The organism is Nonomuraea insulae (assembly GCF_042656245.1).
In genome coordinates, this window is the sequence record NZ_JBHSPA010000045.1 from 38,101 (window position 1) to 93,927 (window position 55,827).

General features: G+C 69.8%; 57 protein-coding genes (1 of these 57 only partly in view). 34 read left to right on the forward strand and 23 right to left on the reverse strand.

The genetic code is table 11. The features are described from left to right. Positions 1-33: 33 nt before the first annotated feature. A complete protein-coding gene (locus ACFPZ3_RS34500; RefSeq protein WP_181449058.1) occupies positions 34-198 on the reverse strand; it encodes a hypothetical protein in 165 nt (54 codons plus the stop codon). 246 nt (positions 199-444) lie between these two features. Between ACFPZ3_RS34500 and ACFPZ3_RS34505 the strand changes: the two genes are divergently transcribed. The 4 genes from ACFPZ3_RS34505 to ACFPZ3_RS34520 all read left to right on the forward strand — a co-directional run bounded on the left by ACFPZ3_RS34505 (position 445) and on the right by ACFPZ3_RS34520 (position 3,925). Continuing rightward, a complete protein-coding gene (locus ACFPZ3_RS34505) occupies positions 445-1,098 on the forward strand; it encodes a response regulator transcription factor (RefSeq protein ID WP_379518498.1) in 654 nt (217 codons plus the stop codon). Between the two features lie 38 nt (positions 1,099-1,136). Further along, complete coding sequence (locus tag ACFPZ3_RS34510; RefSeq protein ID WP_379518499.1) at positions 1,137-2,393, forward strand: sensor histidine kinase; 1,257 nt, start codon at positions 1,137-1,139, stop codon at positions 2,391-2,393. Between the two features lie 321 nt (positions 2,394-2,714). After that, positions 2,715-3,014, forward strand: a complete 300-nt coding sequence (locus tag ACFPZ3_RS34515) for a DUF4193 domain-containing protein (RefSeq protein ID WP_379518500.1) — start codon at positions 2,715-2,717, stop codon at positions 3,012-3,014. Between the two features lie 83 nt (positions 3,015-3,097). Beyond that, the gene (locus tag ACFPZ3_RS34520) at positions 3,098-3,925 is read left to right on the forward strand and encodes a hypothetical protein (protein ID WP_379518501.1); all 828 of its coding nucleotides are present in this window, start codon (positions 3,098-3,100) and stop codon (positions 3,923-3,925) included. A 7-nt stretch (positions 3,926-3,932) separates the two neighbouring features. Here ACFPZ3_RS34520 and ACFPZ3_RS34525 read toward each other — a convergent pair whose 3' ends face one another. The 3 genes from ACFPZ3_RS34525 to paaI are packed head-to-tail and all read right to left on the reverse strand — an operon-like array spanning position 3,933 to position 6,203. Next, complete coding sequence (locus ACFPZ3_RS34525; RefSeq protein ID WP_379518502.1) at positions 3,933-4,538, reverse strand: TetR/AcrR family transcriptional regulator; 606 nt, start codon at positions 4,536-4,538, stop codon at positions 3,933-3,935. 4 nt (positions 4,539-4,542) lie between these two features. Further along, positions 4,543-5,838 carry a phenylacetate--CoA ligase PaaK gene (gene paaK / locus ACFPZ3_RS34530; RefSeq protein ID WP_379518503.1) on the reverse strand — a complete coding sequence of 432 codons (1,296 nt, stop codon included), beginning with the start codon at positions 5,836-5,838 and terminating at the stop codon, positions 4,543-4,545. Continuing rightward, positions 5,835-6,203: a hydroxyphenylacetyl-CoA thioesterase PaaI gene (gene paaI / locus ACFPZ3_RS34535; RefSeq protein WP_379519017.1), complete on the reverse strand. Its 369-nt coding sequence runs from the start codon at positions 6,201-6,203 to the stop codon at positions 5,835-5,837. The genes paaK and paaI overlap by 4 nt, the downstream gene beginning before the upstream one ends. A gap of 108 nt (positions 6,204-6,311) precedes the next feature. Between paaI and ACFPZ3_RS34540 the strand changes: the two genes are divergently transcribed. Genes ACFPZ3_RS34540 through ACFPZ3_RS34550 form a run of 3 tightly spaced genes read left to right on the forward strand, consistent with a single transcriptional unit; the run spans position 6,312 to position 10,239 of the window. Continuing rightward, on the forward strand, positions 6,312-7,259 hold the full coding sequence (locus ACFPZ3_RS34540; protein ID WP_379518504.1) for an MBL fold metallo-hydrolase: 948 nt from the start codon (positions 6,312-6,314) through the stop codon (positions 7,257-7,259). Continuing rightward, entirely contained in the window at positions 7,256-8,788 is a 1,533-nt protein-coding gene (locus tag ACFPZ3_RS34545) for an FAD-dependent monooxygenase (RefSeq protein ID WP_379518505.1), read from the forward strand. Before ACFPZ3_RS34540 ends, ACFPZ3_RS34545 begins: the two co-directional genes overlap by 4 nt. A gap of 17 nt (positions 8,789-8,805) precedes the next feature. Beyond that, on the forward strand, positions 8,806-10,239 hold the full coding sequence (locus ACFPZ3_RS34550; protein WP_379518506.1) for an alpha,alpha-trehalose-phosphate synthase (UDP-forming): 1,434 nt from the start codon (positions 8,806-8,808) through the stop codon (positions 10,237-10,239). Here ACFPZ3_RS34550 and ACFPZ3_RS34555 read toward each other — a convergent pair. Beyond that, complete coding sequence (locus ACFPZ3_RS34555; protein ID WP_379518507.1) at positions 10,172-10,456, reverse strand: DUF4235 domain-containing protein; 285 nt, start codon at positions 10,454-10,456, stop codon at positions 10,172-10,174. The genes ACFPZ3_RS34550 and ACFPZ3_RS34555 overlap by 68 nt on opposite strands. A gap of 107 nt (positions 10,457-10,563) precedes the next feature. On the opposite strand from ACFPZ3_RS34555, the gene valS reads away from it, so the two are divergent. Continuing rightward, positions 10,564-13,041 (forward strand): valine--tRNA ligase, encoded by a 2,478-nt coding sequence (valS, locus tag ACFPZ3_RS34560; protein ID WP_379518508.1) that lies wholly within the window; start codon positions 10,564-10,566, stop codon positions 13,039-13,041. A gap of 40 nt (positions 13,042-13,081) precedes the next feature. Here valS and ACFPZ3_RS34565 read toward each other — a convergent pair whose 3' ends face one another. Continuing rightward, the gene (locus ACFPZ3_RS34565) at positions 13,082-13,600 is read right to left on the reverse strand and encodes an ArsR/SmtB family transcription factor (protein ID WP_379518509.1); all 519 of its coding nucleotides are present in this window, start codon (positions 13,598-13,600) and stop codon (positions 13,082-13,084) included. Positions 13,601-13,657: 57 nt separating this feature from the next. Between ACFPZ3_RS34565 and ACFPZ3_RS34570 the strand changes: the two genes are divergently transcribed. Next, positions 13,658-14,890, forward strand: a complete 1,233-nt coding sequence (locus tag ACFPZ3_RS34570; protein WP_379518510.1) for an MFS transporter — start codon at positions 13,658-13,660, stop codon at positions 14,888-14,890. Here the strand turns inward: ACFPZ3_RS34570 and ACFPZ3_RS34575 are convergent. Further along, positions 14,868-15,152 carry a DUF6351 family protein gene (locus ACFPZ3_RS34575; RefSeq protein ID WP_379518511.1) on the reverse strand — a complete coding sequence of 95 codons (285 nt, stop codon included), beginning with the start codon at positions 15,150-15,152 and terminating at the stop codon, positions 14,868-14,870. The two genes, ACFPZ3_RS34570 and ACFPZ3_RS34575, sit on opposite strands and share 23 nt — an antisense overlap. Before the next feature lie 105 nt (positions 15,153-15,257). Between ACFPZ3_RS34575 and ACFPZ3_RS34580 the strand changes: the two genes are divergently transcribed. The 8 genes from ACFPZ3_RS34580 (at position 15,258) to ACFPZ3_RS34615 (ending at position 21,189) form a co-directional block, all read left to right on the forward strand. Further along, on the forward strand, positions 15,258-16,664 hold the full coding sequence (locus tag ACFPZ3_RS34580; RefSeq protein ID WP_379518512.1) for an AI-2E family transporter: 1,407 nt from the start codon (positions 15,258-15,260) through the stop codon (positions 16,662-16,664). Positions 16,665-16,675: 11 nt separating this feature from the next. Then, entirely contained in the window at positions 16,676-17,230 is a 555-nt protein-coding gene (locus ACFPZ3_RS34585) for a PaaI family thioesterase (RefSeq protein WP_379518513.1), read from the forward strand. Further along, positions 17,227-17,667 (forward strand): dUTP diphosphatase, encoded by a 441-nt coding sequence (dut, locus tag ACFPZ3_RS34590; RefSeq protein ID WP_379518514.1) that lies wholly within the window; start codon positions 17,227-17,229, stop codon positions 17,665-17,667. Before ACFPZ3_RS34585 ends, dut begins: the two co-directional genes overlap by 4 nt. An 83-nt stretch (positions 17,668-17,750) precedes the next feature. Then, positions 17,751-18,389, forward strand: a complete 639-nt coding sequence (locus ACFPZ3_RS34595) for a DUF3710 domain-containing protein (protein ID WP_379518515.1) — start codon at positions 17,751-17,753, stop codon at positions 18,387-18,389. A 208-nt stretch (positions 18,390-18,597) separates the two neighbouring features. Next, complete coding sequence (locus ACFPZ3_RS70330; protein ID WP_240197183.1) at positions 18,598-18,804, forward strand: OB-fold nucleic acid binding domain-containing protein; 207 nt, start codon at positions 18,598-18,600, stop codon at positions 18,802-18,804. A gap of 4 nt (positions 18,805-18,808) precedes the next feature. After that, entirely contained in the window at positions 18,809-19,480 is a 672-nt protein-coding gene (locus ACFPZ3_RS34605; protein WP_379518517.1) for a DUF3159 domain-containing protein, read from the forward strand. A gap of 162 nt (positions 19,481-19,642) precedes the next feature. After that, a complete protein-coding gene (aroA, locus tag ACFPZ3_RS34610; protein WP_379518518.1) occupies positions 19,643-20,881 on the forward strand; it encodes a 3-phosphoshikimate 1-carboxyvinyltransferase in 1,239 nt (412 codons plus the stop codon). A 92-nt stretch (positions 20,882-20,973) separates the two neighbouring features. Then, a complete protein-coding gene (locus ACFPZ3_RS34615) occupies positions 20,974-21,189 on the forward strand; it encodes a hypothetical protein (protein WP_379518519.1) in 216 nt (71 codons plus the stop codon). Here the strand turns inward: ACFPZ3_RS34615 and ACFPZ3_RS34620 are convergent. Continuing rightward, positions 21,186-22,607: an MFS transporter gene (locus tag ACFPZ3_RS34620; protein WP_379518520.1), complete on the reverse strand. Its 1,422-nt coding sequence runs from the start codon at positions 22,605-22,607 to the stop codon at positions 21,186-21,188. The genes ACFPZ3_RS34615 and ACFPZ3_RS34620 overlap by 4 nt on opposite strands. Before the next feature lie 72 nt (positions 22,608-22,679). Between ACFPZ3_RS34620 and ACFPZ3_RS34625 the strand changes: the two genes are divergently transcribed. Beyond that, entirely contained in the window at positions 22,680-22,931 is a 252-nt protein-coding gene (locus ACFPZ3_RS34625; protein ID WP_379518521.1) for an NUDIX domain-containing protein, read from the forward strand. A gap of 1 nt (position 22,932) precedes the next feature. Here ACFPZ3_RS34625 and ACFPZ3_RS34630 read toward each other — a convergent pair whose 3' ends face one another. Further along, positions 22,933-23,526: a TetR/AcrR family transcriptional regulator gene (locus tag ACFPZ3_RS34630; protein ID WP_379518522.1), complete on the reverse strand. Its 594-nt coding sequence runs from the start codon at positions 23,524-23,526 to the stop codon at positions 22,933-22,935. An 88-nt stretch (positions 23,527-23,614) separates the two neighbouring features. On the opposite strand from ACFPZ3_RS34630, the gene ACFPZ3_RS34635 reads away from it, so the two are divergent. Further along, positions 23,615-24,535: an SDR family oxidoreductase gene (locus ACFPZ3_RS34635; protein ID WP_379518523.1), complete on the forward strand. Its 921-nt coding sequence runs from the start codon at positions 23,615-23,617 to the stop codon at positions 24,533-24,535. Positions 24,536-24,565: 30 nt separating this feature from the next. Here ACFPZ3_RS34635 and ACFPZ3_RS34640 read toward each other — a convergent pair whose 3' ends face one another. Next, positions 24,566-25,249, reverse strand: a complete 684-nt coding sequence (locus ACFPZ3_RS34640) for an SDR family oxidoreductase (RefSeq protein WP_379518524.1) — start codon at positions 25,247-25,249, stop codon at positions 24,566-24,568. An 83-nt stretch (positions 25,250-25,332) separates the two neighbouring features. Between ACFPZ3_RS34640 and ACFPZ3_RS34645 the strand changes: the two genes are divergently transcribed. After that, complete coding sequence (locus ACFPZ3_RS34645; protein ID WP_379518525.1) at positions 25,333-25,938, forward strand: TetR/AcrR family transcriptional regulator; 606 nt, start codon at positions 25,333-25,335, stop codon at positions 25,936-25,938. Between the two features lie 4 nt (positions 25,939-25,942). Here the strand turns inward: ACFPZ3_RS34645 and ACFPZ3_RS34650 are convergent, their stop codons facing one another. The 3 genes from ACFPZ3_RS34650 to ACFPZ3_RS34660 form a co-directional block, all read right to left on the reverse strand. Beyond that, positions 25,943-26,866: an MBL fold metallo-hydrolase gene (locus ACFPZ3_RS34650; protein WP_379518526.1), complete on the reverse strand. Its 924-nt coding sequence runs from the start codon at positions 26,864-26,866 to the stop codon at positions 25,943-25,945. A 754-nt stretch (positions 26,867-27,620) separates the two neighbouring features. After that, positions 27,621-28,280 (reverse strand): potassium channel family protein, encoded by a 660-nt coding sequence (locus ACFPZ3_RS34655; RefSeq protein WP_379518527.1) that lies wholly within the window; start codon positions 28,278-28,280, stop codon positions 27,621-27,623. Positions 28,281-28,283: 3 nt separating this feature from the next. Beyond that, positions 28,284-28,946 carry a potassium channel family protein gene (locus ACFPZ3_RS34660; protein ID WP_379518528.1) on the reverse strand — a complete coding sequence of 221 codons (663 nt, stop codon included), beginning with the start codon at positions 28,944-28,946 and terminating at the stop codon, positions 28,284-28,286. 101 nt (positions 28,947-29,047) lie between these two features. Here ACFPZ3_RS34660 and ACFPZ3_RS34665 point away from each other — a divergent pair, with 101 nt between their 5' ends. Next, positions 29,048-31,099 carry an APC family permease gene (locus ACFPZ3_RS34665; RefSeq protein ID WP_379518529.1) on the forward strand — a complete coding sequence of 684 codons (2,052 nt, stop codon included), beginning with the start codon at positions 29,048-29,050 and terminating at the stop codon, positions 31,097-31,099. Here ACFPZ3_RS34665 and ACFPZ3_RS34670 read toward each other — a convergent pair. Continuing rightward, complete coding sequence (locus ACFPZ3_RS34670) at positions 31,086-32,726, reverse strand: alpha/beta hydrolase (protein WP_379518530.1); 1,641 nt, start codon at positions 32,724-32,726, stop codon at positions 31,086-31,088. The genes ACFPZ3_RS34665 and ACFPZ3_RS34670 overlap by 14 nt on opposite strands. 87 nt (positions 32,727-32,813) lie before the next feature. On the opposite strand from ACFPZ3_RS34670, the gene ACFPZ3_RS34675 reads away from it, so the two are divergent. Further along, positions 32,814-34,043, forward strand: a complete 1,230-nt coding sequence (locus tag ACFPZ3_RS34675; protein ID WP_379519018.1) for a class I SAM-dependent RNA methyltransferase — start codon at positions 32,814-32,816, stop codon at positions 34,041-34,043. Positions 34,044-34,396: 353 nt separating this feature from the next. Further along, the gene (locus ACFPZ3_RS34680) at positions 34,397-35,101 is read left to right on the forward strand and encodes a CAP domain-containing protein (protein ID WP_379518531.1); all 705 of its coding nucleotides are present in this window, start codon (positions 34,397-34,399) and stop codon (positions 35,099-35,101) included. 3 nt (positions 35,102-35,104) lie between these two features. Here ACFPZ3_RS34680 and mug read toward each other — a convergent pair whose 3' ends face one another. From mug to ACFPZ3_RS34705, 5 genes are all read right to left on the reverse strand, one after another. Beyond that, a complete protein-coding gene (gene mug, locus ACFPZ3_RS34685; protein WP_379518532.1) occupies positions 35,105-35,599 on the reverse strand; it encodes a G/U mismatch-specific DNA glycosylase in 495 nt (164 codons plus the stop codon). 10 nt (positions 35,600-35,609) lie between these two features. Next, positions 35,610-37,010, reverse strand: a complete 1,401-nt coding sequence (locus ACFPZ3_RS34690; RefSeq protein WP_379518533.1) for a sugar porter family MFS transporter — start codon at positions 37,008-37,010, stop codon at positions 35,610-35,612. A gap of 69 nt (positions 37,011-37,079) precedes the next feature. Then, complete coding sequence (locus ACFPZ3_RS34695; RefSeq protein WP_379518534.1) at positions 37,080-39,539, reverse strand: polynucleotide kinase-phosphatase; 2,460 nt, start codon at positions 39,537-39,539, stop codon at positions 37,080-37,082. After that, positions 39,523-40,971, reverse strand: coding sequence for a 3' terminal RNA ribose 2'-O-methyltransferase Hen1 (locus tag ACFPZ3_RS34700; protein ID WP_379518535.1), 1,449 nt, complete (start codon positions 40,969-40,971; stop codon positions 39,523-39,525). The genes ACFPZ3_RS34695 and ACFPZ3_RS34700 overlap by 17 nt, the downstream gene beginning before the upstream one ends. 41 nt (positions 40,972-41,012) lie before the next feature. Next, complete coding sequence (locus ACFPZ3_RS34705) at positions 41,013-41,930, reverse strand: LLM class F420-dependent oxidoreductase (protein ID WP_379518536.1); 918 nt, start codon at positions 41,928-41,930, stop codon at positions 41,013-41,015. Between the two features lie 144 nt (positions 41,931-42,074). On the opposite strand from ACFPZ3_RS34705, the gene ACFPZ3_RS34710 reads away from it, so the two are divergent. The 5 genes from ACFPZ3_RS34710 (at position 42,075) to ACFPZ3_RS34730 (ending at position 46,736) form a co-directional block, all read left to right on the forward strand. After that, positions 42,075-43,166: a glycoside hydrolase family 18 protein gene (locus tag ACFPZ3_RS34710; RefSeq protein WP_379518537.1), complete on the forward strand. Its 1,092-nt coding sequence runs from the start codon at positions 42,075-42,077 to the stop codon at positions 43,164-43,166. Positions 43,167-43,218: 52 nt separating this feature from the next. Then, complete coding sequence (locus ACFPZ3_RS34715) at positions 43,219-44,334, forward strand: sensor histidine kinase (RefSeq protein WP_379518538.1); 1,116 nt, start codon at positions 43,219-43,221, stop codon at positions 44,332-44,334. Then, the gene (locus tag ACFPZ3_RS34720; RefSeq protein ID WP_379518539.1) at positions 44,331-45,446 is read left to right on the forward strand and encodes a sensor histidine kinase; all 1,116 of its coding nucleotides are present in this window, start codon (positions 44,331-44,333) and stop codon (positions 45,444-45,446) included. Before ACFPZ3_RS34715 ends, ACFPZ3_RS34720 begins: the two co-directional genes overlap by 4 nt. Next, the gene (locus ACFPZ3_RS34725) at positions 45,443-46,042 is read left to right on the forward strand and encodes a response regulator transcription factor (RefSeq protein ID WP_379518540.1); all 600 of its coding nucleotides are present in this window, start codon (positions 45,443-45,445) and stop codon (positions 46,040-46,042) included. The genes ACFPZ3_RS34720 and ACFPZ3_RS34725 overlap by 4 nt, the downstream gene beginning before the upstream one ends. 139 nt (positions 46,043-46,181) lie before the next feature. Further along, positions 46,182-46,736, forward strand: coding sequence for a hypothetical protein (locus tag ACFPZ3_RS34730; protein ID WP_379518541.1), 555 nt, complete (start codon positions 46,182-46,184; stop codon positions 46,734-46,736). Positions 46,737-46,775: 39 nt separating this feature from the next. Here the strand turns inward: ACFPZ3_RS34730 and ACFPZ3_RS34735 are convergent, their stop codons facing one another. Further along, complete coding sequence (locus ACFPZ3_RS34735; RefSeq protein ID WP_379518542.1) at positions 46,776-47,228, reverse strand: lamin tail domain-containing protein; 453 nt, start codon at positions 47,226-47,228, stop codon at positions 46,776-46,778. Positions 47,229-47,589: 361 nt separating this feature from the next. On the opposite strand from ACFPZ3_RS34735, the gene ACFPZ3_RS34740 reads away from it, so the two are divergent. The 5 genes from ACFPZ3_RS34740 (at position 47,590) to ACFPZ3_RS34760 (ending at position 53,124) form a co-directional block, all read left to right on the forward strand. Continuing rightward, positions 47,590-49,341 (forward strand): ABC transporter substrate-binding protein, encoded by a 1,752-nt coding sequence (locus ACFPZ3_RS34740; RefSeq protein WP_379518543.1) that lies wholly within the window; start codon positions 47,590-47,592, stop codon positions 49,339-49,341. A gap of 78 nt (positions 49,342-49,419) precedes the next feature. Then, a complete protein-coding gene (locus ACFPZ3_RS34745) occupies positions 49,420-50,415 on the forward strand; it encodes an ABC transporter permease (protein WP_379518544.1) in 996 nt (331 codons plus the stop codon). Beyond that, the gene (locus ACFPZ3_RS34750; protein ID WP_379518545.1) at positions 50,412-51,296 is read left to right on the forward strand and encodes an ABC transporter permease; all 885 of its coding nucleotides are present in this window, start codon (positions 50,412-50,414) and stop codon (positions 51,294-51,296) included. Before ACFPZ3_RS34745 ends, ACFPZ3_RS34750 begins: the two co-directional genes overlap by 4 nt. Then, complete coding sequence (locus tag ACFPZ3_RS34755; RefSeq protein WP_379518546.1) at positions 51,293-52,234, forward strand: ABC transporter ATP-binding protein; 942 nt, start codon at positions 51,293-51,295, stop codon at positions 52,232-52,234. Before ACFPZ3_RS34750 ends, ACFPZ3_RS34755 begins: the two co-directional genes overlap by 4 nt. Continuing rightward, positions 52,234-53,124 carry an ATP-binding cassette domain-containing protein gene (locus ACFPZ3_RS34760; protein ID WP_379518547.1) on the forward strand — a complete coding sequence of 297 codons (891 nt, stop codon included), beginning with the start codon at positions 52,234-52,236 and terminating at the stop codon, positions 53,122-53,124. The genes ACFPZ3_RS34755 and ACFPZ3_RS34760 overlap by 1 nt, the downstream gene beginning before the upstream one ends. Before the next feature lie 38 nt (positions 53,125-53,162). On the opposite strand, the gene ACFPZ3_RS34765 is transcribed toward ACFPZ3_RS34760, so the two are convergent. The 3 genes from ACFPZ3_RS34765 to ACFPZ3_RS34775 all read right to left on the reverse strand — a co-directional run bounded on the left by ACFPZ3_RS34765 (position 53,163) and on the right by ACFPZ3_RS34775 (position 55,192). After that, a complete protein-coding gene (locus ACFPZ3_RS34765) occupies positions 53,163-53,843 on the reverse strand; it encodes a DUF6879 family protein (RefSeq protein ID WP_379518548.1) in 681 nt (226 codons plus the stop codon). An 87-nt stretch (positions 53,844-53,930) separates the two neighbouring features. Next, positions 53,931-54,416: a DUF1707 SHOCT-like domain-containing protein gene (locus ACFPZ3_RS34770; RefSeq protein ID WP_379518549.1), complete on the reverse strand. Its 486-nt coding sequence runs from the start codon at positions 54,414-54,416 to the stop codon at positions 53,931-53,933. Positions 54,417-54,460: 44 nt separating this feature from the next. Then, positions 54,461-55,192: a PadR family transcriptional regulator gene (locus tag ACFPZ3_RS34775; RefSeq protein WP_379518550.1), complete on the reverse strand. Its 732-nt coding sequence runs from the start codon at positions 55,190-55,192 to the stop codon at positions 54,461-54,463. Positions 55,193-55,479: 287 nt separating this feature from the next. Here ACFPZ3_RS34775 and ACFPZ3_RS34780 point away from each other — a divergent pair, with 287 nt between their 5' ends. Continuing rightward, positions 55,480-55,827 carry the 5' portion of a metal-dependent hydrolase gene (locus ACFPZ3_RS34780; RefSeq protein WP_379518551.1) on the forward strand. 381 nt of this gene lie beyond the right edge of the window, so only the first 348 of its 729 coding nucleotides appear in the window; its start codon is at positions 55,480-55,482; its stop codon lies off the right edge, out of view.

Sequence of the window (55,827 nt, forward strand, 5' to 3'; positions counted from 1 at the left end):
GAGCCCGTGAGGCTCCGGCCGTTTCGCGATGGGCTAGCGGGGCAACGGGATGCCGTGATCGTCGGCCAGCCTGCGCAGGTCCTCGATCTCGGCGGTGAGTGTGTCGGCGAGGTAGTCGTCGCCGGCGCTGCGAGCTTCCCGAAGGCCCTTGTAAGCCTGGTCGAGGCGGTGTTCGATCGTGGTCGTGAACTCGCCCATCTCACCTACTCTCTGGGGGTTCGATCCGTACGGAGGGCGAAGTTTCCCCATCGCCGGATGAAGTCCGGGCAATGGGTGTTCCGCAGGCATACCCCGGCTAGTCGCCCTCCGAAACATGAATTTCTCCGCGCCCTGCCTCACGATGGGGATCCAAGGGGGTCACGGACGCCTGAACGTGCCTTACCGTGCGCTTATCGAGGTTGTGGGCAGAATGAGTGACCAGAATCGAAGAGAGGTGTACCAGGCGTGCGCGTGCTGGTGGTAGAGGATGAGCGGGTGCTCGCTGACGCGATCGCGACCGGCCTTCGGCGCGAGGCCATGGCGGTCGATGTCGCGTACGACGGCGGGGGCGCTCTTGAGCGCACCTCCTACATCGACTACGACGTGATCGTGCTCGACCGTGACCTGCCGGTGGTGCACGGCGACGAGGTGTGCCGGCGGCTGGTGGAGGGGCGCACGGCCTCGCGGATCCTGATGCTGACCGCGTCCGGCGACGTGGACGACAAGGTTGAGGGACTCGGCCTGGGCGCCGACGACTACCTCGCCAAGCCGTTCGTGTTCATCGAGCTGGTCGCCAGGGTCCGCGCCCTCGGCCGCCGCTCCGCCCCCGCCCTGCCGCCCGTCCTGGAGCGGGCCGGGATCCGGCTCGACCCGGGCAAGCGGCTGGTGGAGCGCGACGGCAGGGAGGTCGTGCTGACCAAGAAGGAGTTCGCGGTCCTCGAGGAGCTGATGCGGGCGGAAGGCGCCGTGGTCAGCCAGGAGGACCTGCTGGACAAGGCCTGGGACGAGAACATCGATCCCTTCACGAACGTGGTCCGCGTGACCATGATGACGCTGCGGAAGAAGCTGGGCGAGCCTCAGGTGATCGAGACTGTGCCTGGAGTTGGGTACAAATTGTGAGTGAACGGCCGGAGCGTGAGGCAGGACCGACGCATCCGATGATCAGCCCGCATTCGGTGAGGAAGACGACACGCGTGCAGGAGCCGCCACCTCCGGTCGGGCCCCCTGCTTGGGACGGCCCGCCTCCGCCCGCGCAGCAGCCCGCCCAGCGCTCCACTATGGAACGTGTGAAGGAGCTACCTGGAAAGGTCAGCATCCGGTGGAGACTGACGATCACCTACGGCACGCTGGTGTTCGCGGCCTCCGCCGTGCTGCTCTTCTCGGTGTACGCGATCGTGGGCCGGGCCGTGGTCACCTCCTGGCCGGATCTCGAACCTGCCCTGAACACCCCGCGGAACCAGATCATCTGGAACGCCAACCGGGAGGCGGCCGCGGCGGCGGCACAGGACGCGCTGCTCAGCAGCGCGTTCATGGCCCTGGCGGGCGTGGGGATCCTGGCGCTGATCATCGGCTACTTCGTGGCCGACCGGGCGCTCAAGCCCGTCGCGCAGATGACCGGAACCGCGCGCAAGTTGTCGGAGAGCACGCTCGCCCACCAGCGCATCGCCCTGGAGGGCCCCAACGACGAGCTGAAAGAGCTGGCCGACACCTTCGACGCCATGCTCACCAGGCTCAATGTCGCCTTCGACACCCAGCGACGATTCGTGGCCAACGCCTCTCACGAATTGCGCACGCCTCTGACCATCAACAGGACCGTCCTGGAGATCGCCCTGTCGGATCCGGAGGCGTCGCAGGACCTCAAAGCGCTCGGCCGTACCCTCCTCGAGGTCAACGCGCGTAACGAGAAGCTCATTGAGGGGCTGCTGTTGCTCGCCAGGAGTGAACGCGAACTCGCGGTGCGCAAACCGCTCGACGTTCAGGACGTCGCCAGGACCGCCGTGGAACAGCTCGCGCCCTTCGCCGAGGAGCACGGGGTAACCGTGACGACCGAACTGGTCAGCGCGCCTACCGTGGGCGACCCGGTGCTCCTGGAGCGCTCGGTGAGCAACCTGCTCGAGAACGCTGTGAAGTACAACATTCCCGAAAACGGAAAAGTATGGATCCGGACGGGAATGGCGGACGGTGGCTTGGTTGTTCAGGTGGCCAACACGGGGCAGCACGTCCCGGCGTACGAGGTGAACAGCCTGTTCGAGCCGTTCAGGAGGCTCCATGCGGACCGCGTGGAATCGGCCAAGGGAGCGGGGCTCGGGCTGTCCATCGTCCGTGCGGTGGTCCAGGCGCACGGCGGGAATGTGGCCGCCGTGCCGCGCGATGGTGGAGGACTTGTCGTGACCATTCGGCTCCCGAACCGCTGACGAACATGTCGGTCCGGTGCGTCCGTCCGCGTGTTGAGGCGCGTGTTGAGCCCCGGGGGGCGTCTCATTCACGCCGCACATGTGGTTGGATGTGCCGTCGAACACGGTGGTGCATGACGCCAAGGCTGTGGGTTTCGCCATATTTGGCTAACCATTGCCTTCGGCAGCAGGCCCTGACGTGTTGGGAGGTTCGTTGTCCGTTTCCGCGGGGTACCGATGGGAAATCTCCCCGACGGAACGGGCACAAGATGGGCTTCCCGGACGTTAGAAGACGCGCGATGAGCGCGAAGACATATAGATGAGGGGGATGGAGTAAGCACAATGGCTACCGACTACGACAGCCCGCGTAAGACAGATGACGACCTGGGGGAGGACAGCCTCCAGGAACTCCAGGCGCGGCGCACGGACAAGTCGTCAGGCAGCATCGACATCGACGAGACCGATCTGGCCGAGTCGCTGGAGCTTCCTGGTGCTGACCTGTCCAACGAGGAGCTGTCCCTGCGGGTGATCCCCCGTCAGGCCGACGAGTTCACCTGCTCACGCTGCTTCCTGGTGCATCACCGCAGCCAGCTCGCCTCCGAGAGGAACGGCAAGCAGGTCTGCCGGGAGTGCGCCGCCTAATTTCTGGGGCGAACGAGTTCAGGGATAGGAGGGAGACCACCGACACCCTGAGCGCTCGCGACCAAGAGACATGGAGGCATCGCGTGGCCGTACCCGAGAAAGACCATCGACCAGGCAGTGAGATCGCCGATCCCGATCGCGAGGTCGGCGAGCTCATAGGCAAGCTCACCAGGCCGGGTGAGCTGGAGCCGGCCGAGCGGCGCAGGCTGCTCGGCCGACTAGCCCAAGCGCTGTCCGCGGGGGCCAAGAAGGCGCGGGCCACCGGCGCGGGCCGGGGGCGCTGGCTGGCGGACGTCTTCCTCAACATCGCGCCGCGCATTCCCATCCGGGATCTGCACACCCTTGCCGAGCATCATCATGGCCTGACCGGCGAGGAGCTCGCCGACGATCTGGTGCGCACCGCCCAGAAAGCCACGATGACGGTCGGCGCCATCGGCGGAGCACTGGCCGCGGCCGAGTTCGCCGCGCCACCCCTCCTGCTCTCCGCCCCCGCTCAGCTCGTCGCCGAGACCATCGTCGTCGCCGCCATCGAGGTCAAGCTCCTGGCCGAACTGCACGAGGTCTATGGCGTACGCGTCCAGGGCACGGGAACCCAACGCGCGGTCGCCTTCACGGCCGCCTGGGCCAAACAGCGCGGCATCGACCCGCTCGCCCCCGCCTCCGTCTCTCTGGCGCTCGGGGCGGCCACCAAGACGGCACTGCGCAACCGTCTCATGCGTACGCTGGGACGCCATCTGACCACGTTCGGGCCCTTCTTCACCGGCGCCGTCGCCGGTGGCGCGCTGAACCGCATGGCCACGAAGAAACTGGGCCAGGCCATTCGCAACGATCTGCGCGGCAAGCGCCCCCTGCCCCAGGGCACTGAACCCGGGGCCGTCGGCTCCTCCTCGCGCGACGAACTCGACCCCTGAGGTCCCGCTAGGCCGCGTCGGAGCGCAGGCCGTCGAAGGTCATCTTGAGCAGCGCGTCCGCCAGGTCGTCGGCCGAGTCGCCGCGCGCGGGCTGGTACCACTCGGTGATGGAGTTGACGGCGCCGAACAGCAGCCGGGTCACCAGCAGGGGCTCCACGTCGGCGCGGATGCCGCCCTCCGCCGCCGCCTCCTTGACCAGGTGGCTGATGAACCGGTCGAACTCCCGCCGCCGCTCCAGCGCCGCCTGCTCCGTGCGGCTGTTGCCGCGTACGCGCAGCAGCAGCGTCACGTACGGCAGGCGCTCCACGAGCATGCGCACGCTCTGCCTGACCACCCACTCCAGCCGCTCGATGGCCGCCCCCGAGGCGGCGCGTTCGTCGGCCACCATCGCGAACAGCCCGTCCAGCGCCCGGTCCAGCGCGCGGGCAAGGAGTTGCTCCTTGCCCGGCACGTGGTAGTAGATGGCCGACTTCGTGACGCCGAGCGCCCTGGCGAGGTCCTCCATGCTGGTGCCGTCGTAGCCGCGCTCGTTGAACACACCCACGGCGATCGACAACACGGACTCGGGGTCGTGACCGCGCCTGCGCTGACGGGTGGGAGTCGGACCGGACATATGCCTAATTTTCCCGCTTGTCGATGACCCGTTTGAGTTTGCCGACCGACCGCTCCAGCGTCTCCGGGTCCACCACCTCGACCTCCACGCTCACCCCGACGATGTCCTTTACCGCCCTGCGCAGCGTCTGACCGGCCTCTGAGCGCCCGCCGGAGCCAGGGCGGGCCTCAACCATGACGGTCATCACATCGAGCCTCTCCGGCCGTGTGAGGTGGAGCTGGAAGTGTGGTGACAGGCCCTCGACGCCCAGGACGATCTCCTCGATCTGGGTCGGGAACACGTTCACCCCGCGCAGGATGATCATGTCGTCGGTCCGCCCGGTCACTTTCTCCATGCGCCGGAACGCCGGCCTCGCGGTGCCGGGCAGCAGCCGGGTCAGGTCGCGGGTGCGGTAGCGGATGACCGGCATGGCCTCCTTGGTGAGGCTGGTGAAGACCAGCTCTCCCGCCGGGGCCGGCTCACCGGTGAAGGGATCGACGGTCTCCGGGTAGAAGTGGTCCTCCCAGATGTGCAGCCCGTCCTTGGTCTCGACGCACTCGTTCGCCACGCCGGGGCCCATCACCTCCGACAGGCCGTAGATGTCCACGGCGTGCAGGTCGAAGCTGTCCTCGATCTCCGTGCGCATCCTCTCGGTCCACGGCTCGGCGCCGAAGATCCCGACGCGCAGGGACGACGCGCGCGGGTCCAGGCCCTGCGCGGCGAACTCGTCCAGCAGGGCCAGCATGTACGACGGCGTCACCATGACGATGTCCGGCCGGAAGTCCTCGATCAGCCGGACCTGCCTGGGCGTCATGCCACCCGACATCGGCACGACCGTGCAGCCCAGCCGCTCGGCCCCGTAGTGCGCGCCCAGGCCGCCGGTGAACAGCCCGTAGCCGTAGGCCACGTGCACGATGTCGCCAGGCCGCCCGCCCGAGGCGCGGATCGAGCGGGCCATGACCTCGGCCCAGACGTCGATGTCGTTCCTGGTGTAGCCGACGACGGTCGGCCGGCCCGTGGTGCCGCTGGAGGCGTGGATCCTGGCGACCCGCTCGCGCGGTACGGCGAACATGCCGAACGGGTAGCTGTCGCGCAGGTCCTGCTTGGTGGTGAAGGGGAATTTCGCCAGGTCCCCGAGTTCCTTGCAGTCGCTCGGATGCACGCCGACCTGGTCAAATTTATCCCGATAAATCGGGACGTTCTGGTAGGCGTGGCTGAGGGTTCCCTGGAGGCGCTCCAACTGCAGCGCCATGAGCTCGTCGCGCGACACCCGCTCGATCGGGTCGAGTTCGTGGGGTGCGGGGGGATCTCCTAATCTCACTTCAACTCCCGGCTCCGGCCGCGGAACTCCGCGACCACCTGACCACTTGGCCCTCGCACGGTGATGTCGTAGATGCCGCTGCGGCCGAATCGGGTGCGCTCGGCCGCCTCGGCCACCAGCACGTCGCCCGCGCGGGCCGAGGAGACGAACGTGATCTCCGCGCCCGCGGCGACCGTGACCGGGCCGTAGGTGTTGCACGCGCACGCGAACGCCGTGTCGGCCAGCAAGAACACGTATCCGCCGTGGCACAGCCCATGACCGTTGATCATCTGATCGGTCACTGCCATCCGGCACGCGGCCCGGCCCTCGCCCAGCTCCGTCAGCTCGATGCCCAGGGCCGCGGAGGCGATGTCGGCGTCCATCATGCGACGTGCGCTCTCCAACGCAAGTCTCCCTTGTCAACTGACCGAATGTTCGGTAAACAAACCATCGTCTGGACTTCCCTGTCAAGAGGGTGCACCGGAGGAGGAACGATGGCCAAGCCGTTCGCCTCGTCGGCGGATCTGGGCGAGAAACGGCAGTCACTGGAGGTGCTGGCGGAGGGTGTGTACGCGCTCACGGCCGAGGGCGACCCCAACGTGGGCGCGGTCGAGGGCGATGACTTCCTCGTCTGCTTCGAGGCGCTGGCCACGCCCGTGGCCGCCCGCGAGTGGCTGACCAGGCTGCGCGAGCACACCGACAAGCCGATCAGATACCTCGTGTTGTCGCACTACCACGCGGTCAGGGTGCTGGGCGCCTCGGCGTTCGGCGCGGAGGTGATCGTCACCCACGAGAAGACCAGGGAGCTGATCTCCGAGCGCGGCGAGCAGGACTGGGCCAGCGAATACGCCAGGATGCCCCGCCTGTTCATGGAACCCGCCTCCATCCCCGGCCTGACCTTGCCGACGGCGACGTTCAGCGAGCGGTTCACCATCGACCTGGGCGGCGGGCGCGGCGACCTGGAGTTGCACTACTGCGGGCGCGGCCACACCGAGGGCGACCTGGTCGCCTGGCTGCCGGACCAGCGGATCATGTTCGCCGGCGACCTGGTCGAGTCGCAGGCCGCCCTCTACACCGGCGACGCCTTCCACCGCGACTGGGCCTCGGGGACACTCGACCGGGTGGCGTCGTTCGGGGCGGAGACGCTGGTCGGCGGCAGGGGCGCGGTGGCCAGAGGCAAGGAGGGCGTGGCGGCGGCCATCGGGCAGACGCGCGACTTCCTGACGGTCATGCTGCGTGAGGTGGGCGCGGCGGGGTCGGTGAAGGAGGCGTTCGAGCGTACGCACCGGGTCCTGGAGCCCCGCTACGGCTCCTGGCCGATCTTCGAGCACTGCCTGCCGTTCAACGTCTCCCGGCTCTGGGACGAGTTGCACGGCGTCGAACGGCCGCGCGTCTGGACGGCCGAGCGCGACCGGCAGGTCTGGGAGGAGTTGCAGTCGTGAGCGCGCAGGTCATCGTGATCGGCGCGGGCCCGGTCGGGCAGAGCGCCGCGCTGTTGCTGGCCCGCTGGGGAATCCAGGTGCTGGTGCTCGACCAGCGGCCTGGCCGGGGGCGGGGCGGGTCGAAGTCGATCTGCCAGCAGCGCGACGTGCTCGACATCTGGGCCGCCGCCGGGGCGGGGAAGGTGGCCGAGGAGGGGCTGGCCTGGACGACCGCCCGCACGTACTACCGCGACCGCGAGCTGTTCTCCTGGTCCTTCGAGCGCGAGGGGCCGCTGCCGGCGTGCGTGAACATCTCGCAGACCCGTACCGAGCAGATCCTCGACGAGGCCGTCGCCGGGCAGCCGCTCATCGAGGTGCGCTGGGACCACGAGGTCACCGGGCTGACCCAGGACACCTCCGGCGTCACCGTGCACTGCGGCCAGCGGTTGCTGCGCGCGCCCTACGTGCTGGCCTGCGCGGGAGCCAGGGCCCAGGCGGTGCGCGGCGCGCTGGGGGTGGCCTTCTCCGGGGGGACGTTCGAGGACCAGTTCCTGATCTGCGACATCAAGGCCGACCTGCCCGGCTGGGAGGACGAGCGCCGCTTTTACTTCGACCCCGTCTGGAACCCCGGCCGTCAGGTGCTCATCCATCCCTGCCCCGGCGGTACGTACCGGATCGACTGGCAGATAGCGCCCGACTTCATCCCAACAGATGCCGATATTTCGCGGAAAATCCGGCAAATCATTGGGGACCGGCCGTATGAGCTTCTCTGGCACAGCACATACCGCTTCCACTCGCGCATCGCCTCCCGCATGCGCGTCGGACGGGTCCTGCTGGCGGGCGACTGCGCCCACCTGGTGGCCCCGTTCGGCGCGCGGGGGCTCAACTCCGGGGTGCCCGACGCCGAGAACGCGGCCTGGAAGCTGGCCTTCGTGCTCAACGGCTGGGCGGGGGAGGAGCTGCTGGAGTCGTACCACGTGGAGCGGCACGCGGCGGCGCTGGAGAACCTGGAGATCACCGCCGCCACCATGCGCTTCCTCGTCCCCACGAGTGTCGAGGAGCGCATGCGGCGGCGGGCCGTGCTGGAGGGCGGGCGGGTGGCGGAGGTGGACTCCGGGCGGTTCGCCGAGCCCTTCTGGTACGTGGACTCGCCGCTCACCACCCCCGAGCCGTCGCGCCCCTTCCTGGGCCGCCCGCCGAAGGGCGCGCTGTGCGTGCCCGCGCCCGGGGTGATCCTGCCCGACGCGCCGCTTCCCGGAGGCAGATTGCGGGAGTTCACGCGTGATGGATTCCTTGTGCTTCTGGGTGATATGTGCGATTCGCGTTTGTTTGTGCAGGTCCTGGGCAAGGTCATTACGGCGCCGCTCGCCGTACGCGGGCTCGCGGAGATGGATGGAACTGGCTCGCTCGCTGAGAGGCTCGGCGCCGGGCCCGATGAGGCATGGCTCATCAGGCCCGATTCCCACATCGCCGCGATCATCCCCCATGCGGGGCCGGAGTCGATAGCGGCCGCTGTGAGTCGTGCGCTCGGCGGCTCGCCTGATAGATGACCCCATAGGAGGACTGCGTGACTGGCCGTAACTCGTTTCTGATCGTCGCGAACCGGTTGCCGGTGGACCGGGCGGTCGAGCCAGACGGAACGGCCTCGTGGCGCAGGAGTCCTGGCGGGCTCGTCACGGCGATAGCGCCGGTGATGCAGCGCCGCCACGGAGCCTGGGCCGGGTGGCACGGGGCGGCCGACGAGAAGCTGGAGCCGTTCGAGCAGGGCGGGATGAGCCTCATCCCCGTCCCGCTGTCGGCCCGCGAGGTGGAGCTCTACTACGAGGGCTTCTCCAACGCCACCCTGTGGCCGCTCTACCACGACGTGGTGGCCCCGCCGGTCTTCGACCGGGCGATGTGGGAGGCGTACCAGGTCGTCAACCAGCGCTTCGCCGAGGCCGCCGCGGAAGCGGCCGACGAGGGCGCGGTCGTCTGGGTGCAGGACTACCAGCTCCAGCTCGTGCCCGCCATGTTGCGCAAGCTCAGGCCCGACCTGCGGATCGGCTTCTTCCTGCACATCCCGTTCCCGCCCACGGAGCTGTTCTGGCGGCTGCCGTGGCGCAAGGAGCTGGTCGAAGGGCTGCTCGGGGCCGATCTGGTGGGCTTCCAGCTGCCCGGCGGCGCCTCGAACTTCCGCAGGTTGTGCCGCCGGCTGCTCGGGCTGCCGTACAAGGGGAACGAGATCTTCCTCGACGACCGGAGCGTCACCACGCAGGCGTTCCCGATCTCCGTGGACTTCGCCTTCCTCGACTCACTGGTACGCGAGCCGAACATCGTGGCGCGGGCCAAGGAGATCAGGATGGAGCTGGGCGACCCCGAGCACGTGCTGCTCGGCGTGGACCGGCTCGACTACACCAAGGGCATCGGGCAGCGGCTGGAGGGGTTCGGCGAGCTGCTCAACGACGGGCGGCTGCGCCCCGGCGAGGCCGTCTTCGTGCAGATCGCCACGCCCAGCAGGGAGCGGGTGGACGAGTACCGCAGGCTGCGTGACGACATCGAGCTGCAGGTCGGCCGGATCAACGGGGAGCACGCCCAGCTCGGCTACCAGCCGGTGTGGTATTTCCACCAGTCCTACGACCACGAGGAGCTGGCCGCGCTCTATCTGGCCGCCGACGTCATGGTCGTCACGCCCTTGCGCGACGGGATGAACCTGGTGGCCAAGGAGTACGTCTCCTGTCACCACGACCTGCACGGCGGGCTGGTGCTCAGCGAGTTCACCGGGGCGGCCGACGAGCTGCGGCAGGCGTACCTGGTCAATCCGTATGACGTGGAGGACGTCAAGCGCCAGATGCTGGCGGCGATGCGGGCCACGCCGCACGAGCTGGCCCGGCGGATGCGCACGATGCGCCGCCGGGTAGCCACCTACGACGTGGACCGCTGGGCGAGTGAGTTCCTCACGGCCCTGGAGTCACCTGCTTCAGAGCCTTCCACGCGTCGTAGCGCTTCTTGGCGGTCCGGTTGACCACGATCTGCGCCACGGACATGCCCACACCCATGACGACGGCGTAGCCGATCGCCTCGCCCATGCTGACCTCGGGCGAGTCGGTGTCGAGTGGCGGCTCCTTGCCGGTCGTCTTCTGCCAGGCATACCCGAGGATCTTCCGCGCCCCCCAGGCGGTCACCAGACCCACCAAGCCACCTATGACACGCCAGGCGATATCGGGCTTGTCCTCCGCCATTTCGATCTCCCTTCCCCTTTGTAACGAACCCTAGTCTCTACCGCTCGCCGGTCCGCGAAGCCGTACCATAAGGAGGCATGACTCAACAGCGACCATGCCGTCCATCCATGCCCCAGAAGCCGACCCTCGACGGCTTGGAGCAGGTATGGGTAGCTCGCTGGGAGGATGAGGGCACCTACCGCTTCGACCGCACCAAGCCGCGCGAGCAGGTCTACTCGATCGACACGCCGCCGCCGACCGTGTCGGGGTCGTTGCACGTCGGTCACGTCTTCTCCTTCACCCACACCGACATCATGGCCCGCTATCAGCGGATGATCGGTAAGTCGGTGTTCTACCCCATCGGCTGGGACGACAACGGGCTGCCCACCGAGCGCCGCGTCCAGAACGTCTACGGCGTGCGTTGCGACCCGTCGCTTCCGTACGACCCCGGCTTCGTTCCGCCGGACAAGCCCGGCAAGCGCGAGATCTCGGTCTCGCGGCGCAACTTCGTGGAGTTGTGCCACCGGCTGACCGCCGTCGACGAGCAGGCGTTCGAGGAGGTCTGGCGGCGGGTCGGCCTGTCGGTGGACTGGTCGCTGCTCTACACCACGATCAGCGACGAGTCGCGGGCGGTGTCGCAGCGCGCGTTCCTGCGCAACCTGCTGCGCGGCGAGGCCTACCTCGCCGAGGCGCCCACGTTGTGGGACGTGAGCTTCCGCACCGCCGTGGCCCAGGCCGAGCTGGAGGACCGGGAGTGGCCAGGCGCCTTCCACAAGATCTCCTTCTACGGCGAGAAGGGCCCGGTCTGGATCGAGACCACCCGGCCCGAGCTGATCCCCGCCTGCGTGGCGCTGGTCGCCCATCCCGACGACGAGCGTTACCAGGAGCTGTTCGGCACCTCGGTGCTGACGCCGCTGTTCGGGGTCGAGGTGCCGGTGCTGGCCCACCGCCTGGCCGAGCCCGACAAGGGCACCGGCATCGCGATGATCTGCACGTTCGGCGACATCACCGACGTCACCTGGTGGCGGGAGCTGCAGTTGCCGACCCGGCCGGTCATCGGCTGGGACGGGCGGCTGCTGGCCGAGCCGCCGCAGGGCGTGGACGCCGAGCCGTACAAGGAGCTCGCGGGGAAGACCGTCCACAGCGCCCGTGAGCGCATCGTGGAGCTGCTGCGCGAGTCGGGCGACCTTGAGGGCGAGCCCAGGCCGGTGCGGCGCACGGTGAAGTTCTACGAGCGCGGCGACAAGCCGCTGGAGATCGTCACCACCCGGCAGTGGTACATCCGCAACGGCGGCCGCGACGAGGAGCTGCGGCGGCTGCTGCTGGCGCGCGGGCGCGAGCTGGCCTGGCACCCGCCGCACATGCGCGTGCGATACGAGAACTGGGTCGAGGGGCTGACCGGCGACTGGCTGATCTCGCGCCAGCGCTTCTTCGGCGTGCCGTTCCCGGTGTGGTATCCGATCGACGAGTCGGGGCAGCCCGTCCACGACGCGCCGATCCTGCCCACCGAGGACATGCTGCCGGTCGAGCCGTCCTCCGACGTGCCGCCCGGCTACACCGAGGAGCAGCGCGGCGTGCCCGGCGGGTTCATGGCCGACCCCGACGTCATGGACACCTGGGCCACATCGTCGCTGACGCCGCAGATCGCCGGCCGGTGGGAGAGCGACGACGACCTCTTCCGGCGCGTCTACCCCGCGGACCTGCGGCCGCAGGCCCACGAGATCATCCGCACCTGGTTGTTCTCCAGCGTGGTCAGGGCCCACTACGAGTTCGGCGGCACGCCGTGGAGCGACGTCGCGATCTCCGGGTGGATCCTCGACCCCGACCGCAAGAAGATGTCCAAGTCCAAGGGCAACGTGGTCACCCCGCTCGACCTGCTGGAGCAGCACGGCTCCGACGCGGTGCGCTACTGGGCGGCCAACGGGCGCTACGGCGTGGACACCACCTTCGACCCCGGACAGCTCAAGATCGGGCGGCGGCTGGCCATCAAGATCCTCAACGCGTCCAAGTTCGTGCTGGGGCTGGCGTCCGACGACTCCGAGGTGAGCGAGCCGGTCGACCAGTCGATGCTGGCGGCGCTGTCCGACGTCGTACGCGAGGCCGGGGACGCGCTGGCCGCCTACGACCACACCCGGGCCATCGAGGCCGTGGAGCGCTTCTTCTGGGCGTTCTGCGACGACTACCTGGAGCTGGTCAAGGCGCGGGCCTACGAGTCGGGCGCGGCCTCCGCCTCGGCGCACGCGGCGTTGCGGCAGGCGCTCGACACGCTGCTGCGGTTGTTCGCGCCGTTCCTGCCGTTCGTGACAGAAGAGGTGTGGTCGTGGTGGCGCGACGGCTCGGTGCACCGTGCCTCCTGGCCCGCCGCCGATCAGCGCGCGGGGGACCCGGCGGTGCTGGTCGTGGCGTCCGAGGTGCTCGGGCAGGTGCGCAAGGCCAAGTCGGAGGCCAAGCTGTCGATGCGGGCCGAGGTGTCCAGGCTCATCGTGTGGGCGCCTGAGGCCGAGCTGGTGCGGCAGGCGCAGGACGACCTGTGCGCGGCGGGCAACGTCGAGGAGTTCGTGCTGGAATACGGTGACGAGCTGAAGGTCGAAGTCCACCTGGGCTGATCTCGGCCGATGACGGGGAGTGCGCCGCGCGCCCTCCCCGTCAGTCGTCTCTGGCGACGTCGTGGTGGACGGACAGGAAGAGGGAGTACGCCTCGCCGTCCGGCGCCGGCTGCCGGTCGCGGAAGTCGTCGAAGACCTCCTGCAGCCGCCGCCGCAGCTCGTCCCGCCCCTCGGCGGTGAGCCGGAGCCCGAGCCTGACGAAGTCGCCCTTCTCGACATCCGTCAGCCTGACCTCCTCCAGGAAGGCGTCGAGAATCGCGGTGTTCGCGCCGGTCACGCGGCTCTCGCGGACGTCCATCTCCCACGACTTGCCGGTGGCGCGGTAGGGGATCTCGGTGGAGCCGCGCGGGCCGGGCCGGCTGGGCTCGGCGGCCAGGAAACCGGTGTCGACCAGCTTGCGCACGTGGTGCAGCGTGGTGGCGGGGTTCGCGGCCAGCCGGCTCGCGATCTCCTTGTTGGTCAGCGCCTGGTCCAGGCAGAGCCGCAGGATGCGCAGTCGTACGGAGGAGGCCAGTGCGCGGGCCTCCGCCTCGGTGGCGGGGCGGCGTTGGGTGCCCATGGCAGGCCACCCTATAACCGGTTGATTAATTTCAATCGGTCATGGATGCTTCTCCGGGTGAGCCTGTTACGTGAGCACGACTTCCGCGGGTTGTTCCTCGCCGACAGCGCCAGCCAGGCGGGCAGCCAGCTCCTCCTGCTGGCCCTGCCGCTGGCCGCCGTGTCGGCGCTCCATGCCTCGGAGTTCGAGGTGGGGGCGCTGGCGGCGTGCCAGACGCTGGCGTTCGTGGTGATCGGGCTGCCCGCGGGCGCTCTCGTTGACCGGTTGAGCAAACGTGCGGTGATGGTGGTCGGCGACTGGGGGCGGGCCCTCGCGCTGGTCTCCGTGCCGGTGGCGTGGTGGCTGGACGTGCTGACGATGTACCAGCTCTACGGCGTGGCGCTGGTGCTCGGGGTGTTCACCGTGTTCTTCGACGCCGCGTACCAGAGTTATCTGCCGCACCTCGTCGGGCGGGAGCGGCTCGTCGAGGGCAACTCCATGCTGGAGGGCGTGCGTACGGTGGCGCAGCTCGGCGGGCCCAGCCTCGGCGGCTACCTGATCCAGTTCCTCACCGCGCCGTTCGCGCTCGTCGTCACCGTGGCCGGGTACGCGTGGTCGGCGCTGTGCCTGGGCACCATCCGCAAACGGGAGACCCGTCATGAGCGCGGGCGCGCACACCTGGCCAAGGAGATCGGGGAGGGCGTCAGGTTCGTCATCGGGCACCGGCTGTTGCGCCGCATCGCGGGCTGCACGGCCACCGCGAACCTGTTCTCCTCGATCGCCCAGCCGATGATCCTGCTGCTGCTGGCCAGAGAGCTGGGCCTGAGCGCGGGCACGATCGGCCTGCTCTTCGCGGCGGGCGGGCTCGGCGGGGTCATCGGCGCGGTGATCAACACGCGGCTGGTCCGGCTGCTCGGCCAGGGGCCCACGATGTGGCTGGCCATCGCGCTGCCCGCGCCGCTGTCGTTCCTGCTGCCGTGGACGGAGGCCGACTGGAGGCTCGGGTTCTTCGTGGTGTACGAGTTCTGCAACGGGATCGGGGTGGTCGTCTACAACGTCACCCAGCTCAGCTTCCGCCAGGCCGCCACCCCCGAGTCGCTGCTCGGCCGGATGAACGCCACCATGCGCTTCCTCGTGTGGGGCACGCTGCCGCTGGGCGGGCTGGTCGGCGGTGTGCTGGGCGAGGTGATCGGGGTCAGGAACACGCTGCTGGTCGCCGCGTGCGGCGCCTGCCTGGCGTTCCTGTGGTTGTTCACCTCGCCCATGCGCACGATGCGGGAGTTGCCTGTCAGTAGTCACACACCCCGGTAGGGAAGATCTGCTTCAGGCGGGCGCGCTGGTCCTGGGCCGGCCGCCAGGAGCCGTACAGGCCCCTCGCGATGGCCCGGTCGACCGGCTGGAGGCGGCACTTGTACACGCCGCCCTCGATCGGGCCGCCCGCCACGACGCGGGAGGTGGAGTAGAGCGGGAAGCGCTGGGTGCAGACGCCGGGGGAGCGGTGGTCGAGTATGCCGTCCCAGACGCGGGGCCCGGCCGCGATCTGGGTGCCGTCCGTGGCGAAGCAGCGGTCCACGGCTTGCCGATCTTCTGGATGTGAGCGCCTGCCGTCGTTACGCTCTGAGCTGCCCGGCCGGTTAACCGCGCGCATCCGGGCCCCGGACATGCCAGTCTTGAACACGTGCTGCCCGACCGCCCAACCAAGCTCGTGCCGCCCGTCCTGGCCAGAATGGCCACCTGGTCGGCGTGCCTGATCCTCGTCGGCGTGGTCGTCTACTTCATCGTCCAGGCCATCGCCCGCCTGGCCTTCGTGGCGCTGCCCGTGGCGATCGCGCTCCTGCTGACCGCGCTGCTGTTCCCGCTGACGAAGAGCCTGCGTAACACGGGCATGCGGCCCATCTACGCCACCTGGCTCACCATGCTGGTGGCCCTGGCCGTGCTCACCGGCACCGGATGGCTGGTGGGGGCGCGGGCCAGTGAGGAGTTCCCCAACCTGGTCAGACAGGTGCAGGTGACGGCCAGGACCGTGCAGGATTGGCTGATCACCGGCCCGCTGCACCTTGAGCAGGCGCAGATCACCGACTACGTCGACGAGATCGCGAACATGGTCAACACGCAGCGCACGGCCATCACCGGCACCGTGCTGTCGGCCGGGGCGGTGGCCATCGAGGTGCTCGCCTCCATCGTGCTGCTGCTGTTCGTGACGTTCTTCCTGCTCAAGGACGGCGACCGGATCTGGGGCTGGTTCCTGAGGGGCTTCGGCAGAGTGGCCCCGCGCGTCGACCGGGCGGGGCGGGCCGCGTGGGCCACGCTCTCCCACTACGTCCAGGGCACCGTGGCGGTGGCCGCCGTCCATGGCCTGATCATGGGCATCGTGCTGGCCGGGATGGGGGTGCCGCTGTGGGCGCCGCTGGCCGTGCTGATCTTCTTCGCCAGCTTCATCCCCATCGTCGGCATCTTCTTCGCCGGCACGGTCGCCACCCTGGTCACGCTGGGGGCCAAGGGGGTCATCTACGCGCTGATCTTCCTGGGCATCCTCGTCGTGGAGCAGCAACTCGAGAACCACGTGCTGCAGCCGCTGATCGTGGGGCGGGCGCTCAACTTCCATCCGCTGGCGATCATCCTGGTGCTGTCCATCGGCGGCATACTGGCGGGCATCGCGGGGGCCGCGGTGGCCGTGCCGGTGGCGGCGGTGATCTATCGGGCCCTGCCGGAGCTGAGACACAAACCGCCCGAGTTGCCACCGGGCCACCAGGACTCGCCGCCAGGCGGAGTGCCGCCCGGGCCCGGTGAGGGTGGCGGGCTGCGCGGCGGCGACGGCGGGTGGCCTGGCCGCGACACCGGGCCCCGCCTCGACGACGACAGGTGGCCGGAGCGCGGCACAGGTCCCCGCCCCGACGACGCCGGCGAGCCGCGACGACGGCCTCGCGACGGTGACGCGGCGCTGCCTGACGACGACGGTGCGCCGCGTGCCGAGGCCGCGGGGTTGTCGGAAAACGACAGTGGGCCGCGAGCCGGTGACGCGGGGCTGTCGGAAAGCGACGGCAGGCCGCGTGACGGTGCTCTGAAGGGCGGAAACACGGAGTAACCTCGTCACCCGTGACTCGTTCCTCCCTCACCACCCCGCCGCCCGGCGTGGAGGTGCCCGTGCCCCAGCCCGGTGCGCCGGCGCCGGGCGCCGTCCTGGGCTCCCATTACAGCCAGTGCTTCGGGTGCGGCACCAAGCATCCGACCGGGCTGCATCTCAAGGCCAGGACGCCCGACGGCGCCACCGTCGAGGCGGAGTTCACGGTGGGGGAGGCCCACCAGGGGGCGCCCAGGCTGGCGCACGGCGGAGTGCTGGCCACCGCCATGGACGAGGTCATCGGAATGTCCGTCTACCTGCTCCAAAAGCCCTATGTGACGGGACGGCTGGAGACCGACTACCTCCTCCCCGTTCCCGTGGGCACGACACTCCACCTGCGCGCCTGGTGCAACGGCATCACGGGCAGGAAGGCGTACCTTGAGGCTGAGGGGCGCATCGGCGCTCCCGACGGGCCGGTCGCCGTCCGTGCGGCGGCGCTGTTCATCGAGGTGAACATGGAGCACTTCGCCAAGCACGGTGACCTGGCCGCCATCGCAGCAGAACATCCGGACTACGAGGTGAACCCTTGAGCAACGTTGAGGTCCTCATCCAGCGGCTCGACGCCGAGCTGCCGGTGCCGGCGTACGCCCACGCCGGAGACGCGGGCGCCGACCTCTACGCGGCCGAGGATGTGGAGCTGATACCCGGCGAGCGGGCCGTGATCGGCACCGGGGTGGCGATCGCGCTGCCCGACGGCTACGCCGCGTTCGTGCACCCGCGCTCCGGGCTGGCCGCCAAGCACGGGGTCACGCTGGTCAACGCCCCCGGCACGGTGGATGCCGGATACCGGGGCGAGATCAGGGTGACGCTGATCAACACCGACGCCAAGGAGCCGTTCCGGCTGCGGCGGGGCGACCGGGTGGCGCAGCTCGTGATCCAGCGGGTGGAGCGGGCGCTCTTCGCCGAGGTCGAGCGGCTGCCGGGGTCCGTGCGCGGCGCCAACGGGTTCGGATCGACAGGGCGCTGACCGGTGGGCGACAAGGGGCCCGGCAGGGGTCCGACGAACTACGGGTCCGATACGCGGCCCGACGAGCAGGGAGAGTGAGGAACGTGTTCCGACGTCGTCGTCGTGAGCAGCCGGAGCAGGCGGCCGAGCAAAAGTCCGCCGCCCCCACGCGAGAGTCCGGCCCGTGGGACGCCGACGAGCCCCATCCGGAGGCCGACCGGATCGACCTGGGCGGGCTGCGGTTGCCGCACAACCCCGACTTCGACCTGCGGCTGGCCTCCCTCGGGGACCAGCACGTCGGCGTGGTCGTCCTGTACGACGAGAGCTCGTTGCAGTTGCAGGCCCTGGCCGCCCCGCGCAGCTCCGGCCTGTGGGACGAGGTCAAGACGAAGATCCTGGGCCAGGCCAAGCACCTGGAGGAGCAGGAGGGGCCGTTCGGCAGCGAGCTGACCGGGGAGATGAAGGTCGACGGCGAGAGCCGGCCGGCCCGCTACCTCGGCATCGACGGGCCGCGCTGGTTCCTGCTGGGCGTGATCTCGGGCAAGGCGGCCGCCGACGAGACGGCCGCGGCACCGTACATCGACTTCATCAAGGACGTCGTGGTCGTCCGCGGCGAGGAGCCGATGGCGCGTGAGGAGCCGATCCCGCTGCGCCGGCCCAACGAGCAGCAGACCGGCGAGAGCCCCGAAGGGCCCGGCCTCAACCCGTTCAAACGAGGTCCTGAAATCAGTGAGATTCGCTAAGGGCTGACATCACATAGGCTGAACCATCATGAGTACGGCAGAGCCCCCTAAACGCGGGGGATTGCGTGGGTTCTTCAGTCGGCTGGCATCCCCCCAGTCCGAGATCGAGGCCCAGGAACTGCGGGAAGATGCCGACGAGGTCGGTGCGACCCCGATCGTCTCGTGTGGCGGTCGCCGCCGCTTCTGTGTGGCGGGTACGCTACGTACGGTGACACTGCGCCCCAGGGGCGGTGCCCCCGCTCTCGAGGCCGAGCTCTACGACGGGTCCGACGTGATCGACCTGGTCTGGCTCGGCCGCCGTAAGATCGCGGGCATCGAGCCCGGCCGCATTGTCAAGGCCGAGGGCCTGGTCAGCATGCAGGACGGGCGCAAGGTGATGTTCAATCCGCGTTACGAGCTGCGCCCAGGGAGTTGATCAGGTGAGTGCTGAGGCGGAAGAAGTCGCCCACGACACCGTTGAGGCGGCGGTGCGAGCACAGCTCGCCAAGGCCTTCGGCGGGGTGCGCGGCATCATCGAGGCGGCCGTCCCGACGATCGCGTTCACACTGTCGTGGATCCTGAGCGAGGATCTGAAACTGTCGCTCATCGTCAGCATCACGCTGGCGGTGCTGCTGTTGCTCGTGCGGATCATCCAGCGGTCCACGCCGCAATTCGTGATCAACAGCCTGATCGGCATCGCGATCGGCGCGTTCTTCGCCAGCCGCACGGGTGACGCGAAAGACTACTTCCTGCCCGGCATCCTGTGGAACGCCGGATACATGGTGGCGATGCTCATCTCGATCGTCAGCCGGTGGCCCGTCGTGGGCTTCCTGATCGGCTCGGTCACGGGCGACCCGACCGCGTGGCACAAGGATCCAGGCATCGTGAAGTTGTGCACGAGGCTGACCTGGATGCTCATGTTGCCGTGCGCGGTGCGGGTCGCGGTGCAGGGGCCCGTCTACCTGTTCGGCGGCGGTGATCAGGCGGTGGCGGCGCTCGGCTTCGCCAAGATCGTTATGGGGTGGCCGTTGCAGGTGGCGGCGCTGGGAGCCATGTTGTGGTTGCTCGGTCGCGGTCGCACACCGATCAAGCCGCCCGTGGCCCCTGCCTGAGGGCGTCGTCGAACCGCCTTCGCCCGTGGCCCCTTGCCTGAGGGCGTCGTCGAACCGCCGCCCGTGGCGCCTTGCCTGAGGGTGGCGTCGAGCCGCCTTCCGGCCTGGGGTGCGTGATAATCCGGTCGTGTGCGCGTTGTGCCGGGGCCTAGGGTCCCTGACATGAGCATCATGCACGTTCCAGGATCGAAGTCGGTGACCGCCCGCGCGCTGTTCCTCGCCGCCGCCGCGCGGGGCACCACGGTGCTGCGGCGGCCGCTGGTCTCCGACGACACGGAAGGGTTCGCGGAGGGGCTGGTCAAGCTCGGGTACGCGGTGGAGCGCGGGCCGGAGGCGTGGACGATCGAGGGCCGTCCCGAGGGGCCGCCGGTGGGCGAGGCCGAGGTCTACTGCCGTGACGGGGCCACGACCGCGCGTTTCCTGCCCGCGCTCGCGGCGGCCGGTCACGGGGTGTTCCGCTTCGACGCCTCCGCCCAGATGCGCCGCCGCCCGCTGGGGCCTCTCACGGGGGCGCTGCGCGATCTCGGCGTGGATCTGACGCATGAGGGCGCGGAGGGGCATCACCCGGTGACCGTGCGGGCGAACGGCATCAAAGGCGGGCGGATCACGCTGGACGCGGGGTTGTCGTCACAGTTCCTGACCGCTCTGCTGCTCGTCGGGCCGCTGACGGCGGAAGGTCTGGAGATCACGGTCACCGATCTGGTGTCGGCGCCCTACGTGGAGATCACCCTGGCCATGATGCGTGGCTTCGGGGTGGAGGTGCGGCGTTCCGGCGAGACGTTCTTCGTGCCGCCGCAGCCGTACACCGCCGCCGACTACACCATCGAGCCGGACGCCTCCACGGCCAGTTACCCGCTCGCCGCCGCCGCGCTCACCGGGAACAGCGTCACCATTCCTGGGCTGGGGTCGGGCGCGTTGCAGGGGGACGTACGTTTCGCGGAGGTTCTTGGGCAGATGGGCGCCGAAGTTGAAATGTCGCATGATGCGGTGACCGTCACCGGAACCGGGTCTTTGTCGGGCGTTACGGTCAACATGCGCGACATTTCCGACACCGTGCCCACGCTCGCCGCCATCGCCCCCTTCGCCGACGGCCCCGTACGGATCGAGGACGTCTACAACACCCGCATCAAGGAGTGCGACCGCCTGGAGGCGTGCGCCGAGAACCTGCGCCGGCTCGGAGTCCCGGTGACCACGGGCCGCGACTGGATCGAGATCCACCCCGCCCGGCCGCACGCCGCCGAGATCGCCTGCCACGGCGACCACCGGATCGCCATGTCGTTCAGCATCACGGGCCTGCGCACGCCGGGGATCACCCTGGACGAGCCCGGCTGCGTGAAGAAGACGTTCCCCGGCTTCCACGAGGCCCTGGCGGGGCTGCGCGAGGAATGGGATCTTCGGTAAAGATCTCCGAGCCGAACTCTTAACCACTTGAACCACGTGCGCGGGTACGAAGGCAGGCGAGCGATCACCTCACACCACATCGGGGGACCACCATGTACAAATGCGCCATCGCCGCCGTCACCATGACGGCCGCGGCCCTCCTCCTCGCCGCCACGCCGGCGATCGCCGACAATGACTACGCGGGCCCGCACGGCCCCAGCAGATGCGAGAAGGAGCTGGCCGAGCTGGCCGAGTTCGCCGAGATGGGCGCGCCGACGGTGATGTCGCTCCCGGCCGAGGAGTGCGCTGAGGACGGGGACGACGACTAGGTCGACGCCTTATCGGACGTTGTGACGTTCGTACGTGACAGGGAGCCCCTCGCGAGGGGCTCCTTGCGCGTTGCCGGGACGGCTCGTTGCGTCAGCGCCGTCAGCAGCAGAGCGATCGCGGTGGCGGTGGCGGCGACGATCACGCAGGTGACGAACCCGGCTCCGAGGTCGTGCGCGGCCCCGAGGAGCGGGCCGAAGGTGGCGATGCCGAGGGCGGCGCCGAGCTGGCGGGAGGTGTTGAACACCGCGGACGCGGCGCCGTGGAGGGAGGGTTCGACGGCGGCGATGGACTGCGAGGTCATGGTGGGCACGAGCAGCCCCGCGCTGAACCCGGCGGGGACGAGTGCGACGATCAGCGGCCACAGCTCGTTCGCGGTGCCGGCCCATGCGACCGCGACCAGCGAGAGGGCCAGGAGGCTCTGCCCGATGCCGAGGACGACCGGGCGCCCGAGGCGGTGCGCGAGCGGGGCGGCGCAGACGCTGCCGATCGAGATGAGGCCGGTCAGGGGGAGGAAGAGCAGCCCGCTGGCGAGCGCGCCGAGCCCGCGGCCCTGCTGGAGCATCAGGCTCATCGCGAACAGCAGCCCGTAGAAGGCGAAGTTGAACAGCGCACCCTGGATCGCGGAGCCGGCGAACCCGCGGTTGGTGTAGGTGCCGAGCGGCAGCAGGGGCGTCCGGGCGGACCGTTCCGTCCAGACGAAGCCGGCGAGCCCGGCGACGGCGAGGGCGGCGGCGGTGGCCACCGTGGGGCTGAACCACCCGCGGGCGGGGGCCTCGATGAGGGCGAAGACGAGACCGCCGATCAGCACGGTCGCGGCGCCCACACCGCCGAGGTTGAGCCGCCGGTCGCGGCGCGGCACCGCCGGCATCGAGCGGATGCTCCAGATCGCTGCGGGGACTCCCACGACCACGTTGACGGCGAAGACTGCGCGCCAGTCCGCGAACGTGACCAATGCCCCGCCCAGCAGGGGCCCGGCGGCCATCCCGACGCCACCCGCGGCGGCCCACCAGCCGACGAGCCGGTGCCGCGCCCGCTCGTCGGTGGCCGACGCCGTGGCCAGCACGAGCGCACTGGGCAGCAGAAGAGCGGCGCCCGCGCCCTGGACCAGCCGAGCGAGGTTGAGCACCAGCATCGAGCCGGCGAACGCGCAGACCGCCGACGACGCGGTGAAGACCAGCAGGCCCGCGACGAAGGCCCGCTTCGCGCCGAGCGTGTCGGTGATCGCGCCGGCGGCGAGCATCACGGCGGCGAAGGAGAGGGTGTAGGCGTCGATGGCCCATTCCAGTTCGGAGCGGGAGGCATGCAGGTGAACGACGAGCTGGTCGAGGGCGAGGGTCACGATCGTGCCGTCGACGAAGACCATGAAGGCAGCGACCAGCGCCAGTACCATGACACCCCGACGGTGTTCGATAGACATGGAACAAGAGTAGAGCTGGTTCGATGGCCATCGAACACTGGGTGGCCTCAACGGCCGGGATAGGTTGCCTGCATGAAGGTCGTACGGGTGACCGGCGTTCTCATCGAGGACGGCCATATTCTGCTGCTCGACCAGGACACCGACACCGGGCGGTCATGGTCCCTGCCCGGCGGCAAGGCCGAGGAGGGCGAGGCGCTGGGGGACGCGCTGGTGCGCGAGATGCGCGAGGAGACCGGGCTGGAGGTCCAGGTGGGCCGGCTGGCCAGGGCCGGCTTTCCCGGTGCCGGTTCCTATGTGGGAGCCAAGGCCGCCATCGGGTTGTGAGCTACCGGGCTGTGCCCGGCGCCTGGTCGAGGGTGGCGGTGGCGGCCTTCAGCTCGTTCAGTTCCTGACGGGCGAGGTCGGGGAAATCCTGCTGGTTGGCCGGGTCGATCCAGCGGGCGTGGGCGTTGCGGAAGGCGAGGCTGCCGAGCTCGGCGGCGAGGCTCGCGGCCGGGTCTGGAACGCCGCGTTCGCGTAGCGTGTCCGCCATGACCGCGGTGAGGGCGGCGAGCTTGAGCAACTCGCGTTCCCGCAGGTCGCTGTTGCCCGAGATGACCGCATGCCGCTGCCGTACGAACGCACGTTGCTCCGGGCCGAAGGCCGCCGCCACGGCGTCGAGCGCCGCGGCGACCGCGTCGAGCGGGGTCGCCGAGTCGGGAACGCCGGTGACCGCGTCGATGAAGAGGCGGTTGAGCCTGTCCTGGCCTCCGAACAGCACCTCTCGCTTGTCGGCGAAGTGCCGGAAGAACGTGCTCTTCGCCAGCCCGGCCCGCTCGGCGATCTCGGCCGCGGTGGTGCTCTCGTAGCCGCGCTCTAGGAACAGCTCAAGTGCTGAACGTCCCAGACGCTCGCGTGCGTTCGGCTCCCACCTGCCCATGCCCCACAGTGTACGTGATGGGACTTGGTCTCATCACGTGTTACGGTGACGAGACCAAGTCCCATCACCGTTCTGGAGGCTGTCTCCCATGCGTGTCTTCGTCACCGGAGCGACCGGTCACATCGGCTCGGCCGTCATCCCCGAGCTTCTCTCCGCCGGCCACGAGGTCGTCGGCCTGGCCCGCACCGAGGCCTCGGCCACCGCTCTGAAGGCTCTCGGCGCCCAGGCCAGGCTCGGCGATCTCGACGATCTGGACGGCCTGCGCGAGGCCGCCTCCGCCGCCGACGGAGTCATCCATCTCGCGTTCAAGCACGACGCCATGATGGCCGGAGACTTCGCCGCCGCCGTCGAGGCCGACCTGGCGGCCATCCGGACGTTCGGCGAGGCACTCGCCGGCACCGGCAAGCCCTTCGTCGGCACCGCGGGGACAGGGGTGCTCGCGGCGCTGCCGGGGCGCACCGGCACCGAGGACATCGTGCTGGAGGGCGGCCCAGGGCTGCAGGCCAGGATCGTGGCGGAGAACAACGCCATCCAGCTCGCCGAGCAGGGGATCAGGGCCTCGGTCGTACGGCTCCCACCGGTCGTGCACAGCGCGCTGGACCGCTACGGCTTCGTCCCGATGCTCATCGCCACCGCCAGGGCCGCCGGAGTGTCCGGTTACCTCGGCGAGGGCGCCAACCGCTGGCCCTCCGTCCACACCCTGGACGCCGCCCGCGTCTACCGCCTGGCTCTGGAGCAGGCGCCGGCCGGGTCGCGGCTGCACGCCGTGGGTGACGAAGGCATCCCGTTCCTGCTGATCGCCGAGAGCATCGGCCGTCACCTGGAGGTCCCCACCGCCACCGTCGCGGCCGACCGGATGGAGGCCCACTTCGGTTTCCTGGCCGGCATCGTCCCGCTCGACAACCCGGCCTCCAGCCTGCGCACCCAGGAACTCCTGGGCTGGCGGCCGGCCCACCCCGGTCTCATCGCCGACCTCGACCTGGGCCACTACTTCACCGCGTCCGCCTGACGCGGTGGACGGCGGCCGGTGGACGGCGCGTCAGGTGGCCAGCAGGCCGCCGTCCATGTGCAGGTCGTGGGCGTTGACGCCGGTGTTGCGCAGCAGGAACTCGGTGGCGTCGGCGATCTCGGCCATCGTGACCAGCCGTCCGATCGGCGTCTGGGCCGAGTGCGGCGGGTCGGGAACGTCGCGCCACTTGGGGCTGTCGCCGATCAGGCCCGGGTGCAGGGCGTTGACGCGGTGCGGGGCGATCTCGATCGCGAGGGTCCGCACCAGGCCGGTGATTCCGGCGTTGAAGGTGCTGACGATGGTCGAGCCGGGGTAGGGGCGTTCCTTGGCGAGACCGCCGAACAGGACGACGGAGGCGCCCGGGGTGAACCGGTCGCGCAGCACGCGGACGGTCTCGGCGTATCCGACGAGTTTCATGGTCACGGCCGTGACGGCGTCGGTGATGTTGAACTGTGCCAGCGTGTTCGCCGCCTGGCCGACCGCGGTGATGACGAGGTGGTCGACGGCGGCCACCTCGGCCAGCGAGGCGCTGATCGTTTCCGGCTGGGCCAGGTCGAGGGCCAGCCCCCGGGCGCCGATCCGGGCGGCGACGGTCTCGGCCCGCGCCTTGTCCCTGCTGGTGATGACGACGTCGTCGCCGCGGTCGGCGAAGTGCTGGGCGATCACGCGGCCCAGACCGCCGCTGCCGCCGACGATGAGTGTCCTGGTGCTCACAACGGCTCCCTTAATGGCCAACTGGATATTAAGAGTATAGGAGCAGGCCGGGAGCTTCGCTGACCTGGCAGTACAGTGATCACATGAAGGAAGTGCCCGGGGAGCCGCCGCGCAGGCACCGGCGGGATCCGGAGGGGCACCGAGCGGCCATCCTGGAGGCGGCCCGCCACGCCTTCGCCGAGCGCGGTTACGCCCGTACGACCCTGCGGGACATCGCGCGCCGGGCCGGTGTCACCCACGGCCTGATCTCGCGGCACTTCTCATCCAAGGAGCGGCTCTTCCTCGCGGCGGTGCCGGGCAACCGCGACCTGGAGCGGATCGTCGCCGGGGACCCGGCCACGCTGCCCGACCGGATCGCCCATGGCTTCGTACAGCGCATGGAGACCGACGCCGTCAACGACCCGCTCGTCGCCCTCCTGCGCAGCGCGGCGTCCGACGAGCGCACCGCCGCTCACCTCCTGGTCGCGATGCAGGAGAGCAGCGTCGCCGTCTACCGGTCCGTGTTGTCACCCGACGCGCCGGGAGAGCCGGGAGACGACCTGGACACCCGGATCGCGCTGCTGGGGTCGCATCTGATGGGGGTGACGTTCAGCCGCTACATCGCGCGTACGGAACCGCTCGCCTCGATGCCGCCCGAGCGGCTCACCGAACACCTCACCCGGACGTTGCGGCACATCCTCTTCGACTGATCGTTCAGCCTGCCTCCAGGTCCGAGGCGATGCGGCCGCGCATCATGATCTCCATCACCTTCATGAAGCGCTGCGCCCGGGAGCGGCCGATGATGAACGGGTTCGCCGAACCGCCGTTGCCGCGCAGCTGCTCCATGCGGACCAGGCCATGGTCGCTGAGCCCGTGGTTGTTCAGCTCGACGTCCACACCTGCCCGCCTCATGTGAGCGGCGAAGGCGAGGACGGAGGAGACGTACGTCCGCTTCTCCGCGGTCGCCGTGGGCGGGTTGGTGCCGCCCCACAACATCGCGGTGTGCGGCCGTCCCTTCCACCGCACCGGGAAGATCGCCGAGACGGTGCCCGGGGTGTGGCCGGGCGTGTGGTGGAACGCGATCGTCGTGTCGCCGAGGGTCAGCCGCTGGCCGTCGGCGATCTCCAGGTCGCGGGCGGGGGAGCCGGTGGTGACGAGCTTCCAGTCGGCTCGGGTCATCATGACGCGGGCGCCGTATCGGTCCGCCAGGTACTGGGCGCCGCCGAAATGGTCGCTGTGACCATGCATGGCCACCACATACTTGATCTTCGCGGGGTCCACTCCCAGAGAGCGCAACTGGGGGACGATGATCTTCTTGGCCTCGTCCGGGGTTCCCAGCGCGTCGAGCAGGATGACGCCCCCGGAGGAGAGCAGCGCCGTGGCCGAGACGAAGCCGGTGCTGACCACGGCCACGTTGTCGAAGATCTTCAGCGGCTTGGGGGCCTTCACCTCGGGCATCTGGGCGCCCGGGCTGAGCGCCTTGACGAGGTTCCGCAGGACCGGGTCCTTGCCGGCCAGCTCGGCCGCGTCGTCGTAGTAGTCCTTCGCCCGTCTGGGCGCCGCCTCCGCCCGGCCTCCCGTCAGCGGCAGGAGGGCCGCGGCCACCAGCAATGTACGGCGGGACTGCTCAAGGGGCATTCGGCGGTACCTGCTTTCGCTTGCCCGAGGCGGGTCATGTCCTCGGGTGGATGTCGAGGGCGCCTAGCAGAGCAGAGCCGATCATGTGGTGTCCAATATTGATACCGGTGGCGCAACGATAGGGGGACTGATATCGATGCTGGTCAGGAGCATCGGGGATGGCTTATGCCCCCGGTGCCCCGCCCAACACTACGGGAAGGGCACCGAGTGATCACTGAGAAGATGGAAGATCGCGTTCGGGATCTGGAGTCCTGCGCGTTCCGCACGGGCGAGGACCTTGCGGAGATCAAGCGTGGAATCGCGGATCTGCGCGAAGGTGCACCCGTAAGGGCGTAGACCTCCTCCTGGCGCACTACGGCATCAAGCGGCCGTTGATGGATTCGAATTGAGCGACGGGTAAGCCGCCTGCCTCCCTTTCCTTCGGGGGAAGGTGGCAGGCGGACGTCTCGGCGAGCTTCCCGTGAGCGGCCACGGTAACGACGCTGTCCGAGCTTGCGGTTTCAAATCAGGAACTTCTCGACAGCGTCCTTGTGGGGACGGGCTTCAGGGCCTTCGTTGAGAACGAAATGCGCGCGAGTCCCCTATGGAAACGCCCGAGCGGTAGCGAGGTCCTCCAGGGGTCGAGCCTTGGCTCGACTGGGGGGAAACGCCTGAGCTGATCAGGCGCGAAGCGCTTCCCCGGCGAAGCCCTCGCGTGCAGCCGGGCACGCCCCAGGAAGGACGCCCGAGCGAAGCGAGGACCTCGCTGGGGCCCTCAGTGTTGGGAGAGGAGGTGGGCCAGTTCTTGCTCGACCTCCTGGCTGGCCACGAACAGCAGCTCGTCCCCGGCCTCCAGCGGATCGTCCGCCGTGGGCACCAGGACCCGGCCCTCCCGGAGGATCGCGACCAGGGCCGCGTCCACCGGCCACGGCACGGAGCCGGCCCGCTGCCCCACCACCGGCGCGTCCTCCGCCAGCGTCAGCTCCACCAGGTTCGCCTGCCCCTGCCGGAACGTCATGAGCCGGACGAGGTCCCCGACGCTCACCGCCTCCTCGACGAGCGCACTGAGCAGGCGCGGCGTCGAGACGGCCACGTCCACGCCCCACGACTCGTTGAAGAGCCACTCGTTGTTGGGATGGTTGATGCGGGCCACCACGCGCGGCACGCCGTATTCGGTCTTGGCCAGCAGGGATACCACGAGGTTGACCTTGTCGTCGCCGGAGGAGGCGACGACGACGTGGCAGTTGTTGAGACCGGCCTCGTCGAGGGAGGCGATCTCGCAGGCGTCGGCCAGGAGCCATTCGGCGCGCGGCACGCTGTCGATCTTGATGGCTCGCGGGTCGACGTCGATGAGGAGGACCTCGTGGCCGTTCTCGAGGAGCTCGGACGCAATGGAGCGGCCCACGGCGCCGGCTCCGGCGATGGCGACGCGCATCGGTCAGTCCTCTTCCGGTGCCGCGGCGAGCACCTTGTTGATCCGGTCCATGTCGTTCTCCGCGGCGATGACGTGCAGCACGTCGCCTTCCTGCACCACGGTGTCGTCCGCGACGGTCAGAGCCTCGCCCATGCGGTTGATGAAGGCGACACGCGTCTTGGCGAGACCTTCGAGCTCGGTGACGCGGGTGCCGATCCAGGAGGAGTGCACGGTGACCTCGGCGAGCACGACGGTGCCTGTGGGGTCGCGCCAGAGTGGTTCGGCGCCCTCGGGGAGGATGCGGCGCATGATCTGGTCGGCGGTCCAGCGGACGGTGGCCACCGTGGGGATGCCCAGCCGCTGGTAGACCTCGGCCCGCCGGGGGTCGTAGATGCGGGCCACCACGTTGTCGACGCCGAACGTCTCGCGGGCCACGCGGGCGGAGATGATGTTGGAGTTGTCTCCGCTGGAGACCGCCACGAAGGCGGTTGCGGATTCGACGCCGGCCTCGGTGAGCACGTCGCGATCGAAGCCCACTCCGGTCACCCGCCGCCCACGGAAGCCGGCCCGCAGCCTGCGAAAGGCCTGCGGGTCGCGGTCGATGATGGCGACGGAATGGCCGCTGTCTTCGAGGATGTGGGCGAGGGTCGATCCGACCCGGCCACACCCCATGATCACAATATGCATTTCCCCCCGCACTCCGCGGTCGGCCGGTTGCTCGACACCAGTATGGACCGATGGGGGAGCGCCTCGTTTAGGGCGTCGGCCTAGGGCTAGCATCTCGTTACGTGGCGAAGGTAACGGATCTTGTCAAACGCATGCTCGTGGGGCGCGCCCTGCGTAGCGGGCAGCTCCACGAGCAACTACTCCCCAAACGGATCGCACTGCCGGTCTTCGCGAGTGACGCGCTCTCCTCCGTGGCGTACGCGCCCCAGGAGATTTTGGTCATTCTGTCGCTGGCGGGCGTCTCCTTCTACTCCTTCAGCCCGTGGGTAGCGATCGCCGTGATCGTCGTGATGCTCACGGTCGTGGCGTCGTACCGGCAGAACGTGCACGCCTATCCCAGCGGCGGCGGCGACTACGAGGTCGCCACCACCAACCTCGGCAAGAACGCCGGGCTCACGGTGGCCAGCGCGCTGATGGTCGACTACGTGCTGACCGTCGCGGTGTCCGTCGCGAACGGCGTCGACTACGTCGGCGCGACGATCCCGTTCGTGGGCCAGAACAAGCCGGCCGTCGCCATCGTCATCGTGATCCTGCTCACCGTGGTCAACCTGCGCGGCATCCGCGAGTCCGGCGCAGCCTTCGCCATCCCCACGTACGCGTTCATGATCGCCGTCCTGGGCCTGATCACCTGGGGCGGATTCCGGCTGCTGGTGCTGAACGAGAACCTGGAGGCGCCGAGCGCGCACTTCTCGATCGAGCCCGAGCAGACCAACCTGACGGCGTTCGCGGCGGCGTTCCTGGTCCTGCGCGCGTTCTCCTCCGGCTGCGCGGCCCTGACCGGTGTCGAGGCCATCAGCAACGGCGTGCCCGCCTTCAGGAAGCCCAAGAGCAAGAACGCGGCCACCACGCTGCTGATGATGGGCCTGGTCGCGATCACCATGTTCGGCGGCATCATCGCGCTCGGCCTGGCGTCGGGGGTGAAGGTGGCCGAGCCGTCGGTGGTCGCGGAAGACCTGCTCAGGCCGGACGGCACACCGGTCGGGCCCGGCTACTACCAGCAGCCGATCATCGCCCAGGTGGCCGACGCGGTGTTCGGGGGCGGGTCGCTGCCGTTCGTGATCATCTCGGCGGTGACGGCGCTGATCCTGTTCCTGGCGGCCAACACGGCGTTCAACGGCTTCCCCGTGCTGGGCTCGATCCTGGCGCAGGACCGTTACCTGCCGCGCCAGTTGCACACCCGCGGCGACCGGCTGGCCTTCTCCAACGGCATCATCATCCTGGCGGCCGGGGCCTGTCTGCTGCTGTGGGGGTTCGAGGCCGACGTCAGCCGCCTGCTGAACCTCTACATCGTCGGCGTCTTCGTCTCCTTCACCCTCAGCCAGATCGGCATGGTCATCCACTGGACCCGCCACCTGAAGACCGAGACCGATCTCAAGGTCCGCCACCAGATGCACCGCTCCCGCGTGATCAACTTCTTCGGCGGGGTCATGACGGGCCTCGTGCTGATCGTGGTGCTGCTGACGAAGTTCCTGGTCGGGGCGTGGATCGTGGTGATCGCGATGCCGATCCTGTTCCTCATGATGAAGGGGATCAGGCGCCACTACGACAACGTGGCGGCCGAGCTGGAGCTCACCGAGGACTACGAGCCGGCCATGCTGCCCGCGCGCAACCACACGATCGTGCTGGTCTCGAAGATCCACAAGCCGACGATGCGCGCGCTCGCGTACGCCCGCGCCACCCGCCCCTCCACGCTGGAGGCCATCACCGTCGGGGTGGAGGGTGAGGAGGCGCGCAACCTGCAGGAGGAGTGGGAGCGGCGCGGCATCCCGGTGCCGCTGAAGATGCTCGACTCCCCCTACCGCGAGATCACGCAGCCCATCCTCGACTACGTCAAGACCCTGCGCAGGCGCTCGCCGCGCGACGTGGTGACGGTGTTCATCCCCGAATACGTGGTCGGCCACTGGTGGGAGCACCTGCTGCACAACCAGAGCGCGTTGCGGCTGAAGGCACGGCTGCTGTTCCAGCCGGGCGTCATGGTGACCAGCGTGCCGTGGCAGCTTCACTCCTCCGACCGCCTGCTGGGCAGGCCGGAGCCGTTCGCGCCCGGGTCGGTGCGCCGTCCTTGGCACAAGACGGTCAAGGAGGAGGAAGCGGGGCAGATCAGAGCCCGCTGACCAGGGCCCGCAGCCGTCCCGTGTCGTCCGCGTCCCACCCCGGGGGCGCGGCGACGGCGGCCCAGCCGTTCACGATGTTCGCGCCGTACCGGTGGCCGTGCCCCGGCGGCACGTCCAGCGCGGCCGTCATGTCCACCAGCACCTGCCAGAACGTCACCAGCGGGAACCAGTTCATCTGCGGGTTCACGCCGGGCCCCCGCGCGCCCTCCAGCCAGGCCGGCCTGCGGTAGATCAGCCCGGGCGACCACCACACGACCGGGTCGGAGGCGTTCTGCAGGTAGACCACGCGCGGGCGCGGCCAGGGCGCGTGTGCGGGCCGGTCGAGGTCGGCGGGGTACTGGGCGAACCTGGCCGTCCTGCCTGAGCGGTAGACGGGCCGCCACACGGGGCTGCCGCGCTCGCGGTTCACGGTGAGGCGGCTCCAGATGCGGTTGGCGTTGGGCGGCCCCACGAACACCGCGCCGTCCGCCCTGGACACCAGGTCGGTCAGGTCGCGGAAGGACTCCTCCATCTCGTACGAGCCCAGACTCTCCCCCGAGAGCACCAGCCGCGGCCGCGCCGTCGCGGGCAGCCGGGACCACCGCTCGCGCACCGCCTCGAACAGGGCCCGTCCGGAAGCCGCCGCCTTCTCCTTGTCGACCAGGAACGACACCCAGCTCGGCAGGTACGAATACTGCAGCGCGACCATCGCGGAACGCCCGTTGTACATGTACTCCAGGGCGTCGGCGATCCGCGGATCCACCCAGCCGGTGCCCGTGGTGCCGAGCACGGCCAGCACGGGCCGGCCGAACGCGCCGGTCCGCTCCAGTTCGCGGACCGCCAGCGCCGCCTGGGCCCGTGGCGAGGCGGTGCTGTCAAGGCCGATGTAAACCCTGATGGGCTGCGCGGCGGGCCGTCCGGAGAAGGCGGCCAGCCGGGCAGGGGTGGCGGCGGTGCCGGTGAAGCGGCGGCCTTCCTTGCCGAGCGACTCCCAGGTCACGAGCGAGCCTGGCCCGCCCGACAGGTACGCCGACGTGGGCCGGCTCACGCCGGGATGGGTGCCCTGGTTGGCGACCGAGGAGATGTCGCTCATCCTGGTCACGAACCCGTTGAACAGCACGTCGTTGGCGAACACCGCGACCAGGAGGGCGATGACGCACACGCCGACGACGTGACCGACGTACGCGGGGACGTACCGGTCCAGCCAGGTGATCAGCCGGCGGCCGCCGAGGCGTACGAGCCGGGCGATGAGCAGCGCGGCGGCGAACAGGACGAGCGTCACGGCCAGGATCACCGGCGGGAACCACGTGATCCGCGTGTCCATGCCCATGAGCGCCCGCAGGTCGCGCTGCCAGTCGAAGCTGTACCACAACGCCACCGCCACCAGCAGGGCGCAGCCGCCGAGCAGGACCCGCCAGGCGATCCGCCGCACCCGCTCGGGCGGCCGGTAAGAGATCACGGACCGCCCCAGCGCCCCTGCGGAAGCTCCTGCCGCGTAGCCGAGTATGCCGGTGACCGCTCCCATCACGCCCTGGTACAACCACGTGCGCGGCAGCAGCGACGGCGTCAGCGACGCGCACGCGAACAGGGTGGCCAGCAGCGTCCCGCCGAAGCCGAGCCGCCGTCGCACCACCCTCGACCTGTCCACAATCACTTAGAGTAGTGGATCAAGTCGGATAAGTGGTTATAGTGGCTGGACGCTAGGGTGTCGGATGTGGAACAGGCATCTCTCGAGCTGACGGTAGGTCCGGTCGCCCATGGCGGCTGGTGTGTGGCGCGCCATGAAGGGCGCGTGGTGTTCGTACGGCATGCGCTGCCAGGCGAGCGGGTGATCGCCGACGTCACCGAGGAGACCACCCGCTTCCTGCGGGCCGACGCGGTGGAGATCCTGGAGGCCTCGCCCGACCGGGTCGTCCCGCCCTGCCCCTACGCGGGGGCGGGGCGCTGCGGCGGCTGCGACTGGCAGCACGCCACGATGGAGGCGCAGCGGCGGCTCAAGGCGCAGGTCGTGGCCGAGCAGCTCAGCCGGCTGGCGGGCATCGAGCGCGAGATCATGGTGGAGGAGGTGCCGGGGGCCAAGGACGGGCTCGGCTGGCGTACGCGAGTGCAGTTCGCCGCCACGCCGGACGGTCAGCTGGGCTTTCGCCGGCACCGCTCGCACGACATCGAGGTCGTCGACGCCTGCCTGATCGCCCACCCCGAGGTGGAGGCGGTCGGCGTGGAGGACCACCTGTGGCCGGGGGCCGCCGGGGTCGAGGTCATCGCCTCCTCGGGCGGCGACCGGGCCGTGGTGGTGGCTCCCAGGGGCCGGCGCAGCGTCACCGTGCCCGACCTGGAGGCGTCCGCCTCGATCCTGCTCGACCAGGGCAAGGGCCGCACGGTGCCGCGCCGCGGGTCCGGGGTGCTGCACGAGCAGGCGGGCGACCGGGAGTACCGGGTCGCGGGCAGCGGCTTCTGGCAGGTGCACCCCGGGGCCGCGGAGACGCTGCTGGACGCGGTGCTGGCCTACGCGGCGCCGGAGCCGGGGGAGTGGGCTCTCGACCTCTACTGCGGGGTCGGCCTCTTCGCGGCCGGGCTGGCGGAGGGCGTGGGGCCCGAGGGGGCGGTGTTCGGGCTGGAGTCGGAGGCCGCGGCCGTCCGTGACGCGCGGGCCAACCTGCGCGACCTGCCGCAGGCCCGGGTGGAGCGGGGGCGCGTGGAGGAGGCGCTGGACCGCTTCCAGATCGAGCGCGCCGACATCGTGGTGGTGGACCCGCCGCGGTCCGGTCTGGGGCGGGAGGTGGTCTCGCGCATCGCTTCGCTGGAGGCGCCGCGCATCGTGTACGTCTCCTGCGACCCCGCCACGCTGGCCCGCGACCTGGCCTGGCTGCGGGAACTGGGCTACGCGCTGTCGGACCTGCGGGCCTTCGACGCGTTCCCGATGACGCACCACGTGGAGTGTGTGGTGCTGCTGGTGAAGGAGTAACCAGAGGTGACGAACCTCTCATAGGGGTACAAATGCGGCCCTCGCTCCCATGGAGCGAGGGCCGTTTTCGCGTTCCCACAGGGGTTCCGGACACCCCCGGCGGCCTGCGCAGACGCCTCAGTGATCACTTTGGTTTACCTCCGCTTTAGGGAAATATGCCGTTTTAGATGACAAGTTGGTATCGGCCCCGACAGAATGCGTTGCCATCCAGCGTCTACCGCAACTGGAGGAAACCCCCTATGCGTAGACCCCTTGGGGTACTCACCGCAGCCGTCAGCCTGGCAGCGATCGCCACGCCCCTGAGCGCGGCGTCGGCTTCCGCGGCGTCGGAGGCGGCCAGGTGCCGTGTGAGCGTGGCGAAACCGCACGTCGGCGACACCTTGAAGATCCAGACTTCGGCGGCCCGCCGCGGCTGCTTCAACTCGGCGCTGCTCCGCATCCGCGTCAAGCGCGTTGTTCCCGGCCCCGACCCGGTCGTCAAGAGCGGCGCCACGAAGAAGGGTCGTCTCACCCTGTCGCTGCCCTGCAAGTCGGGCACGTACTACGCGACCGTCACCGACTACCGGGGCCACAGCGACAAGTCCAGGCCGGTCAAGCTGACCTGCACCCCGGGCAGCGGCACCCCTACCCCGACCCCCTCCACGCCGTCCGGCGCCGTGGGCACGGCCGAGGAGAACGAGGTCGTCAGGCTGACCAACGCCGAGCGCGCCAAGGGCGGCTGCGGGCCGCTCAAGCACGACCCGCAACTCAACGCGGCGGCCCACGGGCACTCGGCCGAAATGGCGAAGACGGGCAGAATGACCCACGACTCCCAGGACGGCAGCGACATGGTCGCCCGTATGAGGGCGGCCGGCTTCACCGGTGGCAACGCCTGGGCGGAGAACGTCGCGGAGGGACAGCGAAACGCGACCGAGGTGCTCTTGGGGAAGTACGGCTGGATGAATAGCTCCGGTCACCGGGCCAACATCATGAATTGCCGGTACAACCTCGTCGGCGTGGGTGCGGCCAAGAGCTCCAACGGCACGATCTACTGGACTCAGGACTTCGCCGCGAAGTAACCGCTAGAGGGAAGCGCGCAGACGGCCGAGTTCGGCCGCGATGGTGGCCAGGGTCCAATGGGCGTTCAGCCCGCTCGGATTGGGCAGCACCCAGACCCTGGCCCCGCCGACGAGCTCGTCCTGCGGCCCGATGCGGGCCTTCGGCCGGGCGAAGGCCGTTCGGTAGGCGGAGACGCCGAGCACGGCCAGGACCTTGGGGGAGAGCTCCGACACCTTGGCCGCCAGGGCGGCGCCGCCCGCCGCCAGCTCCTCCCGGGTCAGCTCCGCCGCCTTGGCGCTGGCTCGGGGCACGATGTTGGTGATTCCCAGCCCGTACGAGGGCAGGAGGTGTTGCTCGGCGGGCGCCAGCAGGCGCGGCGTGAAGCCGGACAGGTGCAGCGCGGGCCAGAAGCGGTTGCCAGGCCGGGCGAAGTGGCGGCCGGTGGCCTCGGACATGAGGCCGGGGTTGATGCCGCAGAACAGCACGTCGAGTGAGGGACCGAGGACGTCGTTGAGCACGTGCCGGAGGTTAGCCCATGTCTTCGAGTTTGCGGCCCTTGGTCTCCTTGACCCACTTGGTGACGAAGAAGAAGGACAGGACGGCGAAGAGGGCGTACATGGCGTACGTGAGCGGCAGGTTCCACTCGGCCAGCGCCGGGAACGACACGGTGATCAGCCAGTTGGCGACCCATTGGGCCGCGGCGGCGATGCCCAGGGCGGCGGCGCGGATGCGGTTGGGGAAGATCTCCCCGAGCAGCACCCAGACCACCACGCCCCACGACAGCGCGAAGAACAGCACGAACAGGTTGGCCGCGACGAGCGCGATCGCCCCCTGCGGGTCGGGCAGCGCGACCGACGCGCCCTTGGCGCCGGCGAAGCTGAATGCCCACGCCGCGGTGGCCAGCCCGACCGCCATCCCGGCCGAGCCGATCAGGAGCAGCGGCTTGCGCCCGATCCTGTCGACGAGCGCGATCGCGATGGCCGTGCCGATGATGTTGATGATCGAGCTGGAGAAGCTGATCAGCAGGGAGTCGCTCTGGTTGATGCCGACCGACTGCCACAACACGGACGAGTAGTAGAAGATCACGTTGATGCCGACGAGCTGCTGGAAGGCCGAGAGCACGATGCCGATCCAGACGATCGGCAGCAGCCCCATCGCGGGGCCGCGCAGGTCCTTCAGCCCGGGTACGCGCTCGGTGCGCAGCACCCGCTGGATCTCCGAGATGCGCCCGTCGAGGTCCACGTCGTCGGCCTCGATCTCGGCCAGCACCTCCCGCGCCCGCCTGGTACGCCCCGACATGATCAGGAACCGGGGCGACTCGGGGATGTTCAGGGCGAACAGCAGGAACAGCAGGGCCGGCACGACGCAGGCGCCCAGCATCCACTGCCACGCCTGCAACAACCACACGTCGTTGTTGACGTCACCGCCGGCCAGCCGCGCGATCACGTAGTTGACGAGCTGCGAGACCGCGATCCCGAGCACGATGGCCAACTGCTGGAACGAGCCCAGCCGCCCCCGGTAGGCGGGCGGTGCCACCTCGGCGATGTACGCGGGGCCGAGCACCGACGCCATGCCGATCGCGAAGCCCGCGATCACCCGCCAGAACGCCAGGTCCCAGATCGCGAACGGCAACATCTGCCCGATCGAGCTGACCGCGAACAGCAGCGCCGCGAACTGCATCGACCGGGTACGCCCCCACCGGTCCGCCAGCCCGCCGCCCGCCCAGGCGCCCAGGGCCGAGCCCAGCAGCGCGATGGCCACCACGAAGCCGGTCTCGACCGAGCCCACCTGGAAATAGCGCTGGATGCCGACCACCGCGCCGTTGATGACGGAGCTGTCGTACCCGAACAGGAATCCGCCGATCGCGGCGGCCGCCGCGATGAAGACGACGTGGCCCAAATGCTCATGATGGGTGTACTGAGTAGCCATGCCGGTCCTTCCCCCGAATGGTCGGGAACTACCCGGCGATCACTCACGTATGCCCTGTCAGGGACCCTGTCAGAGCCGTGGGTCGACGGGCTCCGACTCCAGCGCCAGCACGGCGAAGACCGGCTCGTGGACCCGCCAGCCCGCCTCGCCGTCCGCCAGCCGCGACAGCGCCTCCAGGCCGAGGGCGTACTCGCGCAGCGCCATCGAGCGCTTCTTGCCGAGGAAGCGCCGGCGCAGCACGCCGAGCGACTCGGTGTAGTCGGGGCCGTAGATGATGCGCAGGTATTCGCGCCCGCGCACCTTCACCCCCGGCTGCACCCGGCCCGGCACGTAGGCGGCCGGCTTGACCACCATGCCCTCGCCGCCGTCCGCCGTCATCGACTCCCACCACGCGGTCGCCTCGGCCCTGGACTCCGGCGAGTCCAGGGTGACGAACACGTGCCGGGTCGCGGTGATCAGCGGCGAGTCGAGCAGCGCCAGCGTGGACAGGTGCCACGCGTGCGGCTCCAGCGCCGCGGCCCGCCCCTCGCAGGCCAGGATCTGGAACGGCGCCACCCGCACGCCCTCCAGGCCGTCAACCGGCCAGCAGTAACGTGCGTAAGCGTCGCGGAACAGGGCAGCGTTCCCTGAACGGCGCCGGGTGCGGTCGAGCAGGCCGCTCACACCCAGCCCGCGCCCGGCCGCCGCCTCAAGAGCCGAGGCCGCCTCGGGCAGGGCTGCGCGGGCCGCCGCCCCGACGGAGGCGTACTGCGACCTGATCAGCTCGCCCGCCTTCGCCGACCAGGGCAGCAGCTCGCAGTCGAGCGCCACCCAGTCGGAGCCCAGCTCGGCCCACAGCGGCTCGCACGCCTCACGCAGCCGCTCCACCAGCGGCGCGGTGTCGGCGAAGAACGGCCGCCCGGTACGCGTGAAGACCGCGCCTGTGCTCCCGTCGTCCACCCCGAACCTGGCCTCGGCCACCTCCGGCGTACGGCACAACACGGCCACGGCCCGCGAGCCCATGTGCTTCTCCTCGCACACGACCTCGCGCACCCCGGCGGCGGCGAACTCCTCGAACGCCTCGTGCGGGTGCTCCAGGTAGCCGTCGAGCTGGGAGGTCTCCGGCGGCGCCATGGTCGGCGGCAGGTAGACCAGCCAGCGCGGGTCCACCGCGAACCGGCTCATGACCTCCAGCGCGGCGGCGGCGTTCTGCTCCATGATCTTGACCCGGCCGCCGTGCCTGGTCTCGACGTGCCGGGTGCCGGTCACGTCGCCGATGTCCAGCATGCCGGGGTCGCGGCCCGTGGCGGCCAGCGGCTTGGCAGGCTCGTACCACACCTTCTCCGCAGGAACCTGGACGATCTGCCGCTCCGGGTAGCGCAGCGCGGTCAGGTGGCCGCCGAACACGGCGCCGGTGTCGAGGCAGATCGTGTTGTTGACCCATTCGGGGCGGACCGTGGGGGTGTGGCCGTAGACGACCATGGCCCGGCCGCGGTATTCGTCGGCCCAGGGGTAGCGGACCGGCAGGCCGTACTCGTCGGTCTCGCCGGTCGTGTCGCCGTACAGGGCGAAGGCGCGGACGCGGCCAGAGGCGCGGCCGTGGTAGGCCTCCTTGAGCCCCGCGTGCGCGACGACCAGCCGGCCGCCGTCCAGCCGGTAGTGGCTGAGCAGGCCGTCCATGAACGTCCTGGCCCGCTCCACGAACTCGGGCGGCTCCGCGGCGAGCTGGTCGAGCGACTCCCGCAGGCCGTGCGCGACCTTGACCTTGCGGCCGTTGAGCGCGCGCACCAGCTTCTGCTCGTGGTTGCCCGCCACGCAGATCGCGGTGCCGGCCTCGACCATCTCCATGACCAGACGCAGCACACCCGGCGAGTCCGGGCCGCGGTCCACCAGGTCGCCCACGAACACCGCGGTACGGCCCTCCGGGTGCCGCGCCCCCTGCCAGCCCAGCTCGCGCAGCAGCGTCTCCAGCTCCGAGCGGCAGCCGTGCACGTCGCCGATGATGTCGAACGGACCCGTCAGCTCCGTCTTGTCCGACCACGCCTTCTCGTACGTGATCGCGGCGCTCTCGATCTCCTCCAGGCCGCGCAGTACGTGCACACGCCTGAAGCCGTCGTTGGAGATCTTGCCCAGCGAACGCCGCAGGTCCTTGCGCTGCCTGATCACCACGCCGGGGCCGAAGTCACGGTCCGGGCGGGCGGTGTTGCGTTCGATCGCCACGTCCTCCGGCACGTCGAGGACGATCGCGTCGGCCAGCACGTCGTGCTTCCTGGCCAGGTCGATGAGCGACTTGCGGGAGGCGTACTGGACGTTGGTGGCGTCGACCACCGTGAACAGGCCCCTGGCCAGGCGCACGCCGACGATGTGGTGCAGCAGGTCGAACGCCGCCGGGGTGGCGGCCTGGTCGGTCTCGTCGTCGGAGACCAGGCCGCGGCAGAAGTCGGAGGAGATGACCTGCGTGGGCTTGAAGTGCCTGCTCGCGAACGTGGACTTGCCGCTGCCGGACACGCCGACGAGCACCACGAGGGAGAGCTCAGGAACGCTGATCACGGGTGAACACTCCCATCTGGGTGGGCGGGCCGACCTCGGGGTCGTCGTCGCCGATCGCCTCGAAGGCGACCTCGTAGCCGTACCGGCCGGCGACCCCCCGAGCCCATGCGGTGAACTCGGCCCTGTTCCACTCGAAGCGGTGGTCGGAGTGGCGCAGGCCGGTCAGGAACTCGTAGCGGACGTTGTGCTCGATGTTGGGGGTGGTGACGAGCACGTGGTGCGGCCGCGCGCGGCCGAACACGACGTGCTCCAGCGCCGGCAGGCGTGGCGGGTCGACGTGCTCGATCACCTCCATGAGGACGGCGGCGTCGTAGCCGGACAGGCGCTTGTCGGCGTAGGTGAGCGCGCCCTGGAACAGGGTGAGCCTGGCGCGCTTGGCGTCCGGCATGCGCTCCAGGCGCAGCTTGCGGGCGGCGATGGTGAGCGCCATCGGGGAGACGTCCATGCCGCCGACCCGGGTGAACGCGGGCCTGGCCAGCAGCGCGCCGACCAGCTCGCCCTGGCCGCAGCCGAGGTCGATCACACTGGCCGCGCCGAGCTCGGCCAGCTTGGCCAGCACCGCCTCCCGCCGCCGCACGTTGAGCGCCTTCGGCTTGGGCGCCTCGGCTTCCTCGGTCGTGGTCCCGGCTTCCGCGGTGGCGGCTTCCTCTGTGATGTCCTCCTCGACCGCGGGCTCCAGCTCGTCCTCGGTCTCGTCGCCCAGCTCGGCCAGCCGGGCCAGCGCCGTGCGGGCCAGGGACCAGCGCCGTCCCAGGTAGCGCCGGGCGATCAGGCCGCGCTCCGGATGGTCGCGCAGCCAGCCCTCACCACCCCTGATCAGCTTGTCCACCTCGTCGGGGGCGATCCAGTAGTGCTTGCCGTCGTCGAGGACGGGCAGCAGCACGTAGAGGTGGTTGAGCGCGTCCTGCAGGCGGGCGGAGCCGCGCAGGGTGAGCCCGATGTAGCGGGAGTCGCCCCATTCGGGGAAACGTTCGTCGAGCGGCACCGCCCGCGCGTCCACCTCCCAGCCGAGCGGCTCGAACAACCGCCGCGCCAGCTCGGGCGCGCCCCTGCAGGGCAGCGCGGGCAGGCGCAGCTCCAGCGGCAGCGGCGTGCCGGGCAGCTCGGGCCTGGCCTTGCAGCGGCCCGCCCGAGCCGTGCGGAACACGTCGGCCAGCGCCACGGCCAGCAGCGAGGAGGCCGCATAGGGGCGGTCGTTGACGTACTGCGAGAGGCTGAAGTCGGGCGAGTTCCTGCCGCGCGACCTGACCAGCGCGATCGGGTCCACTTCGAGCATGAGCGCCGCCGTGCAGCGCTGCTCGCCCGCCTCCGGGTAGAACACCGTGGCCGTGCCGAACGACTGGCCGAACTCCTGCACGCGCTCGGGATGCTTGTGCAGGAGAAAACCCAGGTCGGTGGCGGGCTCAGCAGTGGTCGTGATCGTCAGCAGCACATGCCAAGTCTGCCGTAACCCCGCAAAGCACCGCCATCCGATTACCCGACGTGGGGGAGCACCTCGGCCGCGATCAGCTCCAGATGTTCCAGGTCGCCCAGGTCGAGGATCTGCAGATACATCCGCTCGGCCCCCAGCTCGGCGAACCTCCCGATCTTCTCCAGCACCTCGTCGGGGGTGCCCGCCAGGCCGCTCTCGCGCAACTTGTCGGGGTCCTCGCCGATGGCCGCCGCGCGCCGCTCGACCTCCCCCCGGTTCGCGCCGACCACGGTGGTCTGCGCCGCCGAGAGCCGCAGGGTACGCCCGGCGTCCTCGCACGCCTTCCGTACCCGCCCGAACGCCGCACCGGTCTCGGCCGGGGTGTGGAACGGCACGTTGTACTCATCCGCGTACGTCGCCGCCAGCCGAGGCGTGCGCTTGGCCCCGATGCCACCGATGATCACCGGCGGGCGGGGCGACTGGGCCGGCTTGGGCAGCGCGGGCGAGTCGGCCAGCCGGTAGTAGCGGCCCTCGAAGGAGTAACCCTTCTCCGCCGTCCACAGCCCGGTGACGATCTCCAGCTGCTCCTCGAACCGGCCGAACCGCTCCTTCACCGGCGGGAACGGAATGCCGTACGCCGAGTGCTCGCCGTCGTACCAGCCGGTGCCGAAGCCCAGCTCGACCCGGCCACCGCTCATCTGGTCCACCTGAGCCACCGTGATCGCCAGCGGCCCCGGCAACCGGAACGTGGCCGGCGACACCAGCGTGCCCAGCCGGATCCTGGACGTCTCTCTGGCCAGGCCGGCAAGGGTGATCCAGGCGTCCGTCGAGCCGGGGCCGGGGTCGCCGGGGCCGATGCGCTGGTAGTGGTCAGACCGGAAGAAAGCGTCGAAACCCAGGCGTTCGGTGGCCTGGGCGACGGTGAGCAGGTCGTCATAGGTCGCGCCCTGCTGGGGCTCGGTGAAGATCCGCAGCTTCATGACCACATTATCCGCACAGATCGGACGTGAACCGGAAAAGGGCCGCGCCGCGCCGTACAGGCTTGCTAACGTTCCGGCCAGCGCCATACGTAGCCGATCGACCACTTGGGGTAACCCATGCCTCGGCACAAGAGGGAGCCCGGCGTGCTCCCGCGCCCTCTCGCCGTTCTCGGGGCGATCGTACTCACCGCCGGCACCGCTGTGGCGATCCGCCTGCTCCCCGCGGGGGCGGCCCCGCCGCCGCGCCTGCCGGTCGCGCGCCCTGCGGCCACGCCGACGCCGGAGGAGTGGCGGCCGCCGCCCGCCGCGTTCGTGACGTTCGTCGACACCGCCCGCGAGCCCGGCTTCGACCTTCCCGCCGAGTTCCGCAGAACCGGAGTACGCCGCTACGCCCTCGGCCACCTCGTCGCGGGCGGCGACGGCTGCGCCCCGAAGTGGACGGGCCCGCCCGCGGGGAACCTGGCGGCCGGCGAGCCCGCCCCCAGCGGGACCGGCCTCGGCGGGAACCTGGTCGCCGACGAGTCCGGCCCGCTCACCCCCGACGAGTCCGGCTCGCTCACCCTCGACGGGATCGGCCCTGGAAGGAACCCGGTGGCCAGGAGGATCGGCCGGCTCAGGGCGATGGGCGGTGACGCCGCCCCGGTCCTCGGCGGTCCAGGCGGCCGGGAGCTGGCCGCCACCTGCACCAGGCCGGGCGTTCTGACCGCCGCCTACCGCCAGGTGGTCGGGGCGTTCGGCGCCGCCGCAGTCGACTTCGAGGTCCGCGACAGCGCCGACCGGGCCGCCGTGCTGCGCCGGGCGCGGGCCATCCGCGCCGTGCAGCGCGAACAAGGGTTGCGGGTGGGCTTCACTCTGCCGCTGCGGCGCAACGGGCTGGCCCCCGCCGACGTCGCCATGTTGCGCGTCACCCACCGGGCGGGCGCGGAGGTCGGCACCGTCAACCTGCTGGCCCCCATCGAGCCCCGCGCCCAGCGTCACGCCCGCCTGGGCCGGGTGGCGCTGGCCGTGCGGGAGGCCGCCGGGCAGATCGCGCGGGCCCAGGACCTCGGCGACCCCGGCCAGGTGTGGGGCCGCGTCGCGCTGACGCCGGTGCTGGCGGACAAGGCGGACCTGAGCGAGCTGGACGCCCGCAAGCTGTCGGAGTACGTGACCCGCCACGGGCTGGCCTGGTTGTCACTGCGCGGAGTCACGCCGAAGCCGGACGTGTCGCGCATTCTTTGGCACACTCCGCCCTGAAGATAGGCTTTCGCTGACCGAGACGGGCACGGCGAGCAGGGGGGAGGGTGTGATGGCGGCACGTCCGGAGACCGCGAGGAAGATCCTGGTCTACTGGATGGACGCCGTGATGGCGTTCCTGCTGCTCATGTTCTTGGTGGCCACCGTCACGGAGGTGCTTCAGGGCAGGGTCTCCGTCATCCGGGCCGTGCTGGTCGTCGTCGCGCTGCTCGCTTTCTTCGGGCTCTTCCCCTTCGTCATGCGGGAAGCTTTCGAGCACCGGCCGGGGCCCACGCCCAGGTTGCTGATCGCGGGGGCGATCGCGGCGGGGCTGGTCGTGGTGATGCCCCACGACGGCGACATGACGTCCCTGTGGATGGACCCCGCCACGCTGTGGCTCTCCCTGGCGGGCATGCACCTGCGGCCGCGTACGACGGCCTGGGTGTCCGCGGCCGTGGTCGCCGTGGTCGCCGCGTTCATCGTTCTCACGACCGGCCGCTCCTGGCCGGGCGTCCTGCTCAGCGAGGCGGTCAACGCGGCGTTCCTGATCGGGGCCATGCTGCTGTGGCGCTGGCTCTGGTGGGTGATCAGGGACGCCCAGAAGAGCCGCGAGGCCAGGGCCAGGCTCGCGGTGGCGGAGGAGAGGCTGCGCTTCGCCCGCGACCTGCACGACCTGCTCGGGCACAGCCTGTCGGTGATCACGCTGAAGAGCGAGCTGGCGGCCAAGCTGGCGACCAAGGACGCCGGGCGGGCGGCGGCCGAGATGGCCGCGGTGCGCGTGCTGGCCGGGGAGTCGTTGTTCGAGGTGCAGCGGGCGGTGCACGGCTACCAGGCGCTCGACCTCGACGAGGAGCTCGCCGGAGTGCGGGCCGCGCTGGAGGCCGCCGGTGCGAGCTGCGTGATCGAGGTCAGGGCCGAGAACCTGCCACCGGCCGCCAGGACGCTGCTGGCGTGGGCCGTGCGCGAGGGCGGCACGAACATCCTCAAGCACAGCGCGGCCACCAGGTGCGAGATCAGGATCGACGGAGGTGTGCTCGAGATGGTCAACGACGGGGTGACGGGGACACCCACGGCGGCCGGGAGCGGCCTGCACGGGCTGTCGGAGCGGCTGGTCACGGCGGGCGGCTCGTTCTCCGCCGCGCCCACCTCGGGCGGGGAGTTCCTGCTGCGGGCGGCGGTGCCGGCGTGAGCGCGCTCGACCGGATCAGGAACGCGCCGAAACAGACCAAGGTCCGCTGGGTGATCGTCTACTGCACGGACATCCTCCTGCTGTTCCCCGTCTTCGGCTACTACATGTTCCTCCTCCTGTGGTGGGGCGGCCCGCCGAGGCCGCTGATCGTGGCCGGCGCCGTCCTGCTGCTGGTCTTCAACGTGCTGAGCGTCCGGCCGTTCAGGATCGCCGTCAGAGGCGGGCGGCGCCCCACGGCCACCCTGGTGATCACCGGGGTGATCGCCGCGGTGCTCGTGCTGATGTTCGTACAGGTCTGGGTGGTGGCCACCTGGCTGGGGCTGCTCGCGGCCTTCGTCCGCAAGCGCACGGCCGTCGCCGCGTCCATCGGGTCGATGCTGGCGGCCGGCCTGTGGGCCCTGTGGTTCGCCGGCGCGGCGACCGTCCCCTCGCTGCTCCTGCTCCAGTTCCTGTTCACCGTGACCTCCGTCGGCGGTGTGTGGGCGAACCTCGCGCTCTGGCGGCTGACCGAGGACGCCTACGACGGGCAGGAGACGATGGCCAGGCTCGCGGTGTCGGAGGAGCGGCTGCGTTTCGCCCGTGACCTGCACAACCTGCTCGGCCAGAGCCTCACCGACGTCGCCGTCAGGACGGAGCACGCCGAGGGCACCCTGCGCACGGACCCGGAGGCGGCCGCGGCCGAGATGTTCGAGGTGCGTGACCTGTCCAGGCGGTCGCTGCGCGAGGTCCGTACCGTCGTGCAGAACTACCGGGCCGTGGACCTGGACGAGGTGCTCGCCAGCGTGCGCGCGGTGCTGGAGGCGGCCGACGTGCGCTGCGTCGTGCGCGCGGACACCGGCGCGCTGACGCCCGAGAGCCGCACGCTGCTGGCCACCGTCGTACGCGAGGGCGCGACGAACGTGCTCAAGCACAGCAAGGCCGAACGTTGCACGATCACGATCGAGGATGGGGTGCTGGAGATGTCCAACGACGGCGTGAGCGGGCCCGCGGGGGAGCACGCGCCCAACGGCCTGGCGGGGCTGGCCGATCGGGTACGCGCGGCGGGCGGCACCCTGCGGGCCGAGCCCGCGCAGGACGGCCGTTACCTGCTGCGGGCGGCGGTGCCGGCATGACCACACGGGTGCTGCTGGCCGACGACGAGCACCTCGTCCGCGGCGCCATCGCGGCCCTGCTGGATCTGGAGGAGGGCATCGAGGTCGTCGCCCAGGTGGGCAGGGGCGACGAGGTCGTGGCCGCCGTCGCCGAGCACCGGCCCGACGTGGCCGTGCTCGACATCGAGATGCCCGGCATGGACGGGCTGAGCGCCGCCGAGCTGATCAGCTCCCAGTGCAAGATCGTCATCCTGACGAGCCTGGGCCGCCCCGGCTACCTGCGCCGGGCCATGGCGGCGGGCGTCAGCGGCTTCCTCGGCAAGGACGCCTCGGCCGAGGAGCTGGCGATGGCCATCCGCAAGGTCCAGGCCGGGGGCCGCTACCTGGACGCGGAGCTGGCCGCCGCGGCGATGGCGGCCGGCGACAGCCCGCTGACCGAGCGGGAGCGGGACGCGCTGCGCCTGGCCGGCGACGGCGCGACGATCTCCAGGATCGCGGCCGAGCTGCACCTGACCGAGGGCACCGTACGCAACTACCTGTCCAGCGCGATGACCAAGCTCAGCGCCCAGAACCGGCTGGAGGCCATCCGCACGGCCCAGCGCATGGGCTGGTTGTAGGGATAGGGACAAAGCCTGGGGATAGGGACAAAGCCGCACAACGACTGTCCGTTCCGGCACTGAGCGCGGGGCGGCGCCTGGGTTGTACTCGTCCTCGGCCGCCGATCGCGGCGGCCTGTCATCAGACAGAGGGGGACGTATGAGTACGACACGGGGGACCGTTCTGCGCAGGCACGGGGTGCGCGCGCTGACGGCGGGCGCGGCGCTGGCCGCCTCGCTGTTCGCCATCGCCGGGCCCGCCCACGCCACCACCAACGTGAGCGTGTCGGGCGCGGTGCTGCAGATCACCTCGGGGGCCGCGGCCGACGACCTCCTGGTCACGCAGGTCGGGGGCCGGCTGGTCGTGAAGAACGGCGGCGACCTGGTGATCCCCGCGGCTCCGTGCGTGGCGGTGAGCAAGAACCAGTCGGTCTGCCCGGCCGCCGGGATCACCACGATCACGGCGGACACGGGGGCGGGGGACGACAGCCTGCAGAACAGGACCACGCTGCGCTCGCGAGTGGTGCTCGGGGCCGGCGCGGACACGTTCGTCGGCGGACTGGCCGTGGACATGGTCTTCGGTGACGTCGGCGACGACCGGATGGCCGGGCTTGCGGGCGACGACCTGCTGCTCGGCGCCGACGGCGTCGACAGCGCCAACGGCGGTGACGGCGTCGACAAGTGCGACGCCGAGACTGTCACGCTCTGCGAGTGAGGACGACCGGCGCCCGCGATCCCGCGGGCGCCGGGAGTCTCAACAGGCGACGTACGCGGCCCTGGTGCTGGCCTTGTAGGAGCAGGAGTCCACAGCCCTGCCCTTGGCGTCGCGGACGTAGGCGCTGTCCCGGTCGTTGTTCCAGACGTACTGCTTGCGGTTCCAGTAGACGCTGCTGGTGCCGTCGCCGCCCTGGCCGGTGCGGACGGTGATCCGCTTCTTGGCGCCCAGCACCACGTCGGCGCCGAACTCGTAGGTGTAGCCGGTCTTGTCCCGCACGGACCACCCTTCGAGGGCGACAGCCCGCTTGGTGGTGTTGAGCAGGGTGATGTACTCGGCGTTCAGCGAGCTGTTGGAGCGCCGATCGGCCCCGGGCGAATCGTAGTAGATCTTCACGATCTGGAGGGCGGGGGCCGCGGCCTGCGCGGGCAGCGCCGTGCCGAGCGTCGCCGCCGCGGCTAACGCGGCGACGGTTGCGGAGACAAGTCTCACCATTGAGTCCTTTGTGTAATCGTTCGTGACGAAGTAGGACGGCGGACGGTGCCATGTGGTTGGCACGTTGAACCGGTTAGTCCGGAGGGCGTCGTGCCTGCACAGCGCGATGAGAGCGTTTGCAGCGGCACGTCTCGAAAGCGTCACGGCTATTGACGGCACAGACATGCGGAATTTACGTTCGCGGTACTTACCCGGTTCAGCAGGTCTTCGCGGGCCTGCTTCCACTGAAGAGCGAAGAGCTCCCGGCCCTGGGCGGGAGCATGTTTTGCACCAGGTCTGGGAGCGCTCCCAGATCGCCATCGGGGTCTCTGACAGATGTGTGTACCTTCGCGCCGCGCGCGGAGGAAGGAGAGAAGCGATGCTCAACCGGGCTCGGATCCTGATCCCGCTCATGGCGGCGGGCCTGCTCGCCGCGGCCTGCACCGGCGGCGGATCCACGCCGACCCCGCCGGCCTCCCAGCCGCAGAGCCAGGGCGCGGTGACCAACCCCGACCAGCTCCCGCGGAACGAGACCATGTACACCACGGGCACCCAGTGGGGGCCGCCGGCCAACTACAACCCGATCAGGGAGTGGGACTCGGCCGTCGGCACCAAGGGCCTGGTGTACGAGACCCTGTTCCACTACGACACCACCGCGGCCAAGCTCACCCCCTGGCTGGCCGAGAGCGGCGCCTGGAGCGACGACACCACCTACGAGCTCAAGCTCCGCCCGGGGATCAAGTGGTCCGACGGCCAGGCCCTCACCGCCAAGGACGTCGTCTTCTCCTTCGACCTCGGCAAGATGGAGACGATCCCCTACCACCCGCTGTGGGACTGGCTCAAGACCGTCGAGGCCACCGACGACCAGACCGTGAAGTTCAGCTTCTCCAAGGCCAACTACCAGCAGTGGGACTTCATGCTCTACAGCCGCTCCATCGTGCCGGAGCACGTCTGGAAGGGCCGCTCGGAGAAGGAGGTGCTCGACGGCGTCAACGAGAACCCGGTGGGCACGGGCGCGTACAAGTTCATGAGCAAGGACCAGGACCGCGTGGTGCTGCAGCGGCGCGACGACTGGTGGGGCAAGACGGTGCTCAACATGGAGCCCAAGCCGCGCTACATCGTCGACATCGCCACCCCGAGCAACGAGGTCGCGATGGGCATGTTGCTGCAGAAGGGGCTGGACCTCAGCAACAACTTCCTGCCCGGCGTGGCCAACCTGGTCCAGGGCAGCTTCGGGCTGACGACGTACTACAACGAGCCCCCGTACATGCTCTCGGCCAACACCGCCTGGCTGGTGCCCAACACGACGAAGAAGCCGATGGACGACGCGGCCTTCCGCAAGGCGCTGGCCTCCTCCGTCGACGTCAAGAAGATCGTCGAAGGCGTGTACGGCAACCTCGTCAAGGCCTCGAGCCCCACCGGCCTGCTGCCGCAGTGGGACAAGTACGTGGACCAGAACGTCGTCTCCAAGTCCGGCTTCGCGTTCGACACCGCCAAGGCCAAGAAGCTGCTGGCGGACGCCGGGTACAAGGACGGCGACGGCGATGGGTACGTGGAGAACAAGGACGGCTCCAAGATCGCCCTGAACCTCATCGTCCCGTCGGGCTGGACCGACTGGATGGAGGCGGCCAGGTCGATCTCCGCCAGCGCCAAGACCGCGGGCATCCAGGTCACCCCCGACTTCCCCGACTTCAACGCGCTGGTCGAGATGCGCGCCAAGGGCGACTACGACCTGCTCATCAACAACGAGCGGCAGCTCTCGAACTCCCCCTACACCTACTACGAGTACATGTTCCAGCTCCCGATCCAGAAGCAGCAGAACACGGTCAACTTCGCCCGCTACGAGAACAAGCAGGCGTGGGAGCTGGTCCAGCAGCTCGACCAGGTGAAGACCGACGACACCGCCGGCATGCAGAAGGTCATCTCGCAGCTCCAGCAGATCCAGCTGGACGACATGCCGGTCATCCCGCTCTGGTACAACGGCCTGTGGGCGCAGTCCAGCACCAGCGTGTGGAAGAACTGGCCGGCCGCGGCGGGCGCCGCGCCCAAGACCGGCGCCGTGATGTGGCGTAACTGGCTCGAACTGGGCGGCTTCGAGACGCTCACCCAGCTCCAGCCCTCCGGCTCGTGACGACCTGACCGGACGAACCCCCGCCCCTCCGCCCCCCGAACTCCCGGGGGCGGAGGGTCTCTCCCGGAGAAAAGACACGTGCGTCGTTATTTCGGTAGGAAACTGCTCATCTACGGACTGACCTTCTTCGTCGCCGTCACGGTCAACTGGATGATCCCGCGCTTCATGCCGGGCGACCCGGTCGCCAGCATGGTCGCGCGGGCCAACGTCACCAACGCGCAGGCCGTGGAGGCCATGCGGGCCTACTACTCCAACCTGTTCGGCCTCGACCAGCCGCTGTGGCAGCAGTACGTCAACTTCTGGGCCGCGTTGTTCCGCGGCGACTTCGGGCTCAGCATCTGGCTGTTCCCGACGCCGGTCAGCGAGGTGATCACGCGGGCGGTGCCGTACACGCTGGCGCTGATCGTCCCGTCGGTGCTGCTGAGCTGGTGGGTGGGCAACCGGTTCGGCGCGTACGCCGCCCGCCGCAAGCTGCTCGACAACACCGTGCTCCCGGTGGGCTACGTGCTGACGGCGATGCCGTACATGTGGCTGGCCGCGCTGCTGGCCTGGGGGCTGGGCGTGATCGCCGGGCTCTTCCCGGTGGCCGGCGGCTACAGCTTCTCGATGCGCCCCAACTGGTCGTGGACGTTCGTGCTCGACCTGCTGCACCACTGGACGCTGCCGTTCCTGTCGCTGTTCCTGGTGGCGCTGGGCGGCTGGGCCATCGGCATGCGGAACATGATCATCTATGAGCTGGAGTCCGACTACTCCAACTATCTGAGCGCGCTCGGGGCGCCCAGCAGGCTCATCCGCAGGTACGCCTTCCGCAACGCCGTCCTGCCCCAGATCACCGGCCTGGCCCTGCAACTGGGCGTCCTGGTGGCCGGGGCGCTGGTGACCGAGATCGTCTTCGCCTATCCGGGCCTGGGCAGCCTCATTCTCAAGGCCATCCAGAACAAGGACTTCTTCCTCCTGCAGGGCACGTTCCTGTTCATCGTGCTCGGCGTGCTGATCGCCAACTTCATCATCGACATCGTCTACGTCGTGGTCGATCCGCGTACCAGGGCGGGAATGGCGGGTGCGCAGTCATGACGGCACTTCAGGACGTCGTGCCGCGCGAGCGCGACGGGGTGCGCCGCGAGGCGCTCTACTTCGCGGTGCGCAACGGCAAGCTGATGGCCGGGTTCGGCATCGTGCTCGTGCTGCTCCTGCTCGGCCTGCTCGGGCCCGTGTTGTTCGGGGGCGCGCCCAACGAGTACGGCACCCGCGCCATGAGCCCGCCCTCCGGCGAGCACTGGCTCGGTACCACCACGTTCGGCCAGGACGTGTTCCTGCAGTTCGTGCACGGGCTGCGCAGCACGTTCGTGGTCGGGGTGATCGGCGGCGGCATCGCCGCGGTCATCGGCATGCTGGTGGGCTTCGTGGCCGGCTACCGCGGCGGGATCGTCGACGAGATCCTCAACATGCTGACCAACGTCATCCTGGTCATCCCCACCCTGGCCGTGCTGCTGATCATCAACGCCTACCTGGGCATCCGCAGCGTGGCCGTGCAGGGCCTGTTCATCGGGCTGACGCAGTGGCCGTGGGCGGCGCGGGCGATCAGGGCGCAGACGTTCTCCCTGCGTACCCGCGAGTTCGTGGACCTGGCCAGGATGAGCGGCGCCGGCACCGGCAGGATCATCGCCAAGGAGATCGCGCCGAACATGAGCTCCTACCTGTTCATGACGTTCATCCTGCTGTTCGGCGGCTCCGTGCTCATCGCCTCCTCGCTGGACTTCATCGGTCTCGGCCCCACAGAGGGGGTCTCGCTCGGGCTGATGTTGCAGAACTCCAACCAGTGGAGCGCGCTCCAACTCGGCATGTGGTGGTGGTTCGTGCCGCCGGGCGCGGCCATCACCGCCATCGTGGGCGCCCTGTACGTGGCCAACGTCGGACTCGACGAGGTCTTCAACCCGAAACTGAGGGAGACATGAGTCTGCAGGTCAGCGAGCTGAGGGTGCACTACAGGACGCTCAAGGGCGACGTGCGCGCCCTCGACGGCATGTCCTTCGACATGGCCGACGGGGAGATCCTCGGCCTGGTCGGCGAGTCGGGCTGCGGCAAGAGCACCCTCGGCAAGTCCCTCATCCGCATGGACGGCCGCATGCGCCGCGTCGGCGGCACCGTCGTGCTCGACGGCACCGAGTTGCCCATCGACGACGACCGCCGGATGAACGACTTCCGCTTCCGCGAGGTCTCCCTCATCCCCCAGTACGCCATGAGCGCGCTCAACCCCACCCGCAAGATCCGCAGAATGGTCACGGAACTGCTCAGGTCGAGGGGCGCCGCCCTGGACCTCGCCGAGCTCGAACGCCGCATGGACCAGGTCGGCCTGCCCCGCGAGGTGCTCGACCGCTACCCGATCGAACTCTCGGGCGGCATGAAACAGCGCATGGTGATGGTCATCTCGACCCTGCTGGACCCGTCCCTGCTGATCGCCGACGAGGTCACCTCCGCGCTCGACGTCTCCACCCAGAAGGCCGTGGCCCGCGCCCTGCTCGGCTTCCGCGACAGCGGCTACGTCAAGAGCATGATCTTCGTCACCCACGACCTCGCGCTCACCCACCACATCGCCGACACGATCATGGTCATGTACGCGGGCAAACTCGCCGAGAAGGCCCCCGCCGACGTGATCGTCAAGGCGCCGCGGCACCCGTACACGAGGCTGCTGCTCGACTCCCTGCCCGAGGTCGGCGTCCGCTACACCGACCGCAGGCTGGAAGGCATCGCCGGCAGCCCGCCGTCGCTGCTGAACCCGCCCACCGGCTGCCGCTTCCGCGACCGCTGCCCGATCGCGGGCGAGGAGTGCGCGCAGGAGCCGCCGGTGACCGAGCTCACCCCCGACCACCACGTAGCCTGCTGGAAGGCCTGATGCTGAAACTCCAGAACGTCACCAAGGAATTCAGGATCGGCGCGTTCGGCGGCAAGAGCGTCGCGGCCGTCCAGGGGGTGAGCTTCGAGATCGTCCCCGGCGAGGTCGTCTCCCTGATCGGCGAGAGCGGCAGCGGCAAGAGCACGATCGGCCGGATGATCCTCGGGCTCAACCCGGTCACCAGAGGCTCGATCACGTTCGACGGGCTGCCGGTGAAGGCGGGCAAGGAGTACTACCGGCATGTCCAGGGCATCTTCCAGGACCCGTTCAGCTCCTTCAACCCGGTCTTCAAGGCCGACCGGGTGTTCGCCATGATCAAGGAGACGTACTACCCGGCCGTGCCCGAGGCCGAGTGGGACGAGCGGGTGACCACGTCGCTGAGCGACGTGCGGCTCAACGCCGGCCAGGTGCTCGGCAAGTACCCCCACCAGCTCAGCGGCGGCCAGCTCCAGCGGCTGCTCATCGCCCGCGCGCTGCTGCTGGACATCAAGCTGCTGGTCGCCGACGAGATCACCAGCATGCTCGACGCCTCCACCCGCATCGACGTGCTCAACCTGCTGGCCGAGCTGAAGGTCAGGGGGCTGAGCGTCCTGTACATCACGCACGACCTGTCCCTGGGCAACTACCTGGCCGAGCGCACGGTGGTGCTGCGGCGGGGGAGCGTGGTCGAGATGGGGCTGACCGAGGCCGTCTTCGGGGATCCGCTGCATCCGTACACGCGGGAGCTGCTGTCGGCCGTGCCGCGCCTGCACGAGTCCTGGGACGACGCCGTGCCGGTGGAGGCCTGCCTCTACCACGAGAGGGGCGCGTCCGGCGGCCTGCTGGAGGCCGAACCCGGCCACCTCGTGGCCTGCGCCCGGCTCGCGACCTGCCGAGAAGAGGCCTCTTGAGGCATCGCCCGCCGCACGACGGCCGGCCGTCAGACCCGTCAGACCCTGAACTCCTCGGTACGGTGCGCGTACGCGGGCAGCGCGGCCCGCATCTCGTCGGTGACCACGGGCGGCGGCAGGGGCACGACCTCCCGCTCGTGGAAGTCGCGCACGTCCTCGCCCCGCCCGAACAGGTCCTGGACCGTGCGCAGGCAGGGGGTGACGATCTCGGGATCGGTGATCCGCTTGCCGCCCATGCCCCCGCCGTACTCGTCGTACAGCACCTCGTACATCAGGGACGGAGAGAAGATCACCAGCTCCGGCATGGGCTCGAAGGCCGCGGCGCGTTCGGCCGGCAGCACCCGGCAGGGGGAGCCCGCCGTGGCGCGCAGCGCCAGGATGTGCATCTCCCACTGTAAGTACGCGGTGAGCGGATGTTCGACCACCCGCACCCGCCTGACCGGCTGGCGCCGCCGGAAGTAGTCGGCCAGCGGCTCGGCCACCCGCTCGATCAACGCCAGGGAGCGCGCCCAGTCGCCGTCCATCATGGCCCGCCAGCTCGCCACGTCGGGCTCGTAGAAGTCCTGGGCGCGCTCCAGCTTCCACATCGGCTCCGTGCAGCCCGCGTGGTCGCGATCGAAACCGGCTTGGTACTCCGGCACGTCCAGGACGAGGCCGTCGGCGTCCCCGACGGCGGCGAACGGATTCGTGAGGCGTACCGGAGTGCCCTGCTCGGTCATGCGGCTTTCCCCTTCGCTCTGAAGACCCGCCCAGATCATCAATGGGGCCCTTGACCGGGTCAAGGCCCAAATGATCTGGACGGGTCCTCAGCGGCGATGGTGGAAACGCCGGTTGATGACGCTGAACAGCATGGCCCCCAGCCACACCACCAGCAGCACCTTGAAGATCCCGAAGCCGCCGAAGATCAGCCCGAGCATCATGAACACGAACAAGACGGGCAGGAACGGGCCCGGCCCGCGGTGCCGGTGCCGCATGCCGCCCCCCTTGGCGGCCCAGGCGGCGCGGTGCATCTCCCGCTGCGCGTGGCGCATGGACTGCATCTGCTGCCGCTGGGCGTGCATCGCCGCCCGCCAGTCGCCCATCTCATACGGCGACTTCGGGGGCTCCGGCTGCTGGCCCGGCAGGTCGGCCGTCACCTGGGTGAGGTCGCCGGCCGTCTTCGCGGCCAGCGACCGGTCGAGTCGCTCGTCCAACTCCTCGTGGGTCAGGCGGCCCTGCGCGAAGTGCTCGCGCAGGGCGGCCATCGTGTGCTCGCGCTCGGCGTCGCCGATGCGGAGATCGTTACGGTCCATCCCTGGTTCCTCGCTCTCCGAACCGGTCATCCGGCCCGATGTGCCTATTCCTCGCCCGGTTCGTCGTCGGCCAGGATCTGGTAGAGCTTGCGCCGGGTCTCTACCAGAGTCTTACGCGCTTCGCGGATTTGTGCGTCGTTTCCGGTCTGAAGAACCTGCATCATGGCGAATGCGGACTGTCGGGCGATGTGCCAGAGATCGGCGGTGTTGTCGTCGATGTCCGGACGCATCTCGTCCCACGGGGCGCGAACCTCGTCGGCGTGCGCCTCGATGTAGTTGCGGCCCTCCTCGGTGAGACGGAAGGTCTTGCGACCCTCATTCTCCTCCGCGATCACCAGGCCCTCGTCGGTGAGCTGCTGCAGCGCCGGGTAGACAGCGCCGGGGCTGGGCTTCCAGCCGCCCTCGCTGCGCTCGGCGATCTCCTGGATGACCTGGTAGCCGTTGCGCGGCTGCTCGGAGAGCAGGGCCAGGATCGCGGCGCGCACGTCGCCCCGCTTGGCCTTGCGGCCCCGGCCGCCCCAGCCTCGGTGCCCGCCGCCCCACGGCCCCGGGCCGCCGAACGGGCCGCCGCGTCCGAAGTCGAACGGGAACGGTCCGCCGGGCCCGCCTCTCCGGCCGCGCTCGCGATGGTCATGCGGGCCGTGGCCTCTGGGACCGCCCCTGTGGCCGCCCATCTGCTCGAACGCGTCGGCCATGGCGCGAAGCGCCTCGCGACCTGCGCGCTTGTAGTCGTGTGCGCCGGGCCATGGCCCGCTCGCTGCGAAGTTGTGAGTCATCTTTTCTCCTATATCGTGATCTGTTCTCGATGCGTCAAAGATATATCGCTAGTGTGTCGTTGGCAAGTCCGGGTGGAGCGTGAGCCAGATCACGAAAAAGTTGCGGAATCCGGGAACAGGATTGGGATGTAGGCCGTTGTTCAGAGCAGACGAGGTCGTTCCGCGTCGGCAGGGCTGGGGGGTGCTGTCGCCGCGGAGACGACCTCGTCTGCGTTTGCGGTCACTTGCATGGAGCGTTCCGGCACGCCTGCCCGCGTAAAGGGTTTCTTTGCCGTAAAGTCGTGATCATGATGGGGCACACGCACGCGATGACCGGGGCCATCGCCTGGCTGGGGCTGGCGCCGCCCCTGGCCGCACTCCCTCTGGTGAACGAGTCCACCCGGTTCGTCGACACCGGGATCATGGCCAACGCGCTCAATCCCGCCGAGCTCATCGCCGGCGCGATCATCTGCGCGGGGGCCGCGATGTTGCCCGACCTCGACCATCCGAGCGCGACGATCGCGCAGACGTTCGGGCCCATCACGTGGGCGCTCAGCAAGGCCGTCAGCTGGATCAGCGGCGGGCACCGAGGAGCCACGCACTCGCTGGTCTTCGCCGTGGCGCTCGGGCTCGGGGCGCACTGGCTGGCCACCACC

Coding starts and splice junctions, on each gene's coding strand:
- ACFPZ3_RS34770 (WP_379518549.1), bottom strand. CDS start 54,416: ATGGACCGTAACGATCTCCGCATCGGCGACGCCGAGCGCGAGCACACG.
- ACFPZ3_RS34525 (WP_379518502.1), bottom strand. CDS start 4,538: ATGTCCGGTCCGACTCCCACCCGTCAGCGCAGGCGCGGTCACGACCCC.
- ACFPZ3_RS34715 (WP_379518538.1), top strand. CDS start 43,219: ATGGCGGCACGTCCGGAGACCGCGAGGAAGATCCTGGTCTACTGGATG.
- paaI (WP_379519017.1), bottom strand. CDS start 6,203: ATGATGGACGCCGACATCGCCTCCGCGGCCCTGGGCATCGAGCTGACG.
- ACFPZ3_RS34755 (WP_379518546.1), top strand. CDS start 51,293: ATGAGTCTGCAGGTCAGCGAGCTGAGGGTGCACTACAGGACGCTCAAG.
- ACFPZ3_RS34565 (WP_379518509.1), bottom strand. CDS start 13,600: ATGGGCACCCAACGCCGCCCCGCCACCGAGGCGGAGGCCCGCGCACTG.
- ACFPZ3_RS34725 (WP_379518540.1), top strand. CDS start 45,443: ATGACCACACGGGTGCTGCTGGCCGACGACGAGCACCTCGTCCGCGGC.
- ACFPZ3_RS34645 (WP_379518525.1), top strand. CDS start 25,333: ATGAAGGAAGTGCCCGGGGAGCCGCCGCGCAGGCACCGGCGGGATCCG.
- ACFPZ3_RS34650 (WP_379518526.1), bottom strand. CDS start 26,866: ATGCCCCTTGAGCAGTCCCGCCGTACATTGCTGGTGGCCGCGGCCCTC.
- ACFPZ3_RS34750 (WP_379518545.1), top strand. CDS start 50,412: ATGACGGCACTTCAGGACGTCGTGCCGCGCGAGCGCGACGGGGTGCGC.
- ACFPZ3_RS34730 (WP_379518541.1), top strand. CDS start 46,182: ATGAGTACGACACGGGGGACCGTTCTGCGCAGGCACGGGGTGCGCGCG.
- ACFPZ3_RS34540 (WP_379518504.1), top strand. CDS start 6,312: ATGGCCAAGCCGTTCGCCTCGTCGGCGGATCTGGGCGAGAAACGGCAG.
- ACFPZ3_RS34765 (WP_379518548.1), bottom strand. CDS start 53,843: ATGACCGAGCAGGGCACTCCGGTACGCCTCACGAATCCGTTCGCCGCC.
- ACFPZ3_RS34515 (WP_379518500.1), top strand. CDS start 2,715: ATGGCTACCGACTACGACAGCCCGCGTAAGACAGATGACGACCTGGGG.
- ACFPZ3_RS34500 (WP_181449058.1), bottom strand. CDS start 198: ATGGGCGAGTTCACGACCACGATCGAACACCGCCTCGACCAGGCTTAC.
- ACFPZ3_RS34775 (WP_379518550.1), bottom strand. CDS start 55,192: ATGACTCACAACTTCGCAGCGAGCGGGCCATGGCCCGGCGCACACGAC.
- ACFPZ3_RS34705 (WP_379518536.1), bottom strand. CDS start 41,930: ATGAAGCTGCGGATCTTCACCGAGCCCCAGCAGGGCGCGACCTATGAC.
- ACFPZ3_RS34635 (WP_379518523.1), top strand. CDS start 23,615: ATGCGTGTCTTCGTCACCGGAGCGACCGGTCACATCGGCTCGGCCGTC.
- ACFPZ3_RS34615 (WP_379518519.1), top strand. CDS start 20,974: ATGTACAAATGCGCCATCGCCGCCGTCACCATGACGGCCGCGGCCCTC.
- ACFPZ3_RS34620 (WP_379518520.1), bottom strand. CDS start 22,607: ATGTCTATCGAACACCGTCGGGGTGTCATGGTACTGGCGCTGGTCGCT.
- ACFPZ3_RS34760 (WP_379518547.1), top strand. CDS start 52,234: ATGCTGAAACTCCAGAACGTCACCAAGGAATTCAGGATCGGCGCGTTC.
- ACFPZ3_RS34690 (WP_379518533.1), bottom strand. CDS start 37,010: ATGGCTACTCAGTACACCCATCATGAGCATTTGGGCCACGTCGTCTTC.
- ACFPZ3_RS34510 (WP_379518499.1), top strand. CDS start 1,137: ATGATCAGCCCGCATTCGGTGAGGAAGACGACACGCGTGCAGGAGCCG.
- ACFPZ3_RS34660 (WP_379518528.1), bottom strand. CDS start 28,946: ATGCATATTGTGATCATGGGGTGTGGCCGGGTCGGATCGACCCTCGCC.
- aroA (WP_379518518.1), top strand. CDS start 19,643: ATGAGCATCATGCACGTTCCAGGATCGAAGTCGGTGACCGCCCGCGCG.
- ACFPZ3_RS34625 (WP_379518521.1), top strand. CDS start 22,680: ATGAAGGTCGTACGGGTGACCGGCGTTCTCATCGAGGACGGCCATATT.
- ACFPZ3_RS34740 (WP_379518543.1), top strand. CDS start 47,590: ATGCTCAACCGGGCTCGGATCCTGATCCCGCTCATGGCGGCGGGCCTG.
- ACFPZ3_RS34630 (WP_379518522.1), bottom strand. CDS start 23,526: ATGGGCAGGTGGGAGCCGAACGCACGCGAGCGTCTGGGACGTTCAGCA.
- ACFPZ3_RS34555 (WP_379518507.1), bottom strand. CDS start 10,456: ATGGCGGAGGACAAGCCCGATATCGCCTGGCGTGTCATAGGTGGCTTG.
- ACFPZ3_RS34655 (WP_379518527.1), bottom strand. CDS start 28,280: ATGCGCGTCGCCATCGCCGGAGCCGGCGCCGTGGGCCGCTCCATTGCG.
- valS (WP_379518508.1), top strand. CDS start 10,564: ATGCCCCAGAAGCCGACCCTCGACGGCTTGGAGCAGGTATGGGTAGCT.